Source organism: Pseudomonas sp. A-RE-19, from assembly GCF_019956555.1.
Taxonomy (GTDB): domain Bacteria; phylum Pseudomonadota; class Gammaproteobacteria; order Pseudomonadales; family Pseudomonadaceae; genus Aquipseudomonas.
In genome coordinates, this window is sequence record NZ_JAHBDQ010000017.1 from 55477 (window position 1) to 111952 (window position 56476).

55 protein-coding genes (2 of these 55 running past the window's edge) are annotated in these 56476 nt (G+C 60.4%); 31 read left to right on the forward strand and 24 right to left on the reverse strand.

Annotated features, from left to right (window positions below; translation table 11 throughout):
• Positions 1 to 766, reverse strand: the beginning of a protein-coding gene (locus tag KGB14_RS12900; RefSeq protein ID WP_223487154.1) for a GMC family oxidoreductase. 881 nt of this gene lie to the left of the window's left edge; 766 of the gene's 1647 nt are visible here — the first part of the coding sequence; it begins with the start codon at positions 764 to 766; the stop codon falls past the left edge of the window.
• A 133-nt stretch (positions 767 to 899) separates the two neighbouring features.
• On the opposite strand from KGB14_RS12900, the gene KGB14_RS12905 reads away from it, so the two are divergent.
• The 5 genes from KGB14_RS12905 to KGB14_RS12925 all read left to right on the forward strand — a co-directional run bounded on the left by KGB14_RS12905 (position 900) and on the right by KGB14_RS12925 (position 4994).
• Positions 900 to 1796, forward strand: coding sequence for a LysR family transcriptional regulator (locus KGB14_RS12905; RefSeq protein ID WP_223487155.1), 897 nt, complete (start codon positions 900 to 902; stop codon positions 1794 to 1796).
• A 211-nt stretch (positions 1797 to 2007) separates the two neighbouring features.
• Complete coding sequence (locus KGB14_RS12910; RefSeq protein ID WP_223487158.1) at positions 2008 to 2913, forward strand: tetratricopeptide repeat protein; 906 nt, start codon at positions 2008 to 2010, stop codon at positions 2911 to 2913.
• A 101-nt stretch (positions 2914 to 3014) separates the two neighbouring features.
• Positions 3015 to 3926 (forward strand): sel1 repeat family protein, encoded by a 912-nt coding sequence (locus KGB14_RS12915; RefSeq protein WP_223487161.1) that lies wholly within the window; start codon positions 3015 to 3017, stop codon positions 3924 to 3926.
• Positions 3927 to 4046: 120 nt separating this feature from the next.
• Positions 4047 to 4262, forward strand: a complete 216-nt coding sequence (locus tag KGB14_RS12920; protein ID WP_223487163.1) for a DUF4287 domain-containing protein — start codon at positions 4047 to 4049, stop codon at positions 4260 to 4262.
• Positions 4263 to 4634: 372 nt separating this feature from the next.
• Positions 4635 to 4994 (forward strand): DUF6124 family protein, encoded by a 360-nt coding sequence (locus KGB14_RS12925; protein ID WP_223487165.1) that lies wholly within the window; start codon positions 4635 to 4637, stop codon positions 4992 to 4994.
• A gap of 112 nt (positions 4995 to 5106) precedes the next feature.
• On the opposite strand, the gene KGB14_RS12930 is transcribed toward KGB14_RS12925, so the two are convergent.
• Positions 5107 to 6204, reverse strand: a complete 1098-nt coding sequence (locus KGB14_RS12930) for a DNA alkylation repair protein (protein ID WP_223487167.1) — start codon at positions 6202 to 6204, stop codon at positions 5107 to 5109.
• A gap of 134 nt (positions 6205 to 6338) precedes the next feature.
• Complete coding sequence (locus KGB14_RS12935; protein ID WP_223487169.1) at positions 6339 to 8147, reverse strand: monovalent cation:proton antiporter-2 (CPA2) family protein; 1809 nt, start codon at positions 8145 to 8147, stop codon at positions 6339 to 6341.
• Between the two features lie 198 nt (positions 8148 to 8345).
• Here KGB14_RS12935 and KGB14_RS12940 point away from each other — a divergent pair, with 198 nt between their 5' ends.
• Complete coding sequence (locus KGB14_RS12940) at positions 8346 to 9260, forward strand: LysR family transcriptional regulator (protein WP_223487171.1); 915 nt, start codon at positions 8346 to 8348, stop codon at positions 9258 to 9260.
• On the opposite strand, the gene KGB14_RS12945 is transcribed toward KGB14_RS12940, so the two are convergent.
• From KGB14_RS12945 to KGB14_RS12955, 3 genes are all read right to left on the reverse strand, one after another.
• A complete protein-coding gene (locus tag KGB14_RS12945; protein WP_223487173.1) occupies positions 9250 to 10026 on the reverse strand; it encodes a substrate-binding domain-containing protein in 777 nt (258 codons plus the stop codon). The genes KGB14_RS12940 and KGB14_RS12945 overlap by 11 nt on opposite strands.
• A gap of 30 nt (positions 10027 to 10056) precedes the next feature.
• The gene (locus tag KGB14_RS12950) at positions 10057 to 11349 is read right to left on the reverse strand and encodes an MFS transporter (RefSeq protein ID WP_223487175.1); all 1293 of its coding nucleotides are present in this window, start codon (positions 11347 to 11349) and stop codon (positions 10057 to 10059) included.
• Between the two features lie 240 nt (positions 11350 to 11589).
• The gene (locus tag KGB14_RS12955) at positions 11590 to 12663 is read right to left on the reverse strand and encodes a sensor domain-containing diguanylate cyclase (protein ID WP_223487177.1); all 1074 of its coding nucleotides are present in this window, start codon (positions 12661 to 12663) and stop codon (positions 11590 to 11592) included.
• Between the two features lie 164 nt (positions 12664 to 12827).
• Between KGB14_RS12955 and KGB14_RS12960 the strand changes: the two genes are divergently transcribed.
• Positions 12828 to 13166 (forward strand): FKBP-type peptidyl-prolyl cis-trans isomerase, encoded by a 339-nt coding sequence (locus tag KGB14_RS12960; protein ID WP_223487180.1) that lies wholly within the window; start codon positions 12828 to 12830, stop codon positions 13164 to 13166.
• A gap of 251 nt (positions 13167 to 13417) precedes the next feature.
• Here KGB14_RS12960 and KGB14_RS12965 read toward each other — a convergent pair whose 3' ends face one another.
• Together KGB14_RS12965 and KGB14_RS12970 are read right to left on the reverse strand one after the other, a co-directional pair.
• The gene (locus KGB14_RS12965) at positions 13418 to 13753 is read right to left on the reverse strand and encodes a hypothetical protein (RefSeq protein WP_223487183.1); all 336 of its coding nucleotides are present in this window, start codon (positions 13751 to 13753) and stop codon (positions 13418 to 13420) included.
• Positions 13750 to 14988, reverse strand: a complete 1239-nt coding sequence (locus KGB14_RS12970) for an S-type pyocin domain-containing protein (protein WP_223487185.1) — start codon at positions 14986 to 14988, stop codon at positions 13750 to 13752. The genes KGB14_RS12965 and KGB14_RS12970 overlap by 4 nt, the downstream gene beginning before the upstream one ends.
• A 437-nt stretch (positions 14989 to 15425) precedes the next feature.
• On the opposite strand from KGB14_RS12970, the gene KGB14_RS12975 reads away from it, so the two are divergent.
• Positions 15426 to 15701, forward strand: a complete 276-nt coding sequence (locus KGB14_RS12975; protein WP_038984207.1) for a metal/formaldehyde-sensitive transcriptional repressor — start codon at positions 15426 to 15428, stop codon at positions 15699 to 15701.
• 11 nt (positions 15702 to 15712) lie between these two features.
• Positions 15713 to 16642, forward strand: coding sequence for a CDF family Co(II)/Ni(II) efflux transporter DmeF (dmeF, locus tag KGB14_RS12980; RefSeq protein ID WP_223487187.1), 930 nt, complete (start codon positions 15713 to 15715; stop codon positions 16640 to 16642).
• An 8-nt stretch (positions 16643 to 16650) separates the two neighbouring features.
• Here dmeF and KGB14_RS12985 read toward each other — a convergent pair whose 3' ends face one another.
• On the reverse strand, positions 16651 to 17757 hold the full coding sequence (locus tag KGB14_RS12985; protein WP_223487189.1) for a cytochrome P450: 1107 nt from the start codon (positions 17755 to 17757) through the stop codon (positions 16651 to 16653).
• 81 nt (positions 17758 to 17838) lie between these two features.
• Here KGB14_RS12985 and KGB14_RS12990 point away from each other — a divergent pair, with 81 nt between their 5' ends.
• Entirely contained in the window at positions 17839 to 18603 is a 765-nt protein-coding gene (locus tag KGB14_RS12990) for an ArsR/SmtB family transcription factor (protein ID WP_223487191.1), read from the forward strand.
• On the opposite strand, the gene KGB14_RS12995 is transcribed toward KGB14_RS12990, so the two are convergent.
• The gene (locus KGB14_RS12995) at positions 18600 to 19208 is read right to left on the reverse strand and encodes a LysE family translocator (protein ID WP_223487193.1); all 609 of its coding nucleotides are present in this window, start codon (positions 19206 to 19208) and stop codon (positions 18600 to 18602) included. The genes KGB14_RS12990 and KGB14_RS12995 overlap by 4 nt on opposite strands.
• Before the next feature lie 105 nt (positions 19209 to 19313).
• Between KGB14_RS12995 and KGB14_RS13000 the strand changes: the two genes are divergently transcribed.
• The gene (locus KGB14_RS13000; protein ID WP_223487196.1) at positions 19314 to 20240 is read left to right on the forward strand and encodes a LysR substrate-binding domain-containing protein; all 927 of its coding nucleotides are present in this window, start codon (positions 19314 to 19316) and stop codon (positions 20238 to 20240) included.
• Here KGB14_RS13000 and KGB14_RS13005 read toward each other — a convergent pair.
• From KGB14_RS13005 to KGB14_RS13030, 6 genes are all read right to left on the reverse strand, one after another.
• Positions 20230 to 20571, reverse strand: a complete 342-nt coding sequence (locus KGB14_RS13005; protein ID WP_223487198.1) for a hypothetical protein — start codon at positions 20569 to 20571, stop codon at positions 20230 to 20232. The two genes, KGB14_RS13000 and KGB14_RS13005, sit on opposite strands and share 11 nt — an antisense overlap.
• A 134-nt stretch (positions 20572 to 20705) precedes the next feature.
• Positions 20706 to 21725 (reverse strand): branched-chain amino acid aminotransferase, encoded by a 1020-nt coding sequence (locus tag KGB14_RS13010; protein ID WP_223487200.1) that lies wholly within the window; start codon positions 21723 to 21725, stop codon positions 20706 to 20708.
• Between the two features lie 212 nt (positions 21726 to 21937).
• Positions 21938 to 23320 carry a dihydrolipoyl dehydrogenase gene (lpdA, locus tag KGB14_RS13015; RefSeq protein WP_223487202.1) on the reverse strand — a complete coding sequence of 461 codons (1383 nt, stop codon included), beginning with the start codon at positions 23318 to 23320 and terminating at the stop codon, positions 21938 to 21940.
• Between the two features lie 3 nt (positions 23321 to 23323).
• The gene (locus KGB14_RS13020) at positions 23324 to 24592 is read right to left on the reverse strand and encodes a dihydrolipoamide acetyltransferase family protein (RefSeq protein WP_223487204.1); all 1269 of its coding nucleotides are present in this window, start codon (positions 24590 to 24592) and stop codon (positions 23324 to 23326) included.
• The gene (locus tag KGB14_RS13025; RefSeq protein WP_033054499.1) at positions 24593 to 25651 is read right to left on the reverse strand and encodes an alpha-ketoacid dehydrogenase subunit beta; all 1059 of its coding nucleotides are present in this window, start codon (positions 25649 to 25651) and stop codon (positions 24593 to 24595) included.
• Between the two features lies 1 nt (position 25652).
• Entirely contained in the window at positions 25653 to 26888 is a 1236-nt protein-coding gene (locus KGB14_RS13030) for a 3-methyl-2-oxobutanoate dehydrogenase (2-methylpropanoyl-transferring) subunit alpha (RefSeq protein ID WP_223487207.1), read from the reverse strand.
• Positions 26889 to 27073: 185 nt separating this feature from the next.
• Here KGB14_RS13030 and bkdR point away from each other — a divergent pair, with 185 nt between their 5' ends.
• On the forward strand, positions 27074 to 27562 hold the full coding sequence (gene bkdR / locus KGB14_RS13035) for a Bkd operon transcriptional regulator BkdR (protein ID WP_017339472.1): 489 nt from the start codon (positions 27074 to 27076) through the stop codon (positions 27560 to 27562).
• 173 nt (positions 27563 to 27735) lie between these two features.
• On the opposite strand, the gene KGB14_RS13040 is transcribed toward bkdR, so the two are convergent.
• Positions 27736 to 28599, reverse strand: coding sequence for an MBL fold metallo-hydrolase (locus KGB14_RS13040; protein WP_223487209.1), 864 nt, complete (start codon positions 28597 to 28599; stop codon positions 27736 to 27738).
• Between the two features lie 104 nt (positions 28600 to 28703).
• On the opposite strand from KGB14_RS13040, the gene KGB14_RS13045 reads away from it, so the two are divergent.
• From KGB14_RS13045 to nahK, 6 genes are all read left to right on the forward strand, one after another.
• Positions 28704 to 29039, forward strand: a complete 336-nt coding sequence (locus KGB14_RS13045) for an ArsR/SmtB family transcription factor (protein WP_223487212.1) — start codon at positions 28704 to 28706, stop codon at positions 29037 to 29039.
• Between the two features lie 170 nt (positions 29040 to 29209).
• The gene (locus KGB14_RS13050) at positions 29210 to 30454 is read left to right on the forward strand and encodes an FAD/NAD(P)-binding oxidoreductase (RefSeq protein WP_223487214.1); all 1245 of its coding nucleotides are present in this window, start codon (positions 29210 to 29212) and stop codon (positions 30452 to 30454) included.
• 9 nt (positions 30455 to 30463) lie between these two features.
• Positions 30464 to 31270, forward strand: coding sequence for a sulfite exporter TauE/SafE family protein (locus tag KGB14_RS13055; protein ID WP_223487216.1), 807 nt, complete (start codon positions 30464 to 30466; stop codon positions 31268 to 31270).
• Positions 31271 to 31479: 209 nt separating this feature from the next.
• Positions 31480 to 32664, forward strand: a complete 1185-nt coding sequence (locus KGB14_RS13060) for a porin (protein ID WP_223487218.1) — start codon at positions 31480 to 31482, stop codon at positions 32662 to 32664.
• Between the two features lie 258 nt (positions 32665 to 32922).
• Positions 32923 to 34086, forward strand: coding sequence for a nitric oxide-sensing protein NosP (nosP, locus tag KGB14_RS13065; protein ID WP_223487220.1), 1164 nt, complete (start codon positions 32923 to 32925; stop codon positions 34084 to 34086).
• Positions 34016 to 36649: a hybrid sensor histidine kinase/response regulator NahK/ErcS' gene (gene nahK, locus KGB14_RS13070; RefSeq protein WP_411740784.1), complete on the forward strand. Its 2634-nt coding sequence runs from the start codon at positions 34016 to 34018 to the stop codon at positions 36647 to 36649. The genes nosP and nahK overlap by 71 nt, the downstream gene beginning before the upstream one ends.
• A gap of 128 nt (positions 36650 to 36777) precedes the next feature.
• Here nahK and KGB14_RS13075 read toward each other — a convergent pair whose 3' ends face one another.
• The 6 genes from KGB14_RS13075 to KGB14_RS13100 form a co-directional block, all read right to left on the reverse strand.
• Positions 36778 to 37443 carry a response regulator transcription factor gene (locus KGB14_RS13075; protein WP_008005351.1) on the reverse strand — a complete coding sequence of 222 codons (666 nt, stop codon included), beginning with the start codon at positions 37441 to 37443 and terminating at the stop codon, positions 36778 to 36780.
• A gap of 59 nt (positions 37444 to 37502) precedes the next feature.
• Entirely contained in the window at positions 37503 to 38060 is a 558-nt protein-coding gene (locus tag KGB14_RS13080) for a PQQ-dependent catabolism-associated CXXCW motif protein (protein ID WP_223487222.1), read from the reverse strand.
• A gap of 262 nt (positions 38061 to 38322) precedes the next feature.
• Positions 38323 to 39114, reverse strand: coding sequence for an ABC transporter permease (locus KGB14_RS13085; protein ID WP_223487224.1), 792 nt, complete (start codon positions 39112 to 39114; stop codon positions 38323 to 38325).
• Positions 39111 to 39848 carry an ABC transporter ATP-binding protein gene (locus KGB14_RS13090; protein WP_223487226.1) on the reverse strand — a complete coding sequence of 246 codons (738 nt, stop codon included), beginning with the start codon at positions 39846 to 39848 and terminating at the stop codon, positions 39111 to 39113. Before KGB14_RS13090 ends, KGB14_RS13085 begins: the two co-directional genes overlap by 4 nt.
• Positions 39845 to 40804: a YVTN family beta-propeller repeat protein gene (locus KGB14_RS13095; RefSeq protein WP_223487227.1), complete on the reverse strand. Its 960-nt coding sequence runs from the start codon at positions 40802 to 40804 to the stop codon at positions 39845 to 39847. Before KGB14_RS13095 ends, KGB14_RS13090 begins: the two co-directional genes overlap by 4 nt.
• 37 nt (positions 40805 to 40841) lie before the next feature.
• Positions 40842 to 42026, reverse strand: a complete 1185-nt coding sequence (locus KGB14_RS13100) for an ABC transporter substrate-binding protein (protein ID WP_223487244.1) — start codon at positions 42024 to 42026, stop codon at positions 40842 to 40844.
• A gap of 156 nt (positions 42027 to 42182) precedes the next feature.
• Here KGB14_RS13100 and KGB14_RS28470 point away from each other — a divergent pair, with 156 nt between their 5' ends.
• The 13 genes from KGB14_RS28470 to KGB14_RS13160 all read left to right on the forward strand — a co-directional run bounded on the left by KGB14_RS28470 (position 42183) and on the right by KGB14_RS13160 (position 56061).
• The gene (locus KGB14_RS28470) at positions 42183 to 42305 is read left to right on the forward strand and encodes a hypothetical protein (RefSeq protein ID WP_263294602.1); all 123 of its coding nucleotides are present in this window, start codon (positions 42183 to 42185) and stop codon (positions 42303 to 42305) included.
• Positions 42306 to 42509: 204 nt separating this feature from the next.
• Positions 42510 to 42971: a cytochrome c-550 PedF gene (gene pedF / locus KGB14_RS13105; protein WP_223487246.1), complete on the forward strand. Its 462-nt coding sequence runs from the start codon at positions 42510 to 42512 to the stop codon at positions 42969 to 42971.
• Positions 42972 to 42974: 3 nt separating this feature from the next.
• Positions 42975 to 43850: a substrate-binding periplasmic protein gene (locus KGB14_RS13110; protein ID WP_223487247.1), complete on the forward strand. Its 876-nt coding sequence runs from the start codon at positions 42975 to 42977 to the stop codon at positions 43848 to 43850.
• Positions 43850 to 44611, forward strand: a complete 762-nt coding sequence (locus KGB14_RS13115; RefSeq protein WP_223487248.1) for a quinoprotein dehydrogenase-associated SoxYZ-like carrier — start codon at positions 43850 to 43852, stop codon at positions 44609 to 44611. Before KGB14_RS13110 ends, KGB14_RS13115 begins: the two co-directional genes overlap by 1 nt.
• 15 nt (positions 44612 to 44626) lie before the next feature.
• Entirely contained in the window at positions 44627 to 45565 is a 939-nt protein-coding gene (locus tag KGB14_RS13120) for a quinoprotein relay system zinc metallohydrolase 1 (RefSeq protein ID WP_223487249.1), read from the forward strand.
• A gap of 266 nt (positions 45566 to 45831) precedes the next feature.
• The gene (locus tag KGB14_RS13125; RefSeq protein ID WP_223487250.1) at positions 45832 to 47607 is read left to right on the forward strand and encodes a PQQ-dependent methanol/ethanol family dehydrogenase; all 1776 of its coding nucleotides are present in this window, start codon (positions 45832 to 45834) and stop codon (positions 47605 to 47607) included.
• Positions 47608 to 47854: 247 nt separating this feature from the next.
• Entirely contained in the window at positions 47855 to 49375 is a 1521-nt protein-coding gene (locus tag KGB14_RS13130) for an aldehyde dehydrogenase family protein (RefSeq protein WP_223487251.1), read from the forward strand.
• Between the two features lie 390 nt (positions 49376 to 49765).
• Entirely contained in the window at positions 49766 to 49837 is a 72-nt protein-coding gene (pqqA, locus tag KGB14_RS13135) for a pyrroloquinoline quinone precursor peptide PqqA (RefSeq protein ID WP_010455123.1), read from the forward strand.
• A gap of 54 nt (positions 49838 to 49891) precedes the next feature.
• The gene (gene pqqB / locus KGB14_RS13140) at positions 49892 to 50806 is read left to right on the forward strand and encodes a pyrroloquinoline quinone biosynthesis protein PqqB (protein WP_223487252.1); all 915 of its coding nucleotides are present in this window, start codon (positions 49892 to 49894) and stop codon (positions 50804 to 50806) included.
• Between the two features lie 250 nt (positions 50807 to 51056).
• Positions 51057 to 51809 carry a pyrroloquinoline-quinone synthase PqqC gene (pqqC, locus tag KGB14_RS13145; RefSeq protein WP_223487253.1) on the forward strand — a complete coding sequence of 251 codons (753 nt, stop codon included), beginning with the start codon at positions 51057 to 51059 and terminating at the stop codon, positions 51807 to 51809.
• On the forward strand, positions 51806 to 52939 hold the full coding sequence (gene pqqE, locus KGB14_RS13150; protein WP_223487254.1) for a pyrroloquinoline quinone biosynthesis protein PqqE: 1134 nt from the start codon (positions 51806 to 51808) through the stop codon (positions 52937 to 52939). Before pqqC ends, pqqE begins: the two co-directional genes overlap by 4 nt.
• Positions 52940 to 53180: 241 nt before the next feature.
• Positions 53181 to 54344: an alcohol dehydrogenase-like regulatory protein ErcA gene (gene ercA / locus KGB14_RS13155; RefSeq protein WP_038984176.1), complete on the forward strand. Its 1164-nt coding sequence runs from the start codon at positions 53181 to 53183 to the stop codon at positions 54342 to 54344.
• Entirely contained in the window at positions 54328 to 56061 is a 1734-nt protein-coding gene (locus KGB14_RS13160; protein WP_223487255.1) for a NahK/ErcS family hybrid sensor histidine kinase/response regulator, read from the forward strand. Before ercA ends, KGB14_RS13160 begins: the two co-directional genes overlap by 17 nt.
• Here the strand turns inward: KGB14_RS13160 and KGB14_RS13165 are convergent.
• Positions 56040 to 56476, reverse strand: the end of a protein-coding gene (locus tag KGB14_RS13165) for an aldose 1-epimerase (protein ID WP_223487256.1). It continues 439 nt past the right edge of the window; 437 of the gene's 876 nt are visible here — the last part of the coding sequence; the start codon falls outside the window, past its right edge — the gene reads right to left on this strand; it ends in the stop codon at positions 56040 to 56042. The two genes, KGB14_RS13160 and KGB14_RS13165, sit on opposite strands and share 22 nt — an antisense overlap.

Sequence of the window (56476 nt, forward strand, 5' to 3'; positions counted from 1 at the left end):
CACACAGGACGATTTCCTTACGTGCCTTGAAGGTTTTGGCCTGGCCTTGCCAGCGTGCGTTGACCGCCGAGGCACGGCCATTTCCCAGCAATACACGGTCCACTTCGACATCGGTCAGCACCGTCAGATTGGCGCGCTGGCGGATCGGTTTGAGAAACGCCTTGGCCGCATTCCAGCGTATCCCGGCTTTCTGGTTGACCTGGAAATAGCCACAGCCTTCGTTGTCGCCCTGGTTGAAGTCATCGATGCTGGCAATGCCGCTTTGCTCGGCAGCGGTGCGGAAGGCGTCGAGGATCGGCCACGACAGCCGTTGCCGTTCGATTCGCCATTCGCCGGCAGCGCCGTGAAATTCCGAGTCGCCGGCAAAATGGTTTTCGCTGTGTTTGAACAGGGGCAGCACGTCTTGCCAGCTCCAGCCGGGATTGCCCTCGGCCGCCCAACCGTCGTAGTCGCCGGCCTGGCCGCGCATGTAGATCATGCCGTTGATCGAAGAACAGCCGCCGAGCACTTTGCCGCGCGGGTAGCTCAGGGCGCGGCCTTGCAGGCCCGGTTGCGCTTCGGTCTTGAAGCACCAGTCGGTGCGCGGGTTGCCGATGCAGAACAGGTAACCCACGGGGATGTGAATCCATGGGTAATTGTCGCGGCCGCCGGCCTCGAGCAGCAGCACGCGGTGTTGCGGGTTGGCCGACAGTCGATTGGCCAGCAAACAACCGGCCGGCCCGGCGCCGACCACGATGTAATCGTATTCATCAAGGGAAGTCTGCATCCCTGACCTCGTATTGTTGTTCTTGTTGTCGGTCATCCTAGTTGTTAGCTTTCGTTAAAAGAATGTTAGTTTTTGCGCAGCTGCTGTGCGTTTTTAAACAGCCTAATTAAGGGCATAACGTCAAGGATGGTTCATGTTCGACTGGAATGACCTGCGGTTTTTTCTCGAATTGCAGCGCAGCGGCCGCTTGCTCACCGCCGCTCGCCGTTTGAACACCACCCACGCCACCGTGGCCCGGCACATCGAAGCCATTGAAAAAAGCCTCGGCACCGCGCTGTTCGTCCAACATGCTCAGGGCTACGAACTGACCCCGGCCGGTGAAGCGCTGCTCAAACACGCTGAAGCCATGGAAAACGTCGCGCTGCTGGCTCAGGAAGAAATCACCCAATCATCCGCGCCGCTGGGCAAGATCCGCGTCGGGGTGACGGAGGGGCTGGGCATCATGTTCCTCGCCAGTCGCATGAACGGGTTGTTCGAACGCTATCCGGGGCTGGAGGTGGAATTGGTGGCGGTGCCGCGCTTCGTCAGCATCCTCAACCGAGAAGCGGAAATCAGCATTCACCTGGAACGCCCGGCCGCCGACATGCTGGTCACCCGCAAACTCACTGACTATCGCCTGGCACTCTACGCCAGCCAGGCCTATCTGGACCGCGCGCCGCCACTGCGCAGCCGCGAAGACCTCGGCCGCCATGCGTGGATCGGCTACGTCGACGACTTGCTGTTCAGCCAGGAACTGATGTTCCTCAACAGCTTCTGCCGCAACCCCCAGGTGGTCTTCCACAGCACCAGCGTCATCGCCCAGCAACACGCCGCGCGCTCGGGCCTGGGGATCGCCGTGCTGCCGTGCTACATGGCCAGCGCCGATCCGGACCTGGTGCCGTTGCTGCCGGATGAAAGCATCCAGCGCAGTTATTGGATCAGCACGCGGCGTGAGTTGCACAAGTCCGTGAGGCTGCGGGTGTTATGGGATTACGTGGTGGAGTTGTGTGAGCGCGAGCGGGATCTGCTCCAAGGAACCATTCCCCTGTAGGAGCGAGGCTTGCCCGCGAAGAACGATAACGCGGTGTGCCAGACCTGACGCCTTCGCGGGCAAGCCTCGCTCCTACGGGGATTGTGTGAGACGGCGCAGGGGGGTGTTGTTGGGATAGCTTGTTAACCGAATCCCTCACCACAGAATCAGCGACTCATTTTTTCGTCACGACTGCCGATGACAACACGGACGATTTCAACGGATGCAATACATGAACAAGGCTGTTGTTTTACTAGTGCTCACGGCCCTGATTGCAGGATGCCAACCCATCATCCCTTTCAACAATCCGGCCGCTCAATATCCCCCGGGCCTGCGCTGCTTTGCTTACTGGGGCCAGAAACCCATCGGCTCGCTGGAGGTTGATTACATACGCGATCTCAGCGAGCGCGGCGATAAGGCGTGCACGATGATCCTCGGCCACATGTACGAGCGTGGCCAAGGTGTCGCACAAGACATACCGCAGGCCAAGGCTCTCTATCAATCCGTGGCCGACGTGGATCCGGCGGCCTATGCCCAACTCGGCCGTATGGCGGAAAAAGGCATTGGTGGTCCGCCCAACCTGGTTGAGGCCAGACAGTTTTATCAGCGTGCCGTCACCAAACCCGGGAATACCGACGTTGAGGCCAAGCTGGCTGAGTTCATGGAGGAGGGCATAGGTGGGCCGCAGGACTTCCAAGGTGCGCTGGAGCTTTACCTGAACGCCGCCGGGATCGTCGGCAGCGCTTCATGGAAAGGCATGGAACGGATGCGGGCCAAAGGCCTGACCCTGACGATCGAACAGCAACAGAGCTACAACAATATCTTTATCAACAGCGTGCAGCACGACGTCAGAAAAAAGATCAAGGCCATTCAGAAAACTCTGGCGAAGGAGAACATGTCGGTTCCTGCCAGCAAACTTGTTCGGGTACAGCTGGAGTTCACCCCCGGTTTGTTGGTGCCTGTGATCTCGCTGCTGGAAAGTTCGGGTAATAGCGCCATCGACCAAAAGGTGATGCAGGCCTTTAGCGACTACCGATTCCCCGCCGATCCAATCATGCCTCCGGGCCAGAAGACCTATAAGGCAATCGCTTTCGTCACCCCGGATGCGAAAGACACGCTCCCGAGCAAAAAGGACTGACCCGCCCCCACCCCAATCCCCTGTGGGAGCGGCGGTGCGACGATTCGACTTGCTCGAAGGCGCCCGGTCAGAAAAGAGTTCGACTTCAACGGATGCAATCCATGAACAAGGCTGTTGTTTTACTGGTGCTCACGGCCCTCATTGCAGGATGCCAAGCTACCCCGCCCAGTCCTCAGGAGGACTTCCAAACCGGCCTCCGTTGCAGGCTTCTTATGGATAAAGAAAACACCACTGCGGAGCAGGTCGAAAACATCCGCGAATCCAGCGAGAACGGCAACCTCCTATGCAAACTCGTGCTCGGCTTTCTGTATGAACGTGGCTACGGCGTGCCGCAGGACATACATAGAGCCAAGACCCTCTATCAGTCCGTGGCCGTCGGGAAGGCAGCAGGCTATGAACAATTGGCTCGCATGGCGGAAGAGGGCATCGGCCAGGCACCCAACCTTGTTGAGGCCAGGCAGTTTTATCAGTTGGCCGTCACCGCACCCGGAAATCTGGACAGTGAGGCCAAGTTGGCCCAATTCATGGAGGACGGCAGAGGTGGTCCGCAGGATCTGAAAGGGGCGCTGGCGCATTACCTGAACGCCGCCAAGTACGTCGACGATGCTCCATGGCAAGGTGTACAGCGGCTACGCGGTAAGGGCCTGGTTCTGTCGGCCGAACAGGTAAAGCACTACAACGAAATATGGATCGATAGCCTCGATAGAAGCCTCAAAAGCACGGAGGTGGACGTTCAGCAAGCCCTGGCGAAGCAGTTCAAGTCAGGCGCTGCCGGCAAACTGGTCACGCTACAACTGGTAGGTAACCCTGGTTCGGTTGTGCCTCAAATCTCAGTGCTGGAAAGCTCGGGCGATAGGTCTATCGACCAAGCGGTGCTGAAGGCTATGAGCGATTACCGGTTCCTCGACGAGCCGATATTGGCAGCAGGTCAGAAGACTTGGCAGGTGAATTTCATCGTCGAGACGGAGTGTTATGACAGGCTCCCGCGAACCCAGCCAAGCTGTTCGCAATAACAAGTCGGGTCGCTTGAGGGGGAGCAGGGTGCTTGCCGGGATAACGCTTGGCGTCCACTCTATGGCATGACGACAAGGAGCGTTATCCGATACTCCGTCGCGATAAAGGGAGCTTGCAACATGACCGACGATACAAAAACCAAAGGCCCGGCGTCGTATTTCCCATCGATCGAGAAAAAATACGGCCAGCCAATCAACCACTGGCTGGATCTGCTGGGAACAGTGAGCACAAAGAAGCATATGGAAATGGTGGCTTGGCTGAAGGCTGAACACGGTATGGGGCACGGGCATGCCAATGCTTTGGTTGCGTACTATTTGGCGAGTTCACCAACCTAACCTATAGCCCATTTAAACAAGAAAAATTGCGATCGTTTAAATGAAGCTTGCCGTTACCATCCAAAGGCTACAACGCCTTGCGCCACCCCCTACACGTAAGACAGAATCCGCCGGCTTGTGCGTCTAGGGGCCGCTCGGTAACTTGATTCCTGTCGCTGCTCATCAGTGATCGGGTTTAGTAGCCCGTGGCTAAATCTAAGACGTACGACGCTTCTATCAGTCGGGCTTTGCGCCTGCATTTTGATGGTAGCTGTACGTAGGGCGTCCTTGGGCGCGCCGGCTTCTTAGATTCCCCGGTCTACTAACCTGCGTACAGCTGCCACCCCTTCTTTAGTAGAGAAGTGATGGGAGCCCACATCAGGAATCTAAGACATGTTCAAAGTTACGCCAAATCCGCCGGACACCGATCCGATATCCCCGTACGAACCCGATTCAAAGCAGCTCAACGAGTCCGCCAAGCGGGCTCTCGACTTCCACTTCCCGTCGAATGCCGACATCAAAGCCACCGCGCGTAAACCCAGCAAGCTATTTGCCGTGGACCCAGAGGCGACTACCGAAACCCTGGCGGTTTTTTTGGTCGAGACGCTGGCCTCGGTCGATGTGATGGTCCATCAGTTGGTGGATCATCTGGAGGGTGGGTCGCGCTACGCACTGCTGGGCATTTCAAACAGCATCATGGTGGCGGAGATCACCGCGAATCGGGTTCTAGATCACATTAATACGCCTGAGTAGGTGTGGACTGCATTCCCTTTGTAGGAGCGAGGCTTGCCCGCGAAGAACGATAACGCGGTGTGACAGACCTGACGCCTTCGCGGGCAAGCCTCGCTCCTACAGGGGGCGTGTTTTAAGGACGGATTTCGAACGCCGTGATGGCCAGCCGTTCGCCGTTGACCAGAATATGCACGGCGTGCAGGCCAAGATAATGCTTTCGGGTGGTGAGTTCTTTGATGTGCTGGCTACGGGCGATGGTTTCGGTAGCCTTGCCGGGCAGAGTCGTTGCCTTGAGCTTGAACACCTTCGCTGACGTGCTGCCGTTGGCTTTGACGTAATCAATCGCGTAGTCGATCACCAGTCGCTGACTCTCCGGCACGGTGGATTTCACCGCGAAGGACAAAGTGATTTTCTCTCCCAGTCGAATCACCGCTGGCTCAACCTGCACGTCAATGATTTCAACCTCGGGCTTGCCGCCCGCACCAATGATTGCCAGCGCCTGCTTGTTACCTTGTTTGATCAAACTACGCAGAGCGTGTCTGGCGATCCACGCCGTGTGTTTGTTTTCCAGCGACCAGCCCTCGATCAGGTCCAGCACCCACTCGGGATGGTCTTTGGTGATGTCGTTGAGGTGGTTGGCCACGGATTTGCGCACGTACAGGCTGTCGTCGGCCTTGAGGTTGTCGAGGATCGCGGCCGCCAGTGTCGGGTCCGCCTGGACCGGCTCCAGGCGGAACGACCAGGGCAGGCGCGGTCGGCTGCCTTCGCTGGCCAGGCGCCGGACGTGTTCGTTGTCATCCAGCGACCAGTCGTGCATCAGCGCCAACGAGCGTTCGATATCACGGCGCAGAAAGTGCCGGATCGCGAATTCCGATGAGCCGAAGGCCGTGAAGTATTTGAGCGCGTCCATCGACAGGTCGAACGTGTGAGCGCCGTAAGTGGCGACGTAGTGTGGCAGGAACATGCTGACGAAGGCGCTGTTCAGACGCGGGGCGAGGGCGCGCAGGACGTCGAGGGATTCTTCATAACCGAGCGGCAACACCGCGTGCAGACATTCACTGACGCGGGCCATGCGTTGCATGACCGAGAGGTCCGCCAGACCGGTTTTGGCCAGCTTCAGGAAGGCCTTGGCATCGAACCCGGGATAGACGGCCGTCATCTCGGTGGCGATGTGCGCGAGGCGTTCGGCGTTGAAGATTTCCTTCAGGGCGGGGGCGGGTTGGTCAGCCATCGTGGACTCCTTGGTCGTTGTTATTTATTCCATGTACCGCGTTATCGTTCTTCGCGGGCAAGCCTCGCTCCTACAGACTGTGTGATATCCCTGTAGGAGCGAGGCTTGCCCGCGATGAGTCCCTCACCGTCACCTCAAACCTTACCCGCTTCCTCTTCCAACTGATCCGACTCAAACAACTTCGCCAATTCCGCCCGTGCTTCCTGCGCCGTCTGCATCACCTTGGCCGCATCGTCATACACCGCATGCTGAGCCTCCAGCACCTGTTCATCGTGATGGGTAAAGCGCTTGATCCGCGCATCGGCCTGGGCTTGCGTCAGGCCCAGGCCGACCAGGGTCCGCCGGGTCATTTCCAGGCTCGAATAATAGGTTTCCCGCACCGCTTGAGCCCCGACATCCACCAACCGGTGCACATGCTGACGGTTACGGGCGCGGGCGATGATTTTGATGTGCGGATAAAGCTTGTGCACCAACTCGGCGGTCTTGATGTTGGTGTCCGGATCATCGGTGGCGATCACGAAAAATTCCGCTTGCTCGACCTTGGCCGCGCTGAGGATTTCCGGGCGCATCGGGTCGCCGTAGAACACCGGCACGCCGCCGAAGCTGCGGGACAGTTCGATGGTTTCCACTGACGTGTCCAGCGCCACGAACTTGATGTTCTGCGCCCGCAGAATCCGCGCCACGATCTGCCCCATACGGCCCATGCCGGCGATGACCACGCGTGGCGTGTCGGTGTCGATTTCGCGGAACTTCTGCGGCACCTCTACCGGTTGAACCTTGGGCTTGACCAGTCGTGCGCAGGCCAGCAGCAACAGCGGTGTCAGCGCCATCGACAGGGTGATGGTCAGCACCAGCAAGTCGTACAGGCGCGGCTCGAACAAGCCCTGATCCCGGCCGATCTTGAACACCACAAAGGCAAATTCACCACCGGCCGCCAACACAATGCCCAAGCGAATCGCATTGACCTTGCCCAACCCCCCGGCCAGTCGACCGACCACAAACAGCAGCGGCAACTTGATGGCGATCAGCAGCACGGTCAGCCCCAGCACCACGACCGGGGCGCTCAGCAGCAGACTCAAATTGGCGCCCATGCCGACGCTGATGAAAAACAGCCCCAGCAGCAGGCCCTTGAACGGTTCGATCTGCGCTTCCAGTTCGTGGCGATATTCGGAATCCGCCAGCAGCAAACCGGCGAGGAACGCGCCGAGTGCCATGGACACGCCGACCAGATCCATCAACCACGCGGTGCCAATCACCACCAGCAACGCGGTCGCGGTGGACACCTCCGGCAGACCGGTCCTGGCCACCACGCGAAACACCGGTCGCAACAAATACCGCCCGCCAATCACCACCACCGCGATACTGCCCAGCACCCGCAAGCCATGGTTCAGATCTTCGGCGGCACTGCTGGTGTGATCGCCGCCGGCCAGCAGCGGCACCATCGCGATCAGCGGGATCGCGGCGATGTCCTGGAACAGCAAAATCGCGAACGCCAGCCGCCCGTGGGGGCTGGTCAACTCTTTGCGCTCGGCCAGGCTTTGCAGGCCAAACGCCGTGGACGACAACGCCAGGCCAAGGCCCAGCACAATGGCGCTGTTCAGGGATTGACCGAACACGAACAACGCCAGCACACCAATCACCGAACCGGTCAGCAGCACCTGCGCCAGGCCCACGCCGAACACCGATTTGCGCATCACCCACAAGCGTCGAGGCGACAGCTCAAGGCCGATGATGAACAGCAATAACACCACCCCGAGTTCAGAGATGTGGCTGACGCTTTGCGGATTACCGATCAAGCCCAGCACCGACGGCCCGATGATCACCCCGGCAAACAGATAACCCAGCACCGCCCCCAGCTGCAGGCGCTTGGCCAAGGGCACGGTGAGCACTGCCGCGAATAAAAAGACGACAGCGGCTTGCAACAGATTGCCTTCGTGGGGCATGGCGAAACTCCATTAACTCGGTACGGCGGGGGCGCATAGGATAAAGGCTGACACTGGATGCGTCAGCCATGAACGAAAACGTTATGCGCCGACACACCGGTATCGTGAGCAGGCGACAACGATGTTGTTACATTTAGCATCAATTGGTTACATTCATAGGATAAGCTGATCAATCCGTTTCGTTCCCGAGTGCGCACCATGGCCATCAACTTCGACCTTAACGACTTGCAAGCCTTCCGCGCCGTGGTGGAGCAGGGCAGCTTTCGAAAGGCTGCGGACACGGTGCGTATTTCCCAACCGGCCCTTAGCCGGCGGATCGAAAAGCTCGAAGACGCTCTGGGCGTGAAATTGTTCGAGCGCACCACTCGACGGGTCAGTCTGACTCAGGCCGGACGCGGTTTCTTGCCCAGCGTTGAGCGCTTGCTGGATGACCTCGACGTTGCGCTTTTAGGTATCAGTGAAGTCGCTTCGAGCCGGCTCGGCCACGTGACCGTCGCGTGTGTACCGTCTGCGGCGTACTACTTCATGCCGCGTGTGATCGCCCACTACCACCGGCAATTTCCGCGGATCAAGGTCAAGGTGCTCGATTCCAGTGCCCACGAGGTATTGAGCGCCGTCGTCAACGGTGAAGCGGATTTCGGCCTGAGTTTCATGGGGGCTCTGGAGGTCGAAGTCGAGTTCGAGCAGTTGGTGCAGGAAGGTTATGTGGTGGCGTGCAGACGAGATCATCCCTTGGCGGGACGCAGCAGTGTGACGTGGGATGAGTTCTATCAGCAGGATTACATCTCGCTGGACAAGACTTCGGGCAATCGATTTCTGCTGGATCAAGCGCTGGCTGGCGTGGTACCCAAGCGGCCGAGCATCTGCGAAACCCGTCATGTGACGACCATGATCGGTCTGGTAGAGGCCGGGTTGGGCGTGGCAGCGGTGCCGTTGATGGCGATGCCGGCGGCGGACCACCCGATTCTGACGCGGGTACCGCTGACCGATCCGCAGGTGATGCGCAGTGTTGGTTTGATCAAGCGCCGGGGTCGTACGTTAACCCCGGCGGCATTGGCGTTGGAGCGCCTGGTGGTGGAAATGAAAGTCCAGCAACCCTCGGTCAGCGGCTGACCGAGTCCAGCCCCGTTGCTTTTACATCCGGCTGAGCTGCGGTGGAGGCCAGGTACTCAAGCAGTGCCTTGGCCTCGGCTGGGTGTTGCGCATTGACCGGAATGCCGGCGGCGAAACGGGTGACCGATTGCACCGATTCCGGAATCTTCGCCACAAAGCTCACTCCCGGCACCGGCAGCAATTCGCTGACCTGCTGGAAGCCCAGTTGATAGTCGCCGGTGGCAACAACCGAGCCCACCGGGATTTTCGGGATCATCTTTGACTTGGGTTTGAGCTGGTTTTCGATGCCGAGGCGCTTGAACAGTTGCTGTTCGATGTACACGCCGCTGGCACTGTCGGAATAGGCGACTGATTTGGCATCGAGCAAGGTTTTTTTCAGGCCTTCCTCCGAGCTGATGTCCGGCTTCGGCGCACCTTCACGCACTACCAGGCCGATTCGTGAATCCGCCAGTTCGACCCGTGAAGCGGGATCGACTTTGCCTTGCTTGATCAGGTCGTCGAGGGCATAACCGACCATGATGACCACGTCGGCTTGTTCGCCACGGGCCAGACGATTGGGAATGGCTTCCGGGGCTTTTCCCATGGATGGACCCAGGGCGGTGTCCAGAGTGTTGCCGGTAGACTCGGCAAATTTCGGGCCGAGGATCTTGTAGGCCGCGGTGAAACCACCGGAAGTCATCACACGGATTTCTTCGGCCTGGGCGACTGCACTCAAACCGAGGCTGATCACTAGGGCCAGGGCGGTGAAGTTGAAAAATTTTTTCATCGAATGGCTCTCGCAGTTAGAGGTCGGGGTTTACGACACGGCCGGATGCAGGCGGCCAGAGGCACGGCGATAGAGAAACAGCGTTGCGCACAAGGCACAGAGTGCGGCGAAACTCATCCAGTACCCGGGTGCAGCCTTGTCGCCGGTGTACTGGATCAGGAAGGTCGATATCGCCGGTGTGAAACCGCCAAACACCGCCGTCGCCAGGCTATAAGCCAAAGAGAAACCGGCGACCCGAACTTCGACCGGCATGATTTCCGTGAGCGCCGCGATCATCGCGCCGTTGTACAAGCCATAAATGAACGACAGCCACAGCAGCACCAGCAGCATGTTGATGAAACTCGGTGCTTGCACCAGATAGGTCAGCGCAGGGTAGGCGGTGGCCAACGTCAGCAACGCCATGGCGATCAGTACCGGGCGACGACCGATGCGATCCGACAGTGCGCCGCCAATCGGCAGCCAGAAAAAGTTCGAAACTCCCACCAGCAAGGTCACCAACAGCGCATCGGAGGTGCTCAGGTGCAGCACGGTTTTGCCGAAGGTCGGCGCGTACACGGTGATCAGATAGAACGCGGTAGTGGTCAGGGCGACCATCATCATTCCGGCGAACACGATGACCCAGTTCTGCGCCAGGGTGCGGAACACCTCGGCCATGCCAGGCCGATGTTTACGGGCGGCGAACTCTTCGGTTTCTTCCAGGTTACGGCGCAGGAAGAAGATGAATGGCACGATCATGCAGCCGACGAAAAACGGAATCCGCCAGCCCCAATCGGCAATCATCGTCGGCGCCATCCATTGGTTCAGACCGTAGCCCAAAGCCGCCGCAATGATGATCGCCACCTGCTGGCTCGCTGATTGCCAACTGGTGAAGAAGCCTTTGTTGCCGGGCGTGGCGATTTCCGAAAGGTATACCGATACACCGCCCAGTTCCGCACCGGCCGAGAAGCCTTGCAGCAATCGGCCGATCAGCACGATGGCTGGAGCGAACAGCCCGATGGTGTCGTAACCGGGCACCAGCACAATCAGAATCGTACCGCTGGCCATGATCGACAGAGTCACGATCAACCCCTTGCGGCGTCCCACATCATCGATGTAAGCGCCCAGCACCACGGCGCCCAACGGGCGCATCAGGAAGCCTGCGCCAAACACCGCGAAGGTCATCATCAGGGACGCGAATTCGCTGCTGGCCGGGAAAAACACGGCAGCGATCTGCGTGGCATAAAAGCCGAAAAGGAAGAAATCGAATTGTTCGAGGAAGTTGCCCGAGGTCACCCGGAAAATCGAACTGGCCCGGGAGCTACCGGAATGGATTGATGTTGTCATTGACGTGTACTCCACCGCTTTTATGACGTGCACTGCCTGGACGCGGTGCACGGTTCTTATTAGGGCGGATAGTGGAGCAGGGCCATCGATATGTTAATTGCATAGTTGGCATGCATTGATGCGTTGAACGGATCAATGCAGGCGTAAGGGATCGGACAGAGTCGGAGAGACGCTTTACTGTCCGTGCTGCACCCACACCTTTAACGGCATTCCCTTTGGCCAACGCAAGGACGGAACGGGTTAGTCGACCCGGCTGGGGCTCACTGCCTGACCGCCCAACCGATACTGATTATTCCCACTGCGTTTAGCCTCATACATCGCCAGGTCCGCGATATGAATCAAGCGGTCCATGCTCGGCGCATGGTCGGGGAACACCGCCACGCCGAGGCTGCTGCCAATGTGACGCTGGTCGTTGCCGATGGTGACTGGCGGGGCGAGTTCGACGAAGATTTTCTGGCAGATGCTGCGGGCTTCGTCTTGCAGGCTGTTGCCTTGGGAAAGGCCTTGGAGGATCACCACGAACTCGTCACCACCGATCCGTGCGACGGTGTCGGTCGAGCGCAGAATCTTCTTCAAGCGTGTCGCGGTGGTGATCAGCACGCGGTCACCGGCCGCATGGCCATAGTGATCGTTGATCGCCTTGAAGCCATTGAGGTCGACAAACACCAGGGCAACCCGCGTGGCACTGACGCGGGCCTGCTCCAGCGCCTCGGACAGGCGTTCTTCGAGCACCAGGCGATTGGGCAAACCGGTCAGCGGGTCGTAATGGGCCAGGTGTTGCAGGTAACTGGCGGAGGCCTTTTCTTCGGTGATGTCGCGTACCACGCCCATCATTTTGATCGTTGCGTTATGGTCGTTCTTCACCACATTGCCGGTTTCCCGCAGCCAGCGGATGCTGCCGTCCGGCCAGACCACGCGGTATTCCTCGTCGTGATTTTCACCGGTTTCCAGGCAACGCAGTTCTCCGGCGCGGACCCTGACCCGGTCGTCCGGGTGCACGCAGGCGCAGAACAGCGCGTAGGAGGGCGTCACCTCGCCGATCTTGAATCCGAACATGCCGTAGATCGCGTCCGACCAATAAAGCTTGTCGGTATCGACCTCCCAGTCCCAGGTGCCGATGCGGGCGAAGTACTGGCTGCGTTTGAAGCGTTCGGCATCACCGTCCTGGTGAATGCTCTGTCCCTCGGTGAGGCTGTCGATCAGCGCACGGCATTCGGCCAACTGCTTTCGCAGCGAGCGCTCGCGCCAGATCAGCGCGATGATCAGGGCAAGGGGCACCGAGCCGAAGGCGATGCTGGTCCAGAGCAGACTCATTCAGAAATTGTGATCATGGTGAATCGAACCTTGGAGGAGGTGGTGGGTATCTTAGTTCACGACCACTGCCGGAGACAGACCGAAACGGTTGCCAACTGCCTGTATTTCTGGGAAAACGGCGCCCATGAAGCCCGTTCTGGCAAGCGCACACTAGAGTGAATGTAATGAATGATGAATTGCAGGTAATCGACCTTGAAGTGGGCGACGGCAAAGCCGCCGTCAGAGGCGCACTGATCACCACTCAATATCGCGGATGGCTGGAAGACGGTACTGAATTCGATTCTTCCTACAGCCGGGGTAAGCCGTTCCAATGCGTGATTGGCACGGGGCGGGTGATCAAGGGCTGGGATCAAGGGATCATGGGCATGCAGGTCGGTGGCAAACGCAAGCTGCTGGTGCCGGCGCACCTGGCTTATGGTGAGCGGACGATGGGTGCGATTACCCCGAATTCGAATCTGATTTTCGAGATTGAATTGCTGGAAGTGCTGACGCGGGATGATTGATCGCTGTGTGAGCTGAAACGACAAACCCCGCCATTTCTTCTTACAGAAATGGCGGGTTTTTGGTTTTTGTGGCCAGAGGGGCTTGCCTTGATGACTGCCAGTTTAGTGTTGTCTGCCCCAAAAGATCGCAGCCTGCGGCAGCTCCTACGGATTTGTGTACGGCTTCGATTCCACGGGTGTACCCCGTCGGCGTAGGAGTTGCCGAAGACTGCGATCTTGGCGATCTTCAGTCTCATTTGCTGACGGGAGAATCAGGTGAATGTCTCAATATCATCAAAGGTGTCCGCCACAATCCCTTCCAGGGAGGGAAATCTTTCCTTCACCTGTTCAAGAGCCGGACGTACAGCACCCAAATCCAGACCACCCTGTCTGCGGGCTATGTGACCGAGCGCGGTGATGGCAGATGCTGCAACCGATTCAGACTCACTCTCGAGGTACTTCAGGCAGGTGTTCTGAGCCCAGGTCTTATCTTGCTCATTCAGGCCGATAGAAATCAATGCGGCGGCAACGTTGGTTTCTACCTCGCTAGTTAGAAGCCTCGTCGCTTCCTCGTGGCTCATTGTTGGATCTTGGTAGAGAAGGCTCACTTTTTAACTCCCTGAATGTTGCCTTTGTGATCGGTTTTTCCTGCCTTGATCAGAGCATTTTTCATATCTTGATGGAGTTTATCCCATGGCCTGACATGTCCATGGTAAACCTCCCCTCCGGTACGATCGAAGACAACGATCTCTTGTGTGTCTGGGTCGACACCGATCCGACGTGGTGAGGTAGGTTTTACCTGTACTGAATTATCCAGTGCCTCCTGTCCGTTAACAGGCCCCTTACTTTTTACCGGTGTATCAGTCTTGCCATGGTAACTGGCTGCGTCGAACTCCAGGGTCAAAACGATGTAGAGAGGTTTAATGCCGGAGTCAGCCGGAAATACAAGAATGAAGTCCTTGTACTCAGGCGGGTAGATCGGGTTGACGATGATGTTATCTGCCTGCTCGGTTGGCGGATAAATCCAGATCTGAGGCGCTTGTGGTGCCGCCTCTAGCGGGGGAATTCCTGAGGTGCTGGATGGGTCAACCGCTGGCGTCCATATCAGGGTTATCCCATCACCAACGTCAGCCACCTGCTGAGAACCCTGACTCTTGAACCGGACGACAGGAATCATCTCCCAGTCACGGCGCTTCTGGGTGTTGTACCCATAACCCTTCAAGGTGCCATCAGCTTGTTGCTCGACATGCACTCGAACCCGTGTACGGCCTTCCTTGAGCGATTTGAGCTGTTCTTCTGTGTACAGGGAGCTGTCGCCCAAGCTCGACGGCCACAGCAATGCAACCATTCCGGCCAAGGCGCCAGCAGCAACACCAGCCGTCACTATGCCTGCGCCGGCAGTACCCGTCCCGGTGCCAGCAGTACCAACTCCACCCAAAAGAAGCGTTCCCAGTGCAGCAGGTAACGCGCTGCCACTGATTTTTTTGAGAGGGATGTTTCCCGCTGCATCCCTTTCGCGGCCACCCAGCAGGGAGACTTTTCCGTAGTCGGTCAGTTTCTCGACAGGGACAAACCCGGCTGTGCTGTCGTGGTTGATTACGCCGTCGGGGAGGTTGCAGCTTTTGGCGAACACGCAACCCATGGAGCTGGATTGGTCCTGCTGTTGAGGCTGCCTGACAAAACGGTCTTCATATGCCTGCTGTCGGGCCAACATGTCGTCATAGGATTTTTGTCTGGCGTCGCGCTCTGCCAGTTCGGTGGCGGTCATGTAGCGGCTGGTGATGTGGTGCCCGTCGACTGACGGTGGGTTTTGAACCCGAGGTATGTCTTTTTTGCGAACCATGAGCGTCCTTGTTTCATCTTTTGAAAGCGATGCGGACGCTATATCAAAGGGCATTTGATAGATGTAGGACTGGTCTGAAACTCTGGTCGTTGTTACAAATGGCGCTTGTCGTTATGCGCTGAGCTCGCTTCCACGGGTGTACCCGGTCGGCGTAGGAGCTGCCGAAGGCTGCGATCTTTTGATCTTTGGCGGCAGTTGAATCATTAAAGATCAAAAGATCGCAGCCTTCGGCAACTCCTACATTGGGATCGGCGCAGTTTTATGATCGTTCCCATACAGCAAGCCCACTCCTACAGGGGATTTGTGCCAACTGTGTAGGAGCGAGGCTTGTCCGCGAAGAACGATCACGCGGTCAACCTGACGAAACCAAGTAACGCCTTGCCAACCCTGACCATATCGGCGACTATGCGCGCCATATAGGGATAGGGGGTATGGGTATGTCACACATCCACGAACACAAAGAAGACCTGCTAAACCGCGTCCGGCGTATTGCCGGCCAGGTTCAGGCGGTGGAGCGGGCGTTGGAATCCGACGCCGAATGCGCCAAAACCCTGCATCTGGTCGCGGCGATCCGCGGTGCGGTCAATGGCTTGATGGACCAGTTCATCGACGCCCATGCCCGTGAGCATGTGGCACGTCCCGGTCTCAGCGACGAAGCGCGAGCTGAAGGCGTCGAAGATTTGTTGCAAGCCATCCGCCGTTACTCGAAATAGAGGCCATCGCCATGACACTGAAACCCCAGGCTTTGCACTTTGCCCACGATCACCTGTTTCTCGGGGCTGCCCACGATGACAATGCCCGCCGCACGTTGTGGGTGGTGGCGCTGACGTTTGTGATGATGATTGGCGAAATTACCGCCGGTTACATCACCGGTTCCATGGCGCTGCTGGCGGACGGTTTTCATATGGCGACTCACGCCGGGGCGTTGGGCATTGCCGCGGCGGCCTACGTTTTTGCCAGGCGGCATGCCAACAACTCGCGCTTCAGTTTCGGTACCGGCAAGGTCGGGGACTTGGCGGGGTTTGCTTCAGCCTTGGTGCTGGGTCTGGTGTCGATTGGCATCGCCGGCGAATCCACCGTGCGGCTGTTTCAACCGACCACCGTGGCCTTCACCGAAGCGACGGTGATTGCGGTGGTAGGGCTGGCGGTGAATATCGTCAGTGCGCTTTTGCTATCGGGCAATCATGGGCATCACGGCCATGATGATCACGGTCACAGTCATGGCCACCATCACCATCACGACAACAACCTGCGTTCGGCGTATTTGCATGTACTGGCTGACGCGTTGACCTCGGTACTGGCCATCGCGGCGTTGTTGTCCGGGCGCTATCTGGGCTGGGTCTGGCTGGACCCGATGATGGGCATTGTCGGCGCCATCGTGATCGCGAAATGGGCTTATGGCTTGATGCGCGACAGCGCTGCGGTGTTGCTGGATACCACCGACGAGCACGTCGCCGCCGAAATTCGTGAATTGCTCGAGTCGACTGACGATGTTCGCATCAGTGACCTTCACGTCTGGCAAGTCGGCCCCCAGGCGCGGGCGGCGATTGTCAGCGTCGTGGCCGTGGCGGGTGTCAGTGCTGACGCCATTCGCGAACGTCTGGCGCCGGTTCATGAGTTGTCTCACCTGACGGTCGAGCATCGCCACGCCTGAGCTGTCTTTCAGGCGAAGAGTGGAATGCGCCCATTCAGGGACGGGCGATAGTGCCAGGCCAAATGGTCCAAAGCAGGTTTCATCGCCAGGATCTCAGTCAGCGTGGCGCTGGCAATGCTCATGGCCAACACTTGCCCCGGACATTGATGACGGCCGGCGCCAAAGGTGAAGCTGCGACGGTTCGGGCGGTCGAGCAAAAACGCATCGGGATGGTCATTAAGCTGCGGATCGCGATTGGCCGAGGCCAGCAGCACCAGGATGACGTCGCCGGGGTTCAGGCTTATGCCGTCGATTTCACAAGGTGCGGCGACGAAGCGGCGGGTGTTTTGCACCGACGGGTCGAAGCGCTGGACTTCAGCGATCAGGTCGTCGACATGAGCCGAATCGAACGGCGGATTTCGAATCAACGCCACTAGCGCATTGCCAATCAACCCGGCCGTGGCCTCGTAAGTCTGGGAGAACAATCCAATCAGGTTGGCGATCAAGGTTTCAGGGTCAACCGATGTCGCCGCGAAGCGCTGCCGGATACCAGCGAGCAGGGCACTGCGGTTGCTCGTGTCGGCCAGAAGCTCGATGACATAACCCTTCAGCTGTTCCGCCGCGACATGGGCGGCGTCCAGTTGCGCCTGATCGCTGAGGGGCGACAGGCAGGCGACGAAGTCGGCGGTCAGCTCGCTGATGACCCGGCCCTGAGCTGGAGAAAACCCCAGCAACGCCGCCACCACGCAGACCGGCCCGCGAAACATCGCCGCGTACAACCCGTCGGCGCCGGGGGCGATCAAGCGCGCGCCGACCAATGCGTTGACCTCGTTCACATCAATCAGCGCCAGCCCTGGCTCAATCGCCGCCCTCGGGCAACGCTGCCGCTCGCCCTCGTTCATCCGCATCAACTGACTGAACACTTTTCCGGCGATACCTTGAGCAATCAATCGGGGCACCGGCTCATGGGCTGGCCGCACATGACAGTCCGGATGCGCCAGCGCGGCGGCGACGGCTCGGGCGCTGCTGGCCACCCACAGTTTCAGTCCTTGATGAAAAACCAGCCCACCCTCGGCGCGCAATTGCGCGTAGTAAGGGTAAGGATCGGCGTGAGTCGCAGCGATGATCGGGTCCATGGGTCGCAGCCTTATCGGTGGTTGAAAAGTGTTGCTACTATCTCCAGTCCGAAAGGGCCTTGATTCGTCCGGGAGCGAAATATGAACGCAGAACAACACGACATTGGCGTCTCTCAAGTGGCGGCAGCGATTGCCGAGCCGGCCCGGACGAAAATCCTCTGCTCATTGATGGACGGCCACGCCCGCACCAGCACCGAACTGGCGGCGGTTGCCGAAGTCAGCGCCTCCACCGCCAGTGCTCACCTGGCCAAGCTCAAGGAACTGGCGCTGGTGCGTTTGCACGTTCAGGGCCGTCACCGTTATTACAGCCTCGCGGACAAGCGCGTGGCCCAGGCCCTGGAAGCGCTGATGGTGATCGGCCAGAACGCCGCGCCGACGTTCAACCCACGCACGCCAGATCGCCTGCAATTTGCCCGCACCTGTTACGACCACATGGCCGGCACGTTGGCGGTGTTGCTGCATGACCGGATGATCGAAGCGGGGTGGTTGCTGGAAACCGATGAGCAGGTTTATCGACTGAGCGACAGCGGTGAGGCGTTGTTTGAAGGATTGGGTGTCGACGTCAAAGACCTCGGCACTTTGCGCCGCCGCTTCGCCTGCCCGTGCCTGGACTGGAGCATGCGGCGGCCGCACCTGGGCGGCGCCTTGGGCGCGGCGTTGCTGCAAACGGCGATCAAGCGCAAATGGGTGACGCAGGACCTGGACAGTCGGGCGCTGGCGTTAACGGCGGTGGGGCGCAAGGAACTCAGTGGCCGGTTTGCCATTGAGTTGCCGGTTCAGGTGACGACCGCACAGCCCGCGCCCACCGAGAACAGGCGCCGCGCGATCGCAAGGCCCGTGGCTTAGCGACTGGCCGAGGCCATGAGCACGCCAAAGCCGGCGAAGGTCACGCCCGAGACTTTCGCCGCCAGCCAGGAACCCTTCGGGCTCGACAACCAGCCTTTGGCGGCATTGGCGAGCAAGGCATAGCTGCCATGCACCAGAATCACTAGTACGCCGTAGGATGCGACCAGTTTGATGAACTGGGCGTAGAAGTGCGCCGAGGTGTCGATGAATTGCGGGAACACCGCCAGAAAGAAAAACACCGCCTTGGGGTTCAAAAGCTGCATCGAAGCCGCTTCAAGGAAGCGATAGCCAGGGCTTGAGGGGCGCGTTTCAAGCAGCGTGCTCAAACGATCCGAGCGCCAGCTTTTGTAGCCCAGGTACAACAGATAGGCGGCCCCTGCGTATTTCAACGCGGTAAAAGCGTTTGCGGAAGTGCTGAGTATCAGGCCAACACTGGTGGCGCTGATGGCGGCGACGACGAACGCCCCCGACGCAATCCCCAGAATCCCCGGCAGCGCTCCCGTCCAGCCGTGGCGCACTGCGTTGGACAGGGTCAGGACCACGCCAGGCCCCGGGCTCAAAATAGTCAAGGTGGCGAAAAGTATAAAGAGTCCGTAGTTGTTCATGTCTTGCTCCGTCAGGTGCCATTGGCTGCGTGCTGGCAGATTGGCGTGATGACGAGGGCGTGACAAACGCTTTAATTAACGCGCATAGGTGACTAAATTAGACGCATGATCAATCAACTACCGCCGCTTAATGCTGTTCGCGCCTTCGCCGTTGCTGCTCGTCACCAGAGCTTCAGCCTGGCGGCCGAAGAGCTGCATGTCAGCCACAGTGCCGTCAGCCGGCACATCAAATTGCTCGAGGAACACCTGGGCGTGCTGCTGTTCGAGCGGCGTATCCGTCAATCGGTGCTGACGCCGGCCGGCCAGCGCTTTTATGAGCAGGTCAGTGCCGGGCTGTCGCAGATCGCCAGCGCCGCCGCTGCACTCAAGCAACATGCCGCGCTGCCTACCGTGAAGATCAATGTCCGTCCATCCTTTGCCCTGCTGTGGCTGACACCCAGGCTGGCGGATTTCGTTGCGCAGCACCCGGACATCAAACCGCAGGTGATCACGCAAACCCAGGCACCCGATCAGGCACGCGACGGGTTCGATATCGTCATTCGCCGTGGTCGTGACGACTGGGCACCGGCGATTGAGGCGCGAGCGCTGTTCGAAGACGAACTGTTGCTGGTCGCGGCGCCATCGCTGATCGAGCGCCTGCCCCTTGAAGACCTCACTGCGCTGAGCCGGCACACGTTACTGACCGCCAAGGCACGTCGTGAAGACTGGCACCATTGGGCCATGCACTTTGGTCAACGTCAGTCAGCCACTCAGGTCACCCGGCAGTTTGATCACATGCACCTGGTGCTTCAGGCCGCCGTGGAGGGGCAGGGCATTGCCTTGTGCCCGACCTCTTTGCTGGGTACTCATCTTCTGAATGGACAGCTGATTTGCCTGTTGCCCGAGTTGCGCATGCCGTTGCCGCGCTATTACTACGGTGTTGCTCCGGACGTGACGGCGCAGACACAGGTGTTCGTGGAGTGGTTGTTTACCCGGATTGCTCAGGATGAGCTGCGTTGGCAAACACCTGGTGCTGTGGCCGCTACGCCCTGAAATCCCAGACGATTTCCACCACCCGTACCGCCAGCACCAGATAAGCCAGAAACAGAATGATCTGAAACACCGTGTGATACGGCAGCCTGGACAGCCGCCGTACGCCATCGCTGATATTGAGCAGCATCAGCACAGCGGACACCAGAATCAGCCCCCAACCTGCCAGATTCGAAGCGAAAAACCCCATGAACAGTTGGTGCTCGCCATGCAGTGCGTTGGTACCCGCCGCGAACAGCAGGGCACACACCACCAGGTTTTTGATGTTGTCGAACACCTTTGTGGTGAAGTCGGTGTCCAGCAAGGCCAGATACTTTCGCCAGAGTTTGCTCATGGTTTGGTGGCACCTGTTGATTGCGGTTGCACGTGGCAAGTCTAGCGACGTTTGCCACGAAACGCGGACGAAAAAAAGCCCGGCCTTCAATGTGATGGCCGGGCTTTTGTGTTCAAACGGACAGTCGCGTCAAATCAAACCTTGACGATCCAGCCCGCTGGCGCTTCCACATCGCCAGTCTGTACACCGGTCAGCTCTTTGTAGAGCTTCTGGGTGACCGGGCCGACTTCGGTTTCGCTGTGGAACACGTGCAGCTGGTCTTTGTAGCTGATGCCGCCGATCGGGGTGATCACCGCAGCGGTACCGCAAGCACCGGCTTCCTTGAAGTCGGACAGCTTGTCGATGAACACGTCACCTTCAACCACCTCCAGGCCCAGACGGGTTTTGGCCAGTTCGATCAACGACAGACGGGTGATGCCCGGCAACACCGAAGGCGAATTCGGGGTGACGAACTTGTTGTCGTGGGTGATCCCGAAGAAGTTGGCCGAGCCGACTTCTTCGATTTTGGTGTGGGTCAGCGGGTCCAGGTAGATGCAGTCGGCGAAGTGCGCCTTCTTGGCCTGGGAGCCCGGCATCAGGCTGGCGGCGTAGTTGCCACCGACCTTGGCCGCGCCGGTGCCTTGTGGGGCGGCGCGGTCGTAGCTGGAGATCAGGAAGTTGTGCGGGGTCAGGCCGCCCTTGAAGTAGGCGCCGACCGGGATGCAGAAGATCGAGAAGATGAACTCGGGCGCGGTACGCACGCCGATGTTGTCACCCACGCCGATCACGAACGGGCGCAGGTACAGCGCGCCGCCGGTGCCGTAAGGCGGGATGAAACGCTCGTTGGCGCGTACCACGTCCTTGCACGCTTCGATGAACTGTTCGGTGGACACGTGCGGCATCAGCAGGCGTGCGCAGCTACGTTGCATGCGTGCGGCGTTCTGGTCCGGGCGGAACAGGTTGATCGAACCGTCCTTGCAGCGGTAGGCCTTCAGGCCTTCGAAGCACTGCTGGCCATAGTGAAGGGCAGTAGAGCCTTCGCTGATGTGCAGCACGTTGTCTTCAGTCAGGGTGCCTTTGTCCCACTCGCCATTACGCCAGTGCGACAGATAGCGCTTGTCTGTCTTGATGTAGTCAAAACCCAGCTTGTCCCAATTGATGCTTTCGTTACCCATGACACCCTCTATCACTTAACAACCGCCGAAGCGGTTCAAGGCTTCTGACATTTTTCTGGATGGGGACAACAATACTTCATTCCGGGCCCATTTCGCAGCCCAGATTACGATCCCTGTGGGAGCGAGGCTTGCCCGCGAAGAACGATAACGCGGTGGTTCAGATACACCGTGGTGTCTTGTTCGCGGGCAAGCCTCGCTCCTACAGGTTCGGTTTACAGGTGCAACGCGTGGCCCAACGCCCGCAACGCCGCTTCCTGCACCGCTTCGCCGAGCGTCGGATGCGCGTGGATGGTGCCGGCGATGTCTTCCAGCCGGGCGCCCATTTCCAGGCTTTGACCGAACGCCGTCGACAACTCAGACACGCCCACACCGACCGCTTGCCAGCCAACAATCACATGATTGTCGCGCCGCGCTACAACGCGCACGAAGCCACTTTTTGATTCCAGCGTCATCGCCCGCCCATTGGCGGCGAACGGGAAGCTGGAAACGATGCAGTCCAGCCCCGCAGCCTTGGCCTCGTCCGGGGTTTTGCCGACCACCACCAGTTCCGGGTCGGTAAAGCACACGGCGGCGATGGCGGTCGGGTTGAATTCGCGGTGTTTGCCGCTGATCAGTTCGGCAACCATCTCGCCCTGAGCCATGGCCCGGTGGGCGAGCATCGGTTCGCCGCTCAAGTCGCCGATGGCGTAGACGTTACGCATGCTGGTCTGGCACCGGTTGTCGATCTTGATCGCCGAACCGTTCATGTCCAGATTCAAGGCTTCGAGGTTCCAGCCCTGAGTGTTGGGTTTGCGACCGACGGCCACCAACACCTGATCGGTTGCAAGATTCAGAATGTCGCCGTTCGGGGCACGGACTTGCAGGGTATTTCTTTGTGAATCAAAGCCTTCAACGCTGTGTTTCAAGTAAAGCTTCACATCGAGTTGCTTGAGTGCTTCGTGCACCGGATGGGTCAGTTCGGCATCGTAAGCCGGCAGGATACGATCCTGTGCCTCGACCACACTGACCTCGGCGCCGAGCTTGCGATAGGCAATCCCCAGCTCCAGACCGATGTAACCGCCACCGACCACGACCAGTCGTTTCGGCACGCTTTTCGGCGCCAGGGCTTCAGTGGAGGAGATGATCGGCCCGCCAATCGGCAGCATCGGCAGGTTCACGCTTTTCGAACCGGTGGCCAGCACCAGGTGCTCGCACTGAATGCGCGTGTCGCCGACTTCAACGGTTTTACCGTCGATCACTTTGGCCCAGCCTTGAATGACCTGGACCTTGTGCTTCTTCAACAGTGCCGAGACGCCGGTGGTCAGGCGATCAACAATGCCGTCCTTCCACTCGACGCTCTTGCCGATGTCCAGGGTCGGCGCCGACACGCTGATGCCCAGCGCCGAGTACTGGCTGTGGTGCTGTGTCTGGTGGAACTGTTCGGCGACGTGAATCAACGCCTTCGACGGAATGCAGCCGATGTTCAGGCAGGTGCCGCCCAACGATTCGCCTTCCACCAGAATGGTCGAAATTCCCAGCTGACCGGCACGGATCGCCGTTACATAGCCGCCAGGTCCGCCACCGATGATCAGCAGCGTGGTGTTCAAAGTCTGCATGTCTTACTCCACAAACAAGGTTGCGGGTTGTTCGAGCAAGCCACGAACGGCCTGGATGAATTGCGCCGCGTCCATGCCATCGACCACGCGGTGATCGAAGGAGCTGGAGAGGTTCATCATCTTGCGAATCACGATCTGGCCTTTGACGACCATCGGCCGTTCGACGATTTTGTTCACGCCGACGATCGCCACTTCCGGCAGGTTCAACACCGGGGTGCTGACGATGCCGCCCAGAGCGCCGAGGCTGGTCAGGGTGATGGTCGAACCGGACAGCTCATCGCGGCTGGCCTTGCCAGTGCGCGCGGCGGTGGCAAGACGGGAGATTTCCGCGGCGCTGTCCCACAGGCTGCGGGCTTCGGCGTGACGCACCACCGGCACCATCAAACCGATGTCGGCTTGGGTGGCGACGCCGACATGCACCGCGCCGAGGCGGGTGATGACTTGCGCTTCGTCGTCGTAGCGGGCGTTGATCTGCGGGAAGTCGCGCAGCGCCACGACCAGCGCGCGGACCAGGAATGGCAGCAAAGTGAGCTTGCCGCGAGTGGCACCGTGTTTTTCGTTCAGGTGTGCGCGCAATTCTTCCACGGCGGTGACATCGATTTCTTCGACGTAGCTGAAGTGGGCGGCACGCTGGGTGGCGTCCTGCATGCGCTGGGCGATCTTGCGGCGCATGCCGATCACCGGGATTTGCTGTTCATCGTTGCGCTGGGCGTAAGCGGCGGTGGCGGTCGATGCGCTCGACTGACCCTGGGCCAGATAAGCGTCGAGGTCTTCATGCAACACGCGACCGGCAGGGCCGCTGCCACGCACCAGACGCAATTGAACGCCGAGGTCCAGCGCATGCTTGCGCACGGCCGGGGAGGCCAGTGGACGCTCATCGGCTTCACGGGCAACCATCGGACCTTGGCAGACAGCGGCCGGACGAGGTGCCGCAACCGGTTTGCTTTCAACCACCGCTTCAACTTTCGGTGCTGCAACGGGCGCTTCTTTAACAGCTGCCGGCTGAGCCGACTCTTTAACGTTGCCCGCACCTTCGACTTCAATGCTGATCAGCACGCTGCCGACCGCCATGACTTCGCCCGGCTGGCCGCCGAGGGCAATCACCTTGCCATGTACCGGGGATGGAATATCGACCATCGCCTTGTCGGTCATGACATCGGCCAGCACCTGATCTTCGACGACCATGTCACCGACCTTGACGTGCCACACCGACAATTCAACTTCTGCAATGCCTTCGCCAATGTCCGGCATTTTAATAACGTGCGTGCCCATTCAGACCTCCATAACCCGATGCAAAGCCGCGCCCACTCGGGACGGACCAGGGAAATACGCCCACTCTTGCGCGTGCGGGTAGGGAGTGTCCCAACCGGTGACGCGCTCGATCGGCGCTTCCAGGTAGTGGAAGCAATGCTCTTGCACCAGCGCGACCAGTTCGGCGCCGAAACCGCAGGTGCGGGTCGCTTCGTGGACGATCACGCAACGGCCGGTTTTCTTCACTGACTTGACGATGGTGTCCAGGTCCAGCGGCCACAGGCTGCGCAGGTCGATGACTTCGGCGTCGATACCGGTTTCTTCAGCCGCCACTTGTGACACGTAAACGGTCGTGCCGTACGTCAGGATGGTCACGTCCTTGCCCGGACGGGTGATGGCGGCGACGTCCAGCGGCACGGTGTAGTAACCGTCTGGCACTTGTGCGGCCGGGTGTTTCGACCACGGGGTTACCGGACGTTCGTGGTGACCGTCGAACGGGCCGTTGTACAGGCGTTTTGGCTCGAGGAAGATCACCGGGTCATCGTTTTCGATGGAGGCGATCAGCAGGCCTTTGGCGTCGTAAGGGTTGGACGGCATGACGGTACGCAAACCGCAGACCTGGGTGAACATCGCCTCGATGCTCTGGCTGTGGGTCTGGCCACCGTAGATGCCGCCGCCGCATGGCATGCGCAGGGTCATCGGTGCGGTGAACTCGCCGGCCGAGCGATAACGCAGGCGTGCCGCTTCGGAAATGATCTGGTCCGACGCCGGGTAGACGTAATCGGCGAACTGGATCTCGGCCACCGGCCGCAAACCATAAGCGCCCATGCCCACGGCGACACCGACGATGCCGCTTTCGGAGATCGGTGCGTCGAACACCCGGGAGGTGCCGTACTTGTTCTGCAGGCCTTCGGTGCAACGGAACACGCCGCCGAAGTAGCCCACGTCCTGGCCGAACACCACGACGTTGTCGTCACGCTCAAGCATCACATCCATGGCCGAGCGCAGGGCCTGGATCATGGTCATGGTGGTCGTGGTCATGGCGGTTTCCAACTCGATTTTATTGTTGTGATCGTTCATGTCAGATCCCCAACTCTTGACGCTGGCGCTTCAAGTGCTCCGGCATCTCTTTGTAGACGTCCTCGAACATGGTCGCGGCGCTCGGAATCTGGCCGCCGGCGAGGGTGCCGTACTGCTCGGCTTCTTTCTGTGCGGCGATCACTTCGGCTTCCAGTTCGGCGCTGACGGCGGCGTGTTCTTCTTCGGACCACTGACCGATTTTGATCAGGTGCTGCTTGAGGCGGGCAATCGGGTCGCCCAACGGGAAGTGGCTCCAGTCGTCGGCAGGACGGTATTTGGACGGATCATCGGACGTCGAGTGCGGGCCGGCGCGGTAGGTGACCCATTCGATCATGGTCGGGCCGAGGTTGCGGCGCGCGCGTTCGGCGGCCCAGGAGGAAGCGGCGTACACCGCGGCAAAATCGTTGCCATCGACCCGCAGGGAAGCGATGCCGCAACCCACGCCGCGTCCGGCGAAGGTGGTGGCTTCACCGCCGGCAATCGCCTGGAAGGTCGAGATCGCCCACTGGTTGTTGACCACGTTGAGGATCACCGGCGCACGGTAGACGTGGGCGAAGGTGAGGGCGGTGTGGAAGTCCGATTCAGCGGTGGCGCCATCGCCGATCCAGGCCGAGGCGATTTTGGTGTCGCCCTTGATCGCCGAGGCCATGCCCCAGCCCACACCCTGAACGAATTGGGTGGCGAGGTTGCCGGAAATGGTGAAGAAGCCGGCATCCTTGACCGAGTACATGATCGGCAACTGACGGCCCTTGAGCGGATCGCGCTCATTGGACAGCAGTTGGCAGATCAGGCCCACCAGCGGCACTTCGCGGGCCATCAGAATGCTTTGTTGACGGTAGGTGGGGAAGCACATGTCGTCGATGTTCAAGGCCAGGGCCTGAGCGCTGCCGATGGCTTCTTCGCCAAGGCTTTGCATGTAGAACGACATTTTTTTCTGACGCTGGGCGACCACCATGCGGTTGTCGAAAATCCGCGTTTTGAGCATGGCACGCATGCCTTTACGCAGGATCTCCACCGGCACGCCTTCGGCCCATGGACCGAGGGCGTTGCCCTGGTCGTCGAGCACGCGAATCAGGCCTTTGGCCAGGTCGGCGGTGTCGGCCGGTTCAACGTCAATTGGGGGTTTGCGCACCAGGCCTGCGTCGGTCAGATGCAGGTAGGAGAAGTCGGTTTTGCAGCCGGGGCGGCCCGAAGGTTCGGGAACGTGCAGGCGCAGCGGTTCGTACGCTTGGTTCATGGCTTCTACGCTCGATCTTGTGAATTTCTTGTAGTGAGCTGGCAGTCATTCTTCGGTAAAAGAAATCTTGTCCTACAACAATCATAGGCCGGCCCAAGAAGAATATTTCTCTCTGTTTCGTTGCGCTTGAGGTCATTTGAGGATAAAAAATCTGCATAAACATAAAAAACAGGTGGTTTTGTCTCATGCGCAAACTGGACCGTACCGATATCGGCATTCTCAACAGCCTTCAGGAGAACGCGCGCATCACCAACGCCGACCTCGCGCGCTCGGTGAACCTGTCGCCGACGCCGTGCTTCAATCGGGTCAAGGCGATGGAAGAACTGGGGCTGATTCGCGAGCAGGTGACCCTGCTGGATGCTGACCTGCTGGGGCTGCATGTGAATGTGTTCATTCACGTCAGCCTGGAGAAACAGGTAGAGGAGGCGTTGCAGCATTTCGAAGAGGCGATCTCGGATCGCCCGGAAGTGATGGAGTGCTATTTGATGGCCGGCGACCCGGACTACCTGATCCGCGTGCTGGTGCCGACCATTCAGTCGCTGGAGCGCTTCATGATGGACTTTCTGACCAAGGTGCCGGGGGTGGCGAATATCCGTTCGAGCTTTGCGCTCAAGCAGGTGAGGTATAAGACGGCGTTGCCGTTGCCAGCGAATGGGTTGACCCTGGCCAACTGAGAATCAAAAGATCGCAGCCTTCGGCAGCTCCTACATAGACCGTGTGCACCGTGATGTAAGGGCTGCACCCAATCCCCGCATCGACTGGGCAACCGCGATGTAACGGGTTTGCCCGACCCCTGTAGGAGCTGGCGAAGCCTGCGATCTTTTGATCTTGATTGGCGATCGCGAAGTCAGAGTTGATTCAGGGGGATCTTCAAATAGGTCACGCCATTCTCTTCCGCCGGCGGCAAATTCCCCGCCCGCACATTCACCTGAATCGCCGGCAACAACAACGTCGGCATGCCCAACCCGGCATCGCGCCGGGTACGCATGGCGACGAAAGCGGCCTCATCAATGCCGTCGTGAATATGAATGTTGCTTTTGCGCTGCTCGCCCACCGTGGTCTGGCATTGCGGCGCGCGGCCCGTGGGCGGGTAATCGTGGCAGACGTAGAGGCGCACGCTGGCGGGGAAGGCCAACAGTTTCTGGATCGAGGCAAACATCTGATTGGCGTTGCCGCCGGGGAAGTCGCAGCGCGCGGTGCCGACGTCCGGCATGAACAAGGTATCGCCCACCAGAATCACATCGCCGTCGATCAAGTAGGCCATGTCCGCCGGCGTATGGCCGGGCACATGCAGCGCCGTGGCCTTGAGGTTGCCAATGCTAAATGACTCGTCCGGCGCGAACAGGTGATCGAACTGTGAACCGTCGACGGGAAATTCCGACTCCAGATTGAACAGCGTCTTGAACACCCCCTGAACCTTGCTGATCGATTCACCAATCGCAATCTTGCCGCCCAGTTCCCGACGCAGATACGGCGCGGCCGACAGGTGATCGGCATGGGCGTGGGTTTCCAGCAGCCATTGCACGTGAAGCTGGTGTTCGCGCACGAAGGCGATGATCTTGTCGGCCTGCACAGTCGCGGTGCGCCCGGCGGCGGGGTCGTAATCCAGCACCGGATCGACAATCGCGCAGTGCCCGCCCGCGTGCTCGTAGATCACGTAGCTGTAGGTCGACGAGACGGGGTCGAGGAAGGCTTCAATCAACGCAGGCATGGACACGAACCTATGGAAAAGGGCAGGGAGACAATAACCGGTTGCAACACTTTATGTTTAAACATAATGTTCGCAGCTTAAGTGACGTCGAAGGCATCCTGCAAATGCAATCCAGTCTGACTGAATGTGAAGTCGCCCAGCTCCGGGCTTCGGCCTCCAAGGCTTGCGCGCTGCTCAAAGCCCTGGCCAACGAGGACCGCTTGTTGATCCTCTGCCAATTGACCCAGGGCGAACGCAACGTCGGCGAACTGGAGAAAATGACCGGCGTGCGCCAGCCTACACTGTCCCAACAACTGGGCATCCTGCGCGATGAAGGATTGGTCGCGACCCGTCGTGAAGGCAAGTACATATTCTATGGTTTAGCCAGTCACGAAGTGATTCAGGTGATGAAGACGCTGTCCGGCCTGTACTGCGGAGCGGTGCTGAAAAGCTGGAGCTGAGTCTGATGCCGGTCAGTTAAGCGAACCGCTTTTGTAGGAGCCAGGCTTGCCGGCGAAGGTGCTCTGAAGGACGCCTTCGCCGGCAAGTCGGATCGCCGCACCGCTGGCTCCTACAGGTCTGGCATTAAGGCTGAACCCGGCGCCATGCGTGCAATAACAAGGAAAGAGTAATGAACGATCAACACTGGGGCCCATCCATCAGTGCCGACATCGTGGTAATAGGCGGCGGGACCGCCGGCATTGGCCTGGTTGCCAGCCTGCTGAAACGCGATCCGGGCTTGAACATCACCGTTATCGAACCCGATAGCCAGCACTACTACCAACCGGCATGGACGCTGGTGGGCGGCGGTGCTTACACGATAAAAAACACCGCGCGCCCGATGTCCTCGGTGATGCCGCGTCAGGCCAGCTGGGTGCAGGCGTCCGTGACGGACATCGCCCCCGACAGCAAACAGCTGACCCTCGACGATGGCCGCACTGTCCGTTATCAAAACCTCGTCGTCTGCCCCGGCCTGCGCCTGGCCTGGGAGAAGATCGAAGGCCTGCAGGACACCCTCGGCCAGAATGGCGTGACGTCCAATTACAGCTATCGGCACGCGACCTACACCTGGGAACTGGTCCGGGGATTGCGCGGCGGCAAAGCGATCTTCACCCAGCCAGCGATCCCGATCAAATGCGCCGGTGCGCCGCAGAAAGCCTTGTACTTGTCCTGCGATCACTGGCGCAAAACCGGCGTCCTGAGCAAATTCGACGTCGAGTTCAATCTGGCCGGCGCTGCGCTGTTCGGCGTGGCGACATTCGTGCCACCGCTCATGAAGTACATCGAAAAGTACAACGCGCGGCTGGCCTTCAATTCCAATCTGGTCAAAGTTGACGGGCCGTCGAAAACCGCGTGGTTCGAGGTCAAGGAGGCTGCGGGTGTCGTGACCGTTCAAGAGAAAACCTTCGACCTGCTGCACGTCGTGCCGCCTCAGGTCTCGCCGGATTTCATCCGTCATAGTCCCTTGGCCGATGCCGCTGGCTGGTGCGAAGTGAACCTGCACAGCCTGCAACACGTGCGCTATCCCGACGTCTTTGCCCTGGGCGATGTCTGCTCCACCAGCAACGCAAAAACCGCTGCCGCCGTGCGCAAGCAGATTGTGGTGGTCGCGCAAAACCTGCTGGCCCTGCGCAAGCAACAGCCGTTGCCGCTCAAGTACGACGGCTACGGTTCCTGCCCGCTGACGGTGGAGAAGGGCAAGGTGATCCTCGCCGAGTTCGGTTACGCCGGCAAATTGCTGCCGACCTTTCCCCTCGACCCGACGGTGCCGCGCCGTTCAGCCTGGTTTCTCAAGGCGACCCTGCTGCCGTGGTTCTACTGGAATGGCTTGCTCAAGGGCCGTGAATTGCTGACCCATCTGTCCAAGGTTGATTGAGAGAACCCTATGTTGCTGGCCAGTTTTTTCGGTGTGGTCATGGGCCTGGTGCTCGGTTTGACCGGCGCTGGTGGCGGAATTCTCGCAGTGCCGGCCCTGGTGCTGGGGCTGGGTTTGACCATGACCCAAGCAGCGCCCGTCGCCTTGTTCGCGGTGGGCAGTGCGGCGGCGATCGGTGCGATCGACGGTTTGCGCCATGGCCTGGTGCGCTATCGCGCGGCGTTGTTGATTGCACTGCTTGGCGCGGTGTTTTCGCCGGTGGGCATCTACTTCGCCCATCAGTTGCCGGAAAAGATCCTGATGGTCCTGTTCAGTCTGCTGATGGTCATGGTGGCCTGGCGGATGCTGCGCCGGGAAAAGCCTGACGCCGGCCCGAGCGACCACGGCCATGCCAACTGGGGCCAGAAGAACTGCATGCTCGATCAGCAGACCGGGCGTTTTTCCTGGACCGCCAAATGCACCGCAACCCTGGCGGCACTCGGCGCGGTGACCGGCGTGGTCTCGGGGCTGCTCGGGGTCGGTGGCGGCTTTCTGATTGTGCCAGCGTTCAAGCAGCTGACCGACGTGCAGATGCGCGGCATCGTCGCCACGTCGTTGATGGTGATCAGCCTGATCTCGGTGATCGGGGTGATCGGTGCATTTCACGCCGGGGTGCGGATTGATGGTTTGGGCGTGTCATTCATTGTCGCCAGCATCGTCGGGATGATTCTCGGTCGAAAACTCTGCGCGCGGGTGCCGGCTCGAGGGCTGCAGATCGGTTTTGCCAGCGTCTGCGTGGCGGTAGCCGTTTACATGCTGTTCAGAGCGCTCGCCTAGCGGACACCGGTGCCTGTGGACGCCAGTCGGGTCCGCAGGCTTACACCCTAAGTTCCGGGCCTGTCCGGCGGGCGGTCTTACACCGAACTTGCCGCGCGCCACCCGCCAATCCAAAGCAGCTGAGAACCACCCCGAAGGCAGCGTATGACGCCGCCGGTCAGCTTTCGATAATCGCCTCCGACATCAAGTCCCCCGTTGCGGAGCGCGTCATGCACAACAATAAGAACTTCAAGCATCGTTTCTTGCCGGCCTTTATCGCCAGCCTGTCCTCCCTTGGCCTGAGCTCAATGGCCGAGGCCGAGATCGTGCTGTACGACAAGGACCAGACCACGTTCTCCACGGATGGCTACATCAACGCCTTCTACGTGAACAGCGACGTGGACCGGGCCGGCGAACAGTACGACCGGCGCCAGGCGCGGGTGAAGATGGGGTTTCTGCCCAACTACCTGGGTTTCAACATGGGCAAGCAGGTCGATGACCTCAAGCTCGGCGCCCGGGCCTCGTTCTGGGTCACCATCAACGACAGCGAAACCAACGGCACCGACACCGCCATCGACGTGCGGCAGTTCTACGGCACGGTGGCCAATCCAGAGTGGGGCGAGGTGCTGATCGGCAAGGATTTCGGCCTGTTTGCCCGCTCCAACATCCTGCTCGACGAACTGCTCTCCGGTTATGGTCAGGTCAGCGATACGTTGGGCCTGGTGGACGGCGGCGGGGTGTCGTTCGGCAACATCGGCAGCGGTTATCCGTACCCGTTCCCGACGTCGCAGATTACCTATCGCACCCCGGTGATGGACGGCTTGCGGGTCGCGGTCGGGATCATGGACCCGGTCGACACCAACGACAGCAGCGCGACGGGCAAGGCGTATCAGGAGAACCCGCGCACCGAGAGCGAGATTACCTATCAGTTCGACCTCGGCGGGGCGAAGATTTACAGCTGGCTCAACGGCAGCTACCAGACGTCGGACAACACCGATTCCAGCGTCTCGTCCGTCACCTCCAAAGGCGTGGGCTATGGCGTGCAGGCTAAGATGGGCGGGCTGTCGCTGACCGGCTCCGGCTTCCAGGCCAAGGGCATCAACCCGTTCTTCACCAACAACGCCGGCGAACCGACCTTGCGCAATGTCGACAGCGACGGTTACCTGTTGCAGGGCTCCTACAAACTGGGCAAGAACCGCCTGGCGCTGTCTTACGGCAAGACCAAGGACGACGGCAACGGCGTGGTCGGCAGCGGCGCCGATTACGAGACCCGTGGTATTGCGCTGTTCCATGACGTCAACGACAACCTCAAGCTGGTGGCCGAGTACAACCAGTTCGAAATCAATGGCCACGACACCAGCGCCCAGAACGAGAACACCGATACGTTTGCGGTGGGGGCGGTGTTGACCTGGTAGCAAAGGAATTCGGCATCACGCAGATCCAATGTGGGAGCGAGCCTGCTCGCGATGAGGGCTTAACATTCAGCGAAGATGTTGAATGTAAGTCCGCCATCGCGAGCAGGCTCGCTCCCACAGGGGATTTTCTGTGCCTTGTAGATCCCGACACAACTCTCATCCCATCGAACCACCCACCCACTACCCAAGTAGCATTCGCCACCGCCCGCAGGCTTCGTACACTCGTGCCTCATACAGGCGCACCGGCGGGGGGCGAGGATGCAGCAGGTTCAGAACGACGGTGTGGTCAGTGCCATGTCCCAGGCCACCGATGCCCAGCAAGCGGCACAGGATCTGGCGCGACAACTCTTGCACCCGCATTTGGGCTTCGTGCTGTTCTTCTGTTCCGCCGAGTACGACTTGCAGGCGCTGGGGCGTGCGTTGCAACAGAGCTTCGGCGGCATTCGTCTGGTGGGCTGCACCAGCGCCGGAGAAATCACGCCCCAAGGCTACGGTCGCAGCTGCGTGACGGCGGTGGGCTTCGATCATCGGCACTTTTCCATTTCCACCGAACTGATCGACGAGATGGAGCATTTCAGCCTGATCGATGCCCAGCAAATGGTCGAGCGCCTGGTCAGCGGCTGTCGCAGCAACACCCTGGCGCCGATCAAGGGCAACAGCTTTGCCCTGACCTTGCTCGATGGCTTGTCCAGCCGTGAGGAGATGGTTCTCGCCGCCCTGAGCGCGGCGTTGGGCGATATTCCGCATTTTGGCGGTTCAGCTGGCGACGATAACTACCTGACCCACACCCACGTGTATTTCGGCGGCGAGTTCCACAGCGGCGCGGCGGTGGTGGTGCTGGTCAATACCTGGCTGGACTTTGAAGTCTTCACCACCCACCACATCCTGCCCAGGGCCGAAAAACTGGTGGTCACCGCCGCCGACAGCGCCTCGCGGCGAGTGTTCGAGCTCAACGCCGAACCAGCCGCCGAGGAGTACGCCCGGCACATTGGCGTGGCGGTGGCCGATCTCGATTACCGGATCTTTGCCGCGCACCCGTTGGCGGTGCGGATTAACGATCAGTATTACGTGCGGGCGATCCAGCAGGTTCATCCGGATTTGAGCCTGAGTTTCTACTGTGCGGTGGAAAACGGCATCGTCCTCACCGTCATGACCCCAGGCCCCATGCTGCCTAATCTGCAAAGCCTGTTCGAGGGGTTGCAGGAGCGTCTCGGGGACCTGTTGCTGACCATCGGCTGCGACTGTTTTCTCAGGCGTCTGGAACTGGAAGACGGCGGCAGTCTCGAGCAGATCGGCGCGTTCTTGCGGGAGCAACGGGTGATGGGTTTCAACACCTACGGAGAACAGTTCAATGGCATGCACATCAACCAGACCTTCACCGGGGTTGCCATTGCCCGAGGCCGCGCCCCTGGACAGCGCTGACCTTCAGGCGCAGATCGCCAGCCTGCGCCACGAAAACCACAAACTGCAACGCATCAATGGCGCGTTGATCGAGCGCATCGAATCCGGCATTACCCGGGGCAACGACCCGTATGCGGCGTTCCAGCACTCGGTGGTGCTGGCCGAACAAGTGCGTGAGCGCACCGACGCCCTGAACCAGGCCATGGCCGAACTCAAGGCCGGCAATCACTTGCTCAGCGAAGCGCGACTGCGGGCCGAAACCGCCCATCAACATTTGATCGACGCCATCGAAAGCATTTCCGACGCCTTTGTGCTGTTCGACGCCGAGCAACGGATCGTGCTGTTCAACAGCCGCTTCAAGGCGTTTTGGGGCAACAGCCGGGTGCGGATCAACGCTGGCATGCGCCTGAGCGAGGTGAAACGGTTGATGACCGGGGCCGGGCTGTTCAGCGAAGAACCCCGCGGACATGCCGACGAAAATCTGCTCTACCGTCTGCACAACGGGCGCTGGCTGCAAGTCAGCGAACGGCCCACCCAGGAAGGCGGGCGGGTGATCCTGTTCACCGACATTACCGACGTCAAACTCAGCGAAACCGTGCGCCGCGAGCAGGCCGTGGCGCAGAAGTCGCACTTGTTGCAGCGGGCGGTCGACAACCTGTCCCAAGGGGTGGCGATGGTCAACGCCGAGGGCATCCTGGAACTGTGGAACCGGCGCTTCCTGGAGCTGAGTGGCCTGGCCCCGGTGGCGGCCCATCGGCCGTTTGCCGAAGTCATCGCCGACAGTGAGCTGAACCTGCTGACGCCCGCCAGTCGTGACCCGAATGGGCGACTGGTGCAGGAATGCGAGCAGCGCCTCTACGATGGCCGGGTGCTGGAAATTCGCACCCATCCGTTGCCCACCGGCGGCTTCGTCAACACCTTCACCGACATCACCGAACGCTACCAGCACGCCGAAGCGCTCAGCGAAAGCGAGCGCTGGATTCGTCTGATCACGGACCATGTGCCAGCGCTGATCGCCTACCTGAATGCCGATCTGGTCTATGAGTTCACTAACAAAGTCTACGAAGAGTGGTACTGCTGGCCCCGGGGCGTGATGCTCGGGCAGAGCCTGCGCGAAGTTCACAGCGAGCAGCATTATCAGCGCCTGGAAGCCTACGTGGCCCGGGCCCTGGCCGGTGAGAGCGTGACGTTCGAGTTTGCCGAAACCAACATCAACAATCAGGAGCGCTACATGCTGCGCTCCTACGTGCCAAATCGCCTGGCCACCGGGGAAGTGGTGGGGATTTTCGTGTTGATCCGCGACATCACCGAGCGCCGCCGCACCGCCGAGGCGCTGCATCAGGCCTATCAGAACCTTGAGCTGCGGGTGCGCGAACGCACCACCGAGCTGACCACCCTCAATGACCAATTGCTGCGCGAAATCGACGAGCGCCGCCGGGTGGAGTCACGCTTGCGCGAGGCCAAGCTCGAGGCCGAGCAGGCCAACCTGTCGAAGACCAAATTTCTCGCGGCGGTCAGTCACGACCTGCTGCAACCGCTGAATGCCGCGCGGCTGTTTACCAGCGCCTTGCTCGAACGCCGGGAGCCGGTGGCCAACGAGACGCTGGTGCGCAACGTGAGCAATTCCCTGGAAGACGTGGAAAACTTGCTGGGCACCCTGGTGGACATTTCCAAGCTTGATGCCGGGGTGATCAAGGCCGACATCGCGCCGTTCGCGCTCAGCGAATTGCTGGAAAACCTCGCCGCCGAATACACCCAAGTGGCCCGCAGCGAAGGCCTCGAGTTGCATTTCATCCCGTGTTCGGCGCTGGTGCGCAGCGACATTCAGTTGCTCGCGCGGATCCTGCGGAATCTGCTGAGCAATGCCATTCGCTACACCTACAGCGGGCGCGTGGTGCTCGGCTGCCGACGTCATCATCAGCGGCTGACCATCGAAGTCTGGGACAGCGGCATGGGCATTGCCGAGAACCGTCTGGAGGAGATTTTTCAGGAGTTCAAACGCGGTGATGTGCAGCGCCCGGATCAGGATCGCGGCTTGGGGCTGGGCCTGGCGATTGTGGAGAAAATCGCCCGTATTCTCGGCCATCGGATTCACGTGCGTTCATGGCCGGGCAAGGGCTCGATGTTTTCCGTCGAAGTGCCGTTGAGTGCCACGGCGCCGAAGGCGTTGCCGAACCTGCTGATGAGCGAACCGATGCTCGAGCGCCTGCGCGGTGCCCGGGTGTGGGTGCTGGACAACGACGCGGCCATTTGCGCCGGGATGCGCACCTTGCTCGAAGGTTGGGGCTGCCGGGTGGTCACGGCGCTGTCGGAGGAGGACCTGGCGCGGCAAGTGGATAATTATCACGACGAAGCCGACCTGCTGATCGCCGACTATCACCTGGATGACGAGCAGAACGGTGTCGACGCCGTGGCCCGCATCAACGCCCGCCGCGCCTCGGCGATCCCGGCGATGATGATCACCGCCAACTACAGCAATGAACTCAAACAGCAAATCCGCGAACTGGGCCACACCCTGATGCACAAACCGGTGCGGCCGATGAAGCTCAAGACGGCGATGAGTCATTTGCTTGGTCGGCCTTGAGGCTTCTGGTGTTTGTGAGGGCCCCTATCGCGAGCAGGCTCGCTCCCACATTTGACCGAGTCAACTCAGATCTAATGTGGGAGCGAGCCTGCTCGCGATAGGGGCGACGCGGTCTCTCTGAAGAACCATCAACGCCGCAAATACGACCCGAAATCAATATCCCCGGCACTCAAAATCGCCTGCACCCGATTGTGCACATTGAGTTTGCGCAATATCGCAGAAACGTGGGCCTTGACCGTGGTTTCGGCGATTTCCAGGGTGTAGGCGATCTGTTTGTTCGACTCGCCTTTAGTCATACGCTCAAGCACCAGTAACTGCTTGCGGGTCAGTGCCTGGAGCAGTTCCGGCGGGAAGCTCGGGGTGTCATTCATTCGGCGATGAGTGCCGCTTTTTTGCGTGCGGATGATGTCCGGGGGCAGGTACACATTGCCATTGAGAATCTGCTGGATGGCCTCGGTCATCTGTACCCGTGGCGACGATTTGGTGATGAACCCCACCGCGCCATAGGTGATGGCTTGCAGCACGATCTGTTTGTCCTGTTCGGCCGAAACGATCACCACCGGAATGGTCGGTGCCTCGTTGCGCAGGTTGATCAGGCCATTGAGGCCGTGCATGCCGGGCATGTTCAGGTCGAGCAGGATCAGGTCCAGGTCGTCGTGTTCCTGGGTCAGGGCCAGGGCACTGTCGAGGTCGGCGGTTTCCATGACCTCGCTGCCGGGGAAACCGTCGCTGATGACGTTATGAATGGCTTCGCGAAACAGCGGGTGATCGTCGGCAATCAGAATTTTGTACATGGCCTTTCACCTCATTATTTTTTTGATCAGGGTGTGGCAACAACACGCAAGCGCTCAAGTCAGGGAAAGGGCTCGGGCCGGGCGGGGGTCACGGGCAGGTTCGCCGCTTGCCAGGCATCCAGACCGTCGCGGTACCAATACAGTGTCTTATAGCCCATGGAAGCGGCGCGTTTTACCGCGTTCCAGCTCAACCAGCAATCGGAGCGGCAGTAAAAGACCAACGGTCGAGACAGATCGCCCGCCGTCAATTGCTGCAGGTGGCGCGCGAAATAGTCCTGCCACGGGGGCGTCAGGTCACCGTCTCCGGTGTTGGCCAGCCAATGGCTGCCGGGCAGGTTTTCGTGGGGCTGGTCTTCGATGAAACGGCCTTGCAGCCATTGCCGACGATAGACATCGATCAGCAGCGGATTTGGCGTTTGCTTGAGCAGGTTTTGCAGGGCGGGCGTGTCGATGATGTTCGCCCCCTGGAGCTGAGTCGGGGTCGGGCTGCGGTACAGACCGATGCGATAACCCTCGGCGGAGAACAACGGCGTTTCGGCCTGCGCGGCGCCCAGCAACAGGCTCAGCGACAGCGCGGCGAGAGAAGGGCACAGCAGAACACGTCGTGCACGCGGCATGGGGGTTCAGTCCTTATAGTTATGAACCCATTACATGCCAGTGGCGGTGCGTTGTGAATGCGACGATAGACAGGTAAACCAGTACTAAAGTAGTAATTTTGCCCGGATTGCCGGGTGCTTTGCTTGTGAACACAAATATGTGAACACATCAGAACAACTGTAGGAGCGAGCCTGCTCGCGATGGGGCCATTACATCCAGCATTGATGTTGGCTGACACACCGCCATCGCGAGCAGGCTCGCTCCCACAGGGGAAATGTGTTGTCAGCTGGATTTGCGCAGGGCCGCATGCTGCGGATTGAAGGTGAGTACTGCCAGCAGGGCGAACACCAGCGTCAGCCCCACACAGACCACCAGCGCGACCGGGTTGAAGCGTTCATACAGCGCAAACCGCAGCAGTTCCACCGTATGCGTAAACGGGTTCAAGGCGCACAGCCAATACAACCACTCGCTGGACTCGCGCATTTTCCACAGCGGATACAGCGCCGACGACAGGAAAAACAGCGGGAAGATCACGAAGTTCATCACCCCGGCAAAGTTCTCCAGTTGGCGGATGGCGTTGGACAGTAACAGGCCCAGCGCACTGAGCATCAACGCCACCAGCAGCAACGCTGGTAGTGCCAGCAACAAACCCATGGCCGGTGGTTGCACGCCGTACAGCCAGGCAATCGCCAAAAAGGCATACACCTGCAACAGCGAAATCAGCGACGTCGCCAGCAATTTGCTGCACAGCAGAAAGGTCCGGGGCAGGGGGCTGGTCAGCAGCACGCGCATGCTGCCCATCTCCCGGTCGTAGACCATCGACAACGAACCTTGCATGCCGTTGAACAACAGGATCATGCAGGCCAGGCCCGGGATGATGTAAACCTCATAGGGAATGTAGGTGTCGTAGGGCTCGATGATGGCGATGCCGAGTGCCGCGCGAAAACCGGCGGCGAACACCAGCAGCCACAACAACGGCCGCACCAACGCACTGAGAAACCGCGTGCGCTGTAACACAAAGCGCAGCCATTCGCGCAGTACGATGCCGCTGAAACATTGCCAGTAAGCATTCATTTGACGACGGCTCCTGAAGGGGGGGTCAGGCGAGCGAAGGCCGAACCGAGGTCACCGCCATGTTCCAGGCTCAGCGCATCAGCCTGTCCGCTGGCCACCAAACGGCCTTGATGCAGGATCAGCAAGTCGTCGCTGGGCTGCACTTCGTCCAGCAAATGAGTGGTCCAGAGCACACTGATGTCGTGCTCGCGACACAGGCTGCGGATGTGTTGGTTGAGCGCCAGACGGCTGGCCGGATCGAGGCCGACGCTGGCCTCATCGAGCAGCAGCAGGCTTGGCTCGTGCAGCAACGCGCGGGCGATTTCCACCCGCCGACGATGGCCGCCATTGAGTTCGCGCACCCGTTCGCGACGGCGTTCGGTCAGGGTCTGACGCGCCAGTTCGGCATCGACCCGAAGGCCGGTCTGGCGTCGGGACAGGCCATGCAGCGCGGCGTGATAACGCAGGTTCTGCTCGACGCTGAGGTCCAGATCCAGGGTGCTTTGCTGAAACACCACACCCAGTTGCTTGAGCGCCGGACGTGGCGAGGTGCGCAAGGAGCAGCCGCCGACCCGAATATCACCGCGCTGCACATCATAAAGACGGGTGAGCAGGGCGATCAGGGTCGACTTGCCCGCGCCGTTCGGTCCAAGCAGCGCCGCAAAACGCCCCGGTGCCAGGCTGAAACTCACCTGACGCAAGGCTTCGCGCGTGCCATAAGCGAAACTCAGGTCGCTGACGTCGAGGGCGTTCATGGCGTCACCACCACGCCCCACGGATAGCGCCCGACCTTCACCGATTTAGTCACCTTGAGGCTGTCGACATCGATCACCGACACATCGCCACTGACGCCATTGGTGGCCAGCAATTGTCGCTGATCCGGGGTGAACGACATCTGCCAGACCCGACGGCCCACCAGCAGGTAATCAAGGATCTCGAAGGTCTTGGCGTCGATCACCGCCACATGGTTGGCCGGGCCGAGGGCGACGAAACCATACTTGCCGTCGGCGCTGAGTTTGATCCCCACCGGCTGAACCTTGTCCGGGTGGACGCCCTTGATCTGGAAGGTCAGGGTCTTGAGGATCTTGCGGCTGGCGACGTCGAGAATCGTCACCGTGCCGCCGATTTCCGCCGAGGCCCAGAGCTGCGAGCCATCGGGATTGAATTCGACGAAACGCGGTCGCTGATCGACCAGGGTGTTGTCGGCCAGGGTCTGGGTGCCGGTGTCGATCCAGTGCAGCATGTTGGTGGTTTCACTGGTGTTCACCGCCCACTTGCCGTCGGGGCTGACGGCCATGCCTTCGGGCTCGACGCCGACGTTGATCTGCCCGAGCACCTTGGAAGTTTCGGTGTCGATCACCGTCACCAGCGCATCGTCTTCGTTGGAGACGTACAGCCAGCGATTGTTGGGGTGCAGGGCGAATTGCTCGGGGTCTTTGCCCGAGGGCAGTTCCTTGATGATCTTGCGCGTGGCGACGTCCATCACCTGAACCCGGTCCGAATCACTGGCGCAGATGTACAGCAACTTGTTGTCATGGGACAGCAACAGGCCGCGCGGGCGCTGGCCGACGGGCAGGGTGTCGGTGACTTGCAGGGTCTGCATATCGATCAGGCTCAGGCTGTTGTCCTTTTCGTTGGAGACCCAGGCGGTACTGGCAGCGGCGTGCCCGGCGGCGAGCAGCAGGGCGCAGGAAAGCAGGGTGCGGCGCATGGCAGATTCCTTATTGTTGTTGTCGTGAAAAAAGGGATCAGAGAAAGCGGCAGCTGACCTCGGCTTTGTCGTAACCCAGGCTGTCCATTTCGTTGAAGGGGTGCAGGAAACCGTCTTGCGGCGAGGTGCTGACCAATGCCCGGGGTTGCACGATGGGGATCGGTTGGCGCAATTGACCGTTCCACGGCCGATAACTGAGTTTGCGCCCCTTGAAACCGTCCAGCGGCAATTGATCGCTGATTTCAAGCGTACGGATCGCCATGGCATCGGCCTGACGCAGTTTGCCCGCCGCGCTGGCAATGCTGCGTACGGCCATCCACGCGGCGAAATCCCGGTCGTTCATCCAGCGCCCGGCCAAGGCTTCGAAGCGCTTCTGCAACTGCGCGGCGCCGTAGGTTTCCACGGTCTTGTGCCAGCCCACCGGGGTCAGGCCCTGAGTGCCGGCAACCGGCCGTGGATACCAGGTCTGGTAGGGCACGTACTCGCCAAAGTCGCCGCGTTCATCGGCCACCAGCACCACGTCGTACTCGGTGGTCTGGGTGAACAGCGGCATGTCGGCCTGGGCGCTGCGGCGCTGATCGTTATCGAAGCTCCAGGCTTTTTCCGCCACCAGTTGCAGGCCGAAGCGTTTGGCCGCTCGACGCAGGGCGGCGGCATAGGCTTGATCGTCCGCGGTCGGGCCGACGATCAGCAGCGCCCGTTGCCATTTGCGCACTACCAGAAATTGCGCCAGCGCATCGGCCAGCATCGCGCGGCTTGGCAGGCTGTGCAGCACGTTCGGCAGGCAATCGGTAGTGCGCAAGCTGTCATCAGGGCTGCCGGCATTGAACAGCAGGCTGTCGGGCAACGCCGCGCTGAGTTGGCGCAAATTGTTGGCTGGCGCATTCACTACAAACAGTCGCAGGCCTTGTTGGTGCTGGAGCCTGGCCGCCTCAAGCAAGGCTTCGGGATTGTCGACATTGGCGCTGACCAAGTCGTAGCGGTGGTTAAGAAAACGCCCGGTGCTGTTGCTGTCCGTGATCGCCAGTTCAGCGCCACGCAGGCCGGCATCGGTCGGTTCGGGAATGACGTTCGACAACAACGGCCCGGGATCGGGGCGATAACCCAGATAACCGATCCGTACCTGCAATGGCGCATCCGCTGCCTGAGTCTGGGTTGCCACTCCGGCGGCGCAGGCAATCGCCAACAGGTAGATCAAGGCGTAAGGGGCGAGCTGGCGCATAAAGGCACTCCATCACAGGTAGCGTCAGCATAGGAACCCTGGACGGGTGGCGAAATATGCAGAAAGTACCGGAAAGGCAGTACCAAGGTAGCAACTCACCCCGGGCGGCGCGGTTTTAGCATGGGCACAACGGCCATCACTCAGGGGAGATTGATCATGCGTATTCTCAAGGCATTGCTCCTGCCGTTGTTGCTGATCCTGACCCTGATCGGCGTCGACAAGCTTCACGGCCCGCGACCGGTGTTGGTGCAGACGTTGCCCGCGACGCCGGGGCGCTAGGCATATCGGCGCTGTGGCGGATAAACCTGTGGAGGGGGCTGCTGCTTTTTCGCCCCGGTTACGGTGGCGGTGCTCCACAAGCCCTACTACCAAGGGAGTAGGTCGCGGCCACCAAAGCAGCATGGGGTTGGCGCAAAGCCGTTCCTAAGATGGGTGCCATAGCCTCTTCAAAGAGGTTTTGCGTGCAATCTTGAGGGCAGAACAATGACAACAAAACGCAACGCCTTGCTCATTGCCGGACTGCTGGCCGGTTTTATCAGCGCAGGTTCCGTCTGGGCTCACGGCAACGTGGTACCCCAGGCCGTCGAAACCAAGGGACTGACCCCGATCAAGGATGCCGGTGTGCAGGTCGATGCCGATGGTTGGGCGGCGGCGAACCCTTATCGTGCCTCCCCGGAACACGATAAAGCCTTGGAAATCGGCTCTTCGGCCTACAACCAGAACTGCGCGGCCTGTCATGGCCTCGAAGCCAAATCCGGCGGCATTGCCCCTGACTTGCGCATGCTCGATGTCGGCGAGGCTGGTGATGAGTGGTTCGTCGAACGGGTGCGCCATGGCGCCGTGCGTGACGGCCGGGTGTACATGCCGAAAATGGCCGACTACCTGAGTCAGGAAGCCTTGTGGGCGGTGCGCACCTATCTGGACAGCGTGCACGTCGAGGAGTGACCCATGCGCCTGCTCGCGGTGTTGATCGGCGCTGTGTGGCTGTGCTGCCAGACAGCGCAGGCGCAGGTCCGTACCTATGACGAAATGATCGCCGCCGCCGAGCTGAAAGTCGCGGTGTACAAGGACTTCGCGCCCTACAGTTTTGAGGAGGGTGGCCAGGCTCGCGGGGTCGATGTCGAACTGGCGCAAGCCCTGGCCAAGGCCATGGGGGTACGCTTGAAACTGATCTGGGCACCCGCCGGGGAAAAACTCGACGACGACCTGCGCGATTACATCTGGCGGGCCAGTCAGCTGCACAATCAGCAACTGGCCGACCTGATGATGCGCGTGCCGTACGATCGCGATTACTCACAGAAACGCAATGAACTGGGTGAACTGGAAAACGGCCATGTGGTGATGTTCGGGCCGTACCAGACCGAACAATGGCAAGTGGCTTACGACCGTCGTCGGCTGGACTCGGTGGCGAGTGTCGCGGTGTTTCAGCAACACCCGATCGGCGTCGAAGTCGACAGCGTGCCGTCGTTTTACCTGACCTCGGTGTTCAACGGCATGCTCGCCGCCAAGACCCACCATTACCCAGGCGTGCCCCAGGCCTTTGCCGCCATGAAGGCCGGTGAAGTCGACGCAGTGATGGCCATGCGCGGCGAGATCGACTGGCAAGTCCATCAGGCCGCCGACCCGCAAGTGGCGCTGGCGGAAAACGCCTACCCGAACATGGGCAAACAGCTCTGGGAGATCGGCATGGCGGTGCATGAAAGCAATCGGCAACTGGCCTACGCCGTGGAAGAGGCGCTGGAAGCGTTGATTCGCGAGGGCTCGGTCAAAGCCATTTATGCCCGTTACGGCCTGCGGTATGACGTGCCCGAGATGTATCAATAGTGATCTGGCGCGCGAGTTGTCTGTTGGCCTGCTGGTTGCCCCTGGCCGCGCACGCGGTGGACGTCGAGCCGGGTAAAGACCCGGTGCCGTCGGTGATGTGGGCGTTCTATCACAAGCAGATGCTGGGTGATGCACCGTTCGTGTTCGACGAGCGGGTCAAGCTGCTGGCGCCGCCGTTTGCCGAAGACGCCCGGCAAGTACCGCTGGAGATCGACGCCCGGGCGTTCAAGGGCGAGGTGGTGCGAATCCTCGCCTGGGCCGAACTCAATCCGCTGCCGAAAATCGTCGACTTCGAACCCTTGACCGGTGTGCTGCCGTGGCTGTCGATCCGCATCCGCGTTGAACAGGCCACGCCATTGCGCGCGGCGGTACTGACCCGCGACGGGCTGTGGCATGTCGGCTCGACCCTGATCGACGCGGCAGGCGGCGGTTGCACGGCGCCGAGCGTGGTGCGCACCCAGCCAGGTTGGGAAGAACACATCGGCGAAGTGCTTGGCGGTCGCTATCCCCGTGGAGCATTCAGTCGCGTGCGTTTGCAGGTGGCGCACCCGATGGACAACGGCATGGTCAGCGGCATTCCGGAATTCTTCATCAACCAGGCCGAACTGCGCGATCAAAACGATCAGTTGCTGGCGCGTCTGGCGTTGTTTCCGGCGGTCAGCGAAAACCCCAATTTGGCCTTCGACATCGAAGGCGCAGGGCAGACGCGCCTGGTGCTGCGCGACAACAGCGGCAATCAATTCGATGCGGCCATTCCCTGAGCCAAGGAGCGAGCGATGCGCTGGATGCTGCTGTTGTTCATCAGTCTGAGCCTGCCGACCCTGGCCGATTCCGATTACGCACTCAAGCCCCGACGGATCGCCGAAGACACCTGGTTACTGGAAGGCAGCACCGATAATTTCGCCAAGGCCAACGGCGGCAACATCGTCAACACCGCGTTCATCGTCACCGAGCAGGGCGTGGTGGTGATCGATACCGGGCCGTCGAAGCGCTATGGCGAAGCCCTGCGCAAAGCGATTGCGGCGACCACCGATAAGCCGGTGATCCAGGTGCTGCTGACCCATCACCATCCCGACCATGTGTTGGGCAACCAGGCGTTCACCGATGTGCCGATCGGCGCTTTGGCCGGCACCGCCGAGCTGTTGCATCAACAGGGTGATGCCATGGCCGAGAACATGTATCGACTGGTGGGCGACTGGATGCGTGGCACCGAGGTGGTGTTGCCGACGCAGACGCTGGCGCCCGGCGTACGAAGTTTTGGGAATCATGATTTGCGCCTGCTGAGTCTGGGTGGGCACACCGGCGCGGATCTGGCTATTCTCGACCAGAAAACCGGCGTGCTGTTTGCCGGGGATCTGGTGTTTTATCAACGCGCCCTGACCACCCCCAACAGCCCGGGGCTGTCGGTGTGGCTGGCGGACATCGCGACCCTGCAAGAGTTGCCGTGGACGCTGATCGTCCCCGGCCATGGGCCGGTGGCCACGGACACACAACCGTTCGAGCAGATGCGCGATTACCTCACCTGGCTGGACCAGTTGATGCGCGACGGCGCCGCCCATGGCCGCGACATGGCCGAGATGATCCGCAGCCCCATCCCCGAACGTTTCGCCGGGATCAGCTTGAGCCGCTATGAACTGATCCGCAGCGTCAGCCATTTGTATCCGCGTTACGAGCGTGGGCAGATGAGGCGTGTTGATTCGGGCATGCGCAAGTGACGCTTTTTGTGGGAGCGAGCCTGCTCGCGATGGCGGTGTGTCAGGCATTATCAATGTTGAATGTTCTGGCTTCTTCGCGAGCAGGCTCGCTCCCACAGGGGACTGGTGTCGATCACAAAAACCGGTGTCCATCTCCTCCGACCCGGTACTAAGGAACTAGGAATCTCCGCACTGCGGGCAATTGTTGCAAGGGCGGCGGCGCCCAAGAATCTGCACCAGACCGGGAAAATTTCCCGGGTATAACAAAAACCGCAGAGGTAGCCGTCATGACCCAACCCGCACGTCGCCAACCCTTCGCCTTGAGCGTGCTGCTCAGTGCCATGCTGTTGTCTGGCTCGGCATTGGCCGCAGTCTCCGACCAAGACATTCTCCAGGACCCCAAGAACCCGGAGCAGGTCGTCACTAACGGTCTGGGCGTCCAGGGTCAGCGCTACAGCCCGCTGGACACCCTCAATGTCGACAACGTGAAGGATCTGCGCCCGGCCTGGGCCTTTTCGTTTGGCGGAGAAAAACAACGCGGTCAGCAAGCACAGCCGATGATCAAGGACGGCGTGATGTACATGACCGGTTCCTACTCGCGGGTGTTCGCGGTGGATGCGCGCACCGGCAAGAAGCTCTGGCAATACGATGCGCGCCTGCCCGATGACATCCGTCCGTGCTGTGACGTGATCAACCGTGGTGTCGCACTGTATGGCGATCTGGTGATTTTCGGCACCCTCGACGCCAAGCTCGTGGCCCTGAACAAGGACACCGGCAAGGTCGTCTGGAGCAAGAAAGTTGCCGACCACAAGGAAGGTTATTCCATCAGCGCCGCGCCACTGGTGGTCAACGGCAAACTGATTACCGGTGTGGCCGGTGGTGAATTCGGGGTGGTGGGCAAGATCGAAGCCTACGACCCGAAAAACGGCGACCTGTTGTGGACCCGGCCAACGGTCGAAGGTCACATGGGCTACGTCTACAAGGATGGTAAAGCGGTAGAAAACGGCATCTCCGGCGGCGAAGCGGGCAAGACCTGGCCGGGCGATCTGTGGAAAACCGGCGGCGCGGCGCCTTGGCTGGGCGGCTACTACGACCCGGAAACCAATCTGCTGCTGTTTGGCACCGGCAACCCGGCACCGTGGAACTCGCACCTGCGTCCAGGCGACAACCTTTACTCGTCCTCGCGCCTGGCGCTGAACCCGGACGACGGCACCATCAAATGGCACTTCCAGAGCACGCCCCACGACGGTTGGGACTATGACGGCGTGAACGAGCTGGTGTCGTTCAACTACAACGAAGGCGGCAAAGAAATCAAAGCCGCGGCCACCGCGGACCGAAACGGTTTCTTCTACGTACTGGATCGCACCAACGGCAAATTCATCCGCGGCTTCCCGTTCGTGGACAAGATCACCTGGGCCAGCGGCCTGGATAAAAACGGCCGGCCGATCTACAACGAAGACAGCCGTCCGGGGGCGCCGGGTTCCGAGGCCAAAGGCAGTTCAGTGTTCGTCGCGCCAGCGTTCCTGGGGGCGAAAAACTGGATGCCGATGGCCTACAACAAGGACACCGGCCTGTTCTATGTGCCGTCCAACGAATGGGGCATGGACATCTGGAACGAAGGCATCGCCTACAAGAAAGGCGCGGCGTTCCTCGGTGCCGGCTTCACCATCAAGCCGCTGAATGAAGACTACATCGGCGTCCTGCGCGCCATCGACCCGAAAACCGGCAAGGAAGTCTGGCGCCACAAGAACTACGCGCCGCTGTGGGGCGGGGTGCTGACCACCAAGGGCAACCTGGTGTTCACCGGTACACCGGAAGGTTTCCTGCAAGCGTTCAATGCCAAGACCGGCGAGAAAGTCTGGGAATTCCAGACCGGTTCCGGCGTACTCGGCTCGCCCATCACCTGGGAAATGGACGGTGAGCAATACGTCTCCGTGCTCTCCGGCTGGGGCGGCGCGGTACCGCTGTGGGGCGGGGAAGTGGCCAAGCGCATCAAAGACTTCAACCAGGGCGGCATGCTCTGGACGTTCAAGTTGCCGAAGGACCTGGTGGCGAAGCATTAACTCAAAATTCACCGCATAACCCTGTGGGAGCGAGCCTGCTCGCGATAGCGGTCTGACAGTTAACATCATTGTTGAATGTACTGGCCCCATCGCGAGCAGGCTCGCTCCCACACTGGTTTGTGTGAAACCTACTACCAAATAACGAGAATCCCCCTGCCAACGGCGCATTCGTCTGGCAGGCGGGGCTCTCTACTATCGGTTCATCGCCTGTTGGCTCGACAGGCATCGACCCAGACAGAGGCCCATCATGATCTACGCACAACCTGGAACACCCGGCGCCGTCGTTTCCTTCAAACCGCGCTACGGCAATTTCATCGGCGGCGAATTCGTTGCCCCGGTCAATGGCGAGTACTTCACCAACACCTCACCGGTCACCGGTGAAGTCATCGCCGAGTTTCCACGCTCCAGCGCCGCCGACATCGAAAAAGCCCTCGACGCCGCCCATGCCGCCGCCGATGCCTGGGGCAAAACCTCGGCGCAGGATCGCTCGCTGGTGCTGCTGAAAATCGCCGACCGCATCGAACAGAACCTGGAAATACTCGCCGTCACCGAAACCTGGGACAACGGCAAAGCCGTGCGCGAAACCCTCAACGCCGACGTGCCGCTGGCCGCCGACCACTTCCGTTACTTCGCCGGTTGCATCCGCGCGCAGGAAGGCGGCGCCGCCGAGATCAACGAACTGACCACCGCCTATCACTTCCACGAACCGCTGGGCGTGGTCGGGCAGATCATCCCGTGGAACTTCCCGCTGCTGATGGCCGCCTGGAAACTCGCCCCGGCCCTGGCTGCCGGCAACTGCATCGTGCTCAAACCCGCCGAACAAACGCCGCTGTCGATCATGGTGTTCGCCGAGCTGATCGCCGACTTGCTGCCGGCCGGCGTGCTGAACATCGTCCAGGGGTTCGGTCGCGAAGCCGGTGAGTCGCTGGCCACCAGCAAGCGCATCGCCAAGATCGCCTTCACCGGTTCCACCCCGGTGGGCGCGCACATCATGCATTGCGCGGCCGAGAACATCATTCCAAGCACCGTTGAACTGGGCGGAAAATCGCCGAACATTTTCTTCGAAGACATCATGAACGCCGAGCCGCAGTTCATCGAGAAAGCCGCCGAAGGCCTGGTGCTGGCGTTCTTCAACCAGGGCGAAGTGTGCACCTGTCCGTCCCGGGCGCTGGTACAGGAATCGATCTACGAACCGTTCATGGCCGAGGTGATGAAGAAGATCGTCAAGATCAAGCGCGGTAACCCGCTGGACACCGAAACCATGGTCGGCGCCCAGGCGTCCGAGCAGCAATACGACAAGATCCTCTCGTACCTGAAAATCGCTCAGGAGGAGGGCGCCGAGCTGCTCACCGGCGGTGCGGCCGAGCGCCTTGAAGGCGACTTGTCGAGCGGTTATTACATCCAGCCGACCCTGCTCAAGGGCCACAACAAAATGCGCGTATTCCAGGAAGAAATCTTCGGCCCGGTGGTGGGCATCACCACCTTCAAGGACGAAGCCGAAGCCCTGGCGATTGCCAACGACAGCGAGTTCGGCCTCGGTGCCGGCCTGTGGACCCGCGACATCAACCGTGCCTACCGCATGGGCCGGGCGATCAAGGCCGGGCGCGTCTGGACCAACTGCTACCACCTGTACCCGGCCCATGCCGCGTTCGGTGGTTACAAGAAATCCGGTGTCGGTCGTGAGAACCACAAGATGATGCTCGACCACTACCAACAGACCAAAAACCTGCTGGTGAGCTACGACATCAATCCGCTGGGGTTCTTCTAACCCGCAAGAACACCATTGAAACCTGTGGGAGCGGGCTTGCCCGCGAAGACGGCTTGATATTCAACAAATATGTTGACTGACAGTCCGCTTTCGCGAGCAAGCCCGCTCCCACAGTGGATTTGTGTCGGTCAGTCATTGCCGGGTAACGCAGTTCAAAGGTGGGAGCGAGCCTGCTCGCGATGACGCCGGCACATTCAGCATCAAGGTTGACTGACATCCCGCCATCGCGAGCAGGCTCGCTCCCACATTGGTTTTGTGTGTATTTGAAGATCTTGCGACCCCCCTACCAACGCACCCCACAACCTCCTTCGAAAGTAGCATTCGGTCCCTTCGCCCCCCGTGCATTAATGGTCTTACCGGAATCGTCCGGCACAAGAAGAGGATTGACCCATGTGGAATAAACCCGCGTTTACCGATCTGCGCATTGGCTTCGAAGTGACGATGTATTTCGCCAACCGTTGATTCATCGCCCGGTCAGCCGTCGCGTTGGCCGGGCCTGCCTTCTGGAGCCATCCCATGCACATCCGCGTTCTCGGTTCCGCCGCTGGCGGCGGTTTTCCGCAATGGAACTGCAACTGCCGTCAATGCGCCGCCATGCGCACCGGCAACCTGCGCGCGCAACGCCGCACGCAGTCGTCCATTGCCCTGAGCGACGACGGTGTGGAGTGGGTGCTCTGCAATGCTTCACCGGACATCCGCGCGCAACTCGAAAGCTTCCCGGCCATGCAACCGGCCCGACGCTTGCGCGACACGGCAATTGCCGGTGTCGTTCTGCTGGACAGTCAGATCGACCATTGCACCGGCCTGTTGAGCCTGCGCGAAGGTTGCCCGCATGCGGTCTGGTGCACCGAGCGGGTTCACGAAGACCTGAGCAGCGGCTTTCCCTTGTTCACCATGCTCAAACACTGGAACGGTGGCTTGCAGTGGCAACCCATCGGACTGGACCGCGAGCCCTTCAGCATCGCGGCCTGCCAACACCTGCAGTTTCGCGCGATTCCGTTGATCAGCAATGCACCGCCGTATTCACCCAACCGTGGCAACCCGCAACCGGGGGACACCATTGGCTTGTTCATCGAAGACCTGCGCAGCGGTGCATCGGTTTTCTATGCGCCGGGGCTGGGGCAGGTCGACGCCGAGGTATTGAGCTGGATGCAGCGCGCCGACTGCCTGCTGCTGGACGGCACGCTGTGGCGCGACGATGAAATGCGCGTGTGCGAAGTCGGCCAGAGCCTGGGCAGCGAAATGGGCCACCTGCCGCAAAGCGGCCCCGGCGGCATGCTCGACGTGCTGGAGGGGTTCAAGCGCCAGCGCAAGGTGCTGATCCACATCAACAACACCAACCCGATCCTCGATGAAGACTCGGCCGAGCGCGCCTTGCTGGAGCGGCGCGGGATTGAAGTGGCTCATGACGGCATGAGTATTGAGCTGTAGCGGATGGCCTCTTCGCGGGCAAGCCCGCACCTACAGGGTTTTGTGTACACCGCAGATCCCTTCCAGGAGCGAGGCTTGCCCGCGAAGGCGCCAGACCAGGATGCCCCATCGCGAGCAGGCTCGCTCCCACAATGGACCTGCCTTGCACAGAATATCGGCCAAAACCCGGTCTCCTGTGGGAGCGAGCCTGCTCGCGATGAGGCCGGACCAGACCCCGCAAAACCCAACGGTTATTCCCCGGAGAACCGCAATGACTGACACCCCCATGACCCCCACCGAATTCGAAGCCGCCCTGCGCGCCAAGGGCGCCTATTACCACATCCACCACCCATTCCACCAAGCGATGTACGCCGGGCGCGCCACCCGCGAGCAGATCCAGGGCTGGGTCGCCAATCGTTTCTATTACCAGGTGAACATCCCGCTCAAGGATGCCGCCATCCTCGCCAACTGCCCGGACCGCGAGGTGCGCCGCGAATGGCTGCAACGGATTCTCGACCACGACGGCGCCCCCGGCAGCGAAGGTGGCATCGAAGCTTGGCTACGATTGGGCGAAGCCGTGGGGCTGGATCGCGAACAAATCCTTTCGCAAGAGCGGGTGCTGCCGGGTGTACGTTTTGCCGTGGACGCCTACGTCAATTTTGCCCGCCGTGCGTGCTGGCAAGAAGCGGCCAGCAGTTCCCTGACCGAACTGTTCGCGCCACAGATTCACCAGTCCCGGCTCGACGCCTGGCCCACCCATTACCCATGGATCGACCCGGCCGGTTACGACTATTTCCGTACGCGTCTGAGCCAGGCCCGGCGCGATGTCGAGCATGGTTTGCGCATCACCCTGGCACACTACGTCACCGTCGAGGGGCAGCAGCGCATGCTGGAAATTCTGCAGTTCAAGCTCGATGTGCTGTGGAGCATGCTCGACGCGATGAGCATGGCTTATGAGCTGGATCGCCCGCCGTATCACACTGTTACCACTGAGCGGGTCTGGCATCGGGGGATCACCCTGTGAGCCTGATCGAACAGCAACCCGGCCCACCGCTGTGGTTGCTGGCGGAGTTGACCTATCGCTGTCCGCTGCAATGCCCGTATTGCTCCAACCCGCTGGACTTCGCCCAACAGGGCGAGGAGTTGAGCACAGAAGAATGGATTCGGGTGTTCCGCGAAGCGCGGGAGATGGGCGCTGCGCAACTGGGTTTTTCCGGTGGAGAGCCGTTGGTGCGCCAAGACCTGACCGAGCTGATCAAGGCCGCGCGGGACATGGGTTACTACACCAACCTGATCACCTCAGGTATCGGCCTGACCGAACAGAAGGTCCACGACTTCAAGGTCGCCGGGCTGGACCATATCCAGATCAGCTTTCAGGCCGCCGACGAACAGGTGAACAATATGCTCGCCGGCTCGCGCAAGGCCTTCGCCCAGAAACTGGCCATGGCCCGTGCGGTGAAAGCCCAGGGCTACCCGATGGTGCTGAACTTCGTCACCCATCGGCACAACATCGACCAGATCGGGCAGATCATCGACCTGTGCCTGGAACTGGAAGCGGATTTCGTCGAGTTGGCGACGTGCCAGTTCTATGGTTGGGCCGAGCTTAACCGCGTCGGCCTGTTGCCGACCCGCGAACAATTGCAGCGCGCCGAACGCATCACCAACGAATACCGCCAGCGACTGGAGGCCGAGGGCCACCCGTGCAAGCTGATCTTCGTCACCCCGGATTACTACGAAGAACGCCCCAAGACCTGCATGAATGGCTGGGCCAACCTGTTTCTCGACATCACCCCGGACGGCACGGCCTTGCCTTGTCATAGCGCCCGCCAGTTGCCGGTGCAGTTTCCCAACGTGCGCGAGCACAGCGTCGAACACATCTGGAACGACTCCTTTGGTTTCAACCGTTTTCGTGGCGATGACTGGATGAAAGAGCCGTGCCGTTCCTGCGATGAAAAACACAAGGACCTCGGCGGCTGCCGCTGCCAGGCGTTCATGCTCACGGGGGACGCGAGCAACGCCGACCCGGTGTGCAGCAAGTCGCCGCACCACAGCGTTATTCTCAAGGCCCGAGACGAAGCCGACGCGCCGGGGCAGGGCATGGAACACCTGACCTTGCGCAATGAAAAGGCTTCGCGGCTGATCTATCGTGGATGAATCGAGAGCTGACACAAATCCCCTGTGGGAGCGAGCCTGCTCGCGATGGCGGAGTGTCAGACAACATCATTTTGACTGGAAGACAGCCATCGCGAGCAGGCTCGCTCCCACAGGGGATCTTCGGTGGATACAAAAACCGAGCACACCCCGGGCGGCTCGCTATCCATTGGTCTGATTGCATTCGCAGCCGGATGCTTTAGTGTGGGCTTTACCTTTCAAAACAATAAAAACAGGCTTTCCAATGAGCCAGAATCTCAGCCAGCTGCGTAAATTCGTTTCGCCTGAAATCATCTTCGGTGCCGGCTGCCGGCACAACGTCGGCAACTACGCCAAGACCTTCGGCGCCCGCAAGGTGCTGGTGGTCAGCGACCCCGGTGTGATTGCCGCCGGTTGGGTCGCTGACGTCGAGGCCAGTCTGCAAGCCCAGGGCATCGACTACTTTTTATATAGCGACGTTTCGCCCAACCCGCGGATCGAAGAAGTCATGCTCGGCGCCGAGCTGTACCGGGAGAATCACTGTGATGTGATCGTGGCGATCGGCGGCGGCAGCCCGATGGATTGCGGCAAAGGCATCGGAATCGTCGTCGCCCATGGGCGCAACATCCTCGAATTCGAGGGCGTGGACATGTTGCGCATGCCCAGCCCGCCACTGATCCTGATCCCGACCACCGCCGGCACTTCGGCCGACGTGTCGCAGTTCGTGATCATCTCCAATCAGCAAGAACGCATGAAATTCTCCATCGTCAGCAAGGCCGCAGTGCCGGACGTGTCGCTGATCGACCCGGAAACCACCCTGAGCATGGACCCGTTCCTGTCGGCCTGTACCGGCATCGACGCACTCGTCCACGCTATCGAAGCCTTCGTCTCCACCGGTCACGGGCCGCTGACCGACCCTCATGCGCTGGAGGCGATGCGACTGATCAACGGCAATCTGGTGCAAATGATCGCCAACCCCAGCGACATCGCCCTGCGGGAAAAAATCATGCTCGGCAGCATGCAGGCCGGACTGGCGTTCTCCAATGCGATCCTTGGCGCGGTGCACGCGATGTCCCACAGCCTGGGCGGCTTTCTCGATCTGCCCCATGGCTTGTGCAATGCGGTGCTGGTGGAACACGTGGTGGCGTTCAACTACAGCTCGGCGCCGGAGCGCTTCAAGGTGATTGCCGAGACCTTTGGCATCGATTGCCGTGGCCTCAATCACCGGCAGATCTGCGGGCGTCTGGTCGAACACCTGATCGCCCTCAAACACGCCATCGGCTTCCACGAAACCCTGGGCCTGCACGGGGTGAGTACGGCGGACATTCCGTTCCTGTCGCAACACGCCATGCACGACCCGTGCATCCTTACCAACCCGCGCGAATCCAGCCAGCGGGACGTCGAGGTCGTCTATGGCGAAGCCCTCTGACGAACAACAACGGGCGCTGACCGGGTTACTGGGTTTAGGCAATCACTCGGCGCGCAAGAGTCATTACCCGGAACTGGCCGCGCGCCTGGATGAACTGGATACCGAACGCAACCGCTACAAATGGTTGTTCGAAAACGCGGTGCACGGGATCTTCCAGGCCAGCCTGCTGGAAGGCATGCGCGCCGCCAACCCGGCGCTGGCGCGGATGCTCGGTTATCAGGACCCGCAGGAGGTGCTGTTTTCCCTGACGGACCTGGCGGGCACGCTGTTCGTTGGCGGCGCGCAGGAGCTGGAAAGCATCGGTGAAATCCTCCAGCGCGAACGCAGCCTGCTGGGCTATGAAACTCAGTTGCGTCGCAAAGACGGCAGCGTGCTCGACGTGTTGATGAACCTGCTGCTCAAACCGGATCAGCAAGGCCTGGTGGAGGGTTTTGTCGCCGACATCACCGAACGAAAACTCGCTCAGCAGCGCCTGCAACAACTCAATGACGAACTGGAGCAGCGGGTTACCGCGCGCACCAACGAGTTACTGGACGCCAACCGCAACCTGCAACAGCAGATCACCCAGCGCAAACAGATCGCAGAAGCCTTGCGCGATGCCCGTGATGCCGCCGAGGCGGCCAATCGCAGCAAAGACAAATACCTCGCCGCCGCCAGTCACGACTTGCTGCAACCGCTCAACGCCGCGCGTTTGCTGATCTCGACCTTGCGCGAACGCAAACTGCCCGACGTCGAGCAGGTGTTGGTGGAGCGCACGCATCAGGCGCTGGAAGGGGCCGAAGATTTGCTCACCGATCTGCTGGATATTTCCCGGCTCGATCAGGCTGCGGTGAAGCCGGATATTGCCCTGTACCGCCTCGACGAATTGTTCGCGCCACTGGTCTCGGAGTTTCAGTCGGTGGCCGCGGCAGCCGGGTTGAATCTGCGGGTGCACATGGGCGATTACGCCATTCATACCGACTTGCGCCTGATGACCCGAATCCTGCGTAATTTCCTCAGCAATGCCTGCCGTTACACCGACGAAGGCTGCATTCTGCTGGGAGCAAGACGCCGGGGCGATGCGCTGCGTATCGAAGTCTGGGACACGGGTCGCGGGATTGCGGCGGATCGTCTTGACTCGATCTTCCTCGAGTTCAACCAACTGGACGTCGGGCGCGCCGCCGATCGTAAGGGTGTGGGCCTGGGACTGGCGATTGTCGAACGCATCGCCAAGATCCTCGATTACAGGATTCAGGTGCATTCGCGGCCGGGGCGCGGTTCGGTGTTCAGTATCGAGGTGCCGATTTCCCGTGAAGTTCCACTGCCGATCAGTCAGGCCGCACCGCAGCCGAGTACCGGCAACCCGTTGCCGGGCCGACGTCTGTTGGTGCTGGACAACGAAGTCAGCATTCTTGAAAGCATGAGCGCGCTGCTCGGCCAGTGGGGCTGCGAGGTGGTTACCGCCACCGACGAGGCCAGCGCGCTGGTGGCCTTGCAGGGACAGGCACCGGAACTGATTCTGGCGGACTATCACCTCGATCACGGGGTGGTGGGCTGTGAAGTGGTCCAGCATTTGCGCGAGCATTTCAGCCAGGCGATTGCGGCGGTGATCATCACCGCCGACCGCACCGACCAGTGTCGGCGCTCATTGCAGCGCCTCGACGCGCCGCTGCTGAACAAACCAGTGAAGCCCGGCAAGTTGCGCGCGGTGCTGACTCAGCTGTTGGCGTCGCGATAGCGCAGGCTGAAACCGAGATCGGCGGATTGGCCTTGCTCTAGCAAACGCAAGCCAGGCCGGCCCGGCAAGTGATGGGCGTTGACCGGGTGGCTCACCGGTTCAATACAGAAAAATTCCAGGCCCACGGGGCAGTAGAGCAGGTAGTAGTCGCTGCCGGTGGCCTGACATTCCAGTTCATAACCCAGCTCGGGTTGCTGGATCAGGCAGCGGCCGTCCCATTCGCAAAAGCCGTTGTCCACCAGCGTTTCGGGTAATGCCCGGGGCTGGCTGAAGTCCCAATCTTCAGGGATCGAGCTGAGGTGTGTCGGCAGTTTTGCGCTGTCGCACAACCAGACCTGTCGCGCCTGCGCCTGCAACCGAGTGCCTGCGGTGCGCGGAAAGTAGGGGTGCAAACCGAGGCCATGCCACGCGGCGT

Excerpts from the sequence above, each read along its gene's own strand:
- KGB14_RS12905 (WP_223487155.1), top strand. The coding sequence starts at position 900 with ATGTTCGACTGGAATGACCTGCGGTTTTTTCTCGAATTGCAGCGCAGC.
- KGB14_RS12910 (WP_223487158.1), top strand. The coding sequence starts at position 2,008 with ATGAACAAGGCTGTTGTTTTACTAGTGCTCACGGCCCTGATTGCAGGA.
- KGB14_RS12915 (WP_223487161.1), top strand. The coding sequence starts at position 3,015 with ATGAACAAGGCTGTTGTTTTACTGGTGCTCACGGCCCTCATTGCAGGA.
- KGB14_RS12920 (WP_223487163.1), top strand. The coding sequence starts at position 4,047 with ATGACCGACGATACAAAAACCAAAGGCCCGGCGTCGTATTTCCCATCG.
- KGB14_RS12925 (WP_223487165.1), top strand. The coding sequence starts at position 4,635 with ATGTTCAAAGTTACGCCAAATCCGCCGGACACCGATCCGATATCCCCG.
- KGB14_RS12930 (WP_223487167.1), bottom strand. The coding sequence starts at position 6,204 with ATGGCTGACCAACCCGCCCCCGCCCTGAAGGAAATCTTCAACGCCGAA.
- KGB14_RS12935 (WP_223487169.1), bottom strand. The coding sequence starts at position 8,147 with ATGCCCCACGAAGGCAATCTGTTGCAAGCCGCTGTCGTCTTTTTATTC.
- KGB14_RS12940 (WP_223487171.1), top strand. The coding sequence starts at position 8,346 with ATGGCCATCAACTTCGACCTTAACGACTTGCAAGCCTTCCGCGCCGTG.
- KGB14_RS12945 (WP_223487173.1), bottom strand. The coding sequence starts at position 10,026 with ATGAAAAAATTTTTCAACTTCACCGCCCTGGCCCTAGTGATCAGCCTC.
- KGB14_RS12950 (WP_223487175.1), bottom strand. The coding sequence starts at position 11,349 with ATGACAACATCAATCCATTCCGGTAGCTCCCGGGCCAGTTCGATTTTC.
- KGB14_RS12955 (WP_223487177.1), bottom strand. The coding sequence starts at position 12,663 with ATGAGTCTGCTCTGGACCAGCATCGCCTTCGGCTCGGTGCCCCTTGCC.
- KGB14_RS12960 (WP_223487180.1), top strand. The coding sequence starts at position 12,828 with ATGAATGATGAATTGCAGGTAATCGACCTTGAAGTGGGCGACGGCAAA.
- KGB14_RS12970 (WP_223487185.1), bottom strand. The coding sequence starts at position 14,988 with ATGGTTCGCAAAAAAGACATACCTCGGGTTCAAAACCCACCGTCAGTC.
- KGB14_RS12975 (WP_038984207.1), top strand. The coding sequence starts at position 15,426 with ATGTCACACATCCACGAACACAAAGAAGACCTGCTAAACCGCGTCCGG.
- dmeF (WP_223487187.1), top strand. The coding sequence starts at position 15,713 with ATGACACTGAAACCCCAGGCTTTGCACTTTGCCCACGATCACCTGTTT.
- KGB14_RS12985 (WP_223487189.1), bottom strand. The coding sequence starts at position 17,757 with ATGGACCCGATCATCGCTGCGACTCACGCCGATCCTTACCCTTACTAC.
- KGB14_RS12990 (WP_223487191.1), top strand. The coding sequence starts at position 17,839 with ATGAACGCAGAACAACACGACATTGGCGTCTCTCAAGTGGCGGCAGCG.
- KGB14_RS12995 (WP_223487193.1), bottom strand. The coding sequence starts at position 19,208 with ATGAACAACTACGGACTCTTTATACTTTTCGCCACCTTGACTATTTTG.
- KGB14_RS13000 (WP_223487196.1), top strand. The coding sequence starts at position 19,314 with ATGATCAATCAACTACCGCCGCTTAATGCTGTTCGCGCCTTCGCCGTT.
- KGB14_RS13005 (WP_223487198.1), bottom strand. The coding sequence starts at position 20,571 with ATGAGCAAACTCTGGCGAAAGTATCTGGCCTTGCTGGACACCGACTTC.
- KGB14_RS13010 (WP_223487200.1), bottom strand. The coding sequence starts at position 21,725 with ATGGGTAACGAAAGCATCAATTGGGACAAGCTGGGTTTTGACTACATC.
- lpdA (WP_223487202.1), bottom strand. The coding sequence starts at position 23,320 with ATGCAGACTTTGAACACCACGCTGCTGATCATCGGTGGCGGACCTGGC.
- KGB14_RS13020 (WP_223487204.1), bottom strand. The coding sequence starts at position 24,592 with ATGGGCACGCACGTTATTAAAATGCCGGACATTGGCGAAGGCATTGCA.
- KGB14_RS13025 (WP_033054499.1), bottom strand. The coding sequence starts at position 25,651 with ATGAACGATCACAACAATAAAATCGAGTTGGAAACCGCCATGACCACG.
- KGB14_RS13030 (WP_223487207.1), bottom strand. The coding sequence starts at position 26,888 with ATGAACCAAGCGTACGAACCGCTGCGCCTGCACGTTCCCGAACCTTCG.
- bkdR (WP_017339472.1), top strand. The coding sequence starts at position 27,074 with ATGCGCAAACTGGACCGTACCGATATCGGCATTCTCAACAGCCTTCAG.
- KGB14_RS13040 (WP_223487209.1), bottom strand. The coding sequence starts at position 28,599 with ATGCCTGCGTTGATTGAAGCCTTCCTCGACCCCGTCTCGTCGACCTAC.
- KGB14_RS13045 (WP_223487212.1), top strand. The coding sequence starts at position 28,704 with ATGCAATCCAGTCTGACTGAATGTGAAGTCGCCCAGCTCCGGGCTTCG.
- KGB14_RS13050 (WP_223487214.1), top strand. The coding sequence starts at position 29,210 with ATGAACGATCAACACTGGGGCCCATCCATCAGTGCCGACATCGTGGTA.
- KGB14_RS13055 (WP_223487216.1), top strand. The coding sequence starts at position 30,464 with ATGTTGCTGGCCAGTTTTTTCGGTGTGGTCATGGGCCTGGTGCTCGGT.
- KGB14_RS13060 (WP_223487218.1), top strand. The coding sequence starts at position 31,480 with ATGCACAACAATAAGAACTTCAAGCATCGTTTCTTGCCGGCCTTTATC.
- nosP (WP_223487220.1), top strand. The coding sequence starts at position 32,923 with ATGCAGCAGGTTCAGAACGACGGTGTGGTCAGTGCCATGTCCCAGGCC.
- nahK (WP_411740784.1), top strand. The coding sequence starts at position 34,016 with ATGGCATGCACATCAACCAGACCTTCACCGGGGTTGCCATTGCCCGAG.
- KGB14_RS13075 (WP_008005351.1), bottom strand. The coding sequence starts at position 37,443 with ATGTACAAAATTCTGATTGCCGACGATCACCCGCTGTTTCGCGAAGCC.
- KGB14_RS13080 (WP_223487222.1), bottom strand. The coding sequence starts at position 38,060 with ATGCCGCGTGCACGACGTGTTCTGCTGTGCCCTTCTCTCGCCGCGCTG.
- KGB14_RS13085 (WP_223487224.1), bottom strand. The coding sequence starts at position 39,114 with ATGAATGCTTACTGGCAATGTTTCAGCGGCATCGTACTGCGCGAATGG.
- KGB14_RS13090 (WP_223487226.1), bottom strand. The coding sequence starts at position 39,848 with ATGAACGCCCTCGACGTCAGCGACCTGAGTTTCGCTTATGGCACGCGC.
- KGB14_RS13095 (WP_223487227.1), bottom strand. The coding sequence starts at position 40,804 with ATGCGCCGCACCCTGCTTTCCTGCGCCCTGCTGCTCGCCGCCGGGCAC.
- KGB14_RS13100 (WP_223487244.1), bottom strand. The coding sequence starts at position 42,026 with ATGCGCCAGCTCGCCCCTTACGCCTTGATCTACCTGTTGGCGATTGCC.
- KGB14_RS28470 (WP_263294602.1), top strand. The coding sequence starts at position 42,183 with ATGCGTATTCTCAAGGCATTGCTCCTGCCGTTGTTGCTGATCCTGACC.
- pedF (WP_223487246.1), top strand. The coding sequence starts at position 42,510 with ATGACAACAAAACGCAACGCCTTGCTCATTGCCGGACTGCTGGCCGGT.
- KGB14_RS13110 (WP_223487247.1), top strand. The coding sequence starts at position 42,975 with ATGCGCCTGCTCGCGGTGTTGATCGGCGCTGTGTGGCTGTGCTGCCAG.
- KGB14_RS13120 (WP_223487249.1), top strand. The coding sequence starts at position 44,627 with ATGCGCTGGATGCTGCTGTTGTTCATCAGTCTGAGCCTGCCGACCCTG.
- KGB14_RS13125 (WP_223487250.1), top strand. The coding sequence starts at position 45,832 with ATGACCCAACCCGCACGTCGCCAACCCTTCGCCTTGAGCGTGCTGCTC.
- KGB14_RS13130 (WP_223487251.1), top strand. The coding sequence starts at position 47,855 with ATGATCTACGCACAACCTGGAACACCCGGCGCCGTCGTTTCCTTCAAA.
- pqqB (WP_223487252.1), top strand. The coding sequence starts at position 49,892 with ATGCACATCCGCGTTCTCGGTTCCGCCGCTGGCGGCGGTTTTCCGCAA.
- pqqC (WP_223487253.1), top strand. The coding sequence starts at position 51,057 with ATGACTGACACCCCCATGACCCCCACCGAATTCGAAGCCGCCCTGCGC.
- ercA (WP_038984176.1), top strand. The coding sequence starts at position 53,181 with ATGAGCCAGAATCTCAGCCAGCTGCGTAAATTCGTTTCGCCTGAAATC.
- KGB14_RS13160 (WP_223487255.1), top strand. The coding sequence starts at position 54,328 with ATGGCGAAGCCCTCTGACGAACAACAACGGGCGCTGACCGGGTTACTG.